The following is a 57,598-nucleotide window of genomic DNA, read 5'->3' as shown; positions in this document are numbered from 1 at the left end:
TCGAACTTTATTCTAAAAATGTGGTCTGAAACATGAGAGGATTAAAGGATTTGATCAATCTTTTTTCAAAAAATAAACTATATCGTATTGATAAATCAACGTTCATAGCGTTTTTTTAATCAAAATTTTTATAAGGCAACACTTGATTTTCAACCCCTCTAAGGGACCCCTAAACGGGCTAAGCAAGACGACCAACGGCCATTTCATATTGAGTATTACAAAGAATAACAGGAGGTTTAATTATGCTATTTCTTAAAAGGTTAAAAAAGTTATTTCTATCACTCATGCTGGTGAATGTAGCCCTGGCGGGTGTAGTAGGCAGTACTTCGGCAGAAAGCTCTGCAGCAGGGGCAGAAAACACTACGGAAGATCCTATCTTCAGCTTCATGTCAATGTCGGACACGCATAGCGATACGGGTAAAACGGCTAAAGCTGTAACGGAGGCTAAAAATAATAATGCCAGTGCAATCGTTTTAGCCGGGGATATAACCAATGTCGGGGATAGCGGTGAATATGACGCCATAAAAAAGGCTATCGATTCTGTAAAAGATCATCCGCCGGTGTATTATGCAATGGGAAATCATGAATATGATTGGCAGTCGGATTATAATGTAGCGAAGAACAGATTTATAGAAAAGGCAGAAATACCAGAAAAGAAGGTGTATTACCACCGGGAAATACAAGACTATGACTTTATATTTTTAGGGTATGATACGAAACCGTCCTATTATGCGTATATGTCCGACGAACAGTTAGCCTGGTTTGAACGCACGCTTGCTGCAAATGCTGAACCGGACAAGCCGATTTTTGTGTTCATGCATGAGCCTATTCACCAGACCGTATCCAAGTCATATTCTTCGAATGGTTATTATCAAAGAACTGCACAGGATCAGGAGTTCCGAAAAATCCTTGAAAAATATCCACAGGTTATTTTAACAACAGGACATCTTCACGACGATACTAAGATACAAGGCAACATGTTCGCGGATAAATTCACTGCATTAAGAGACGGTGCCGTTTTAAATAGTCAAGCTATGATGTTTGATGTATATAAAGACAAGGTGCATATAAAGGGAAGGGATATAACTACAAAAAAAACCATATGGGAAGGTACTATGAGTCTGCACCCGAATACAACCGGCATGTTTGAAGCCGAGGATAGTGTGTTCGCAAATGCAACCTCTGGCAACGACATAAATCCGTCCGGCGGCAAGTATGTGAATATGAACCATGGAAGCGCATATATCGAGTCGCTCAAGGTTGACGGAGGAGCTTCTGGCGGCAATAAAATATTGAAAATAAGGTATGCTACCGATGCTGCCAATGCTACCAAGGGAATATATGTAAATGGAGCCAAAGTACAGACGCTCAGCTTTCCGACTACCGGAAGCATGAGCTCGTATAACGAATTGGCGGTACCTGTTGAGCTGAATCCGGGTCCAAATAACAAGATCGTCATACAAAGCGATGGCAACGCAGCGGGCGTGAACATAGATAAAATCCAAATTATGGATGGTAACAAACCCAGAAATATGTGGGGATTTAACGGCAATGGCAACGACAGTATCAAGAATGGGATTAATGCAACCTTGCATGGAAGTGCTGCCTATGATAAGACGGATAAAATGGAAGGTTCCGCTTCACTCAGCCTGAACGGTGCTGACGGTAATTATGCAAGTGCAGATCTTGTATCCAACAAACAGAACAATTTAACGCTAACAGCCTGGGTGAAGTGGAATGGCGCAACTTCGGGATCGCAGCAGATCTTGTCCAATGGCGATGGCCTTAGCAACGGTTATTCCATCGTGCTGGATCATGACAAGGGAGATAAGGTATCAATCGCGATCAACGGTCAGACGATCCTGGGATCGCAGACTGCTTTGACTCCAGGACAATGGACCAATATTACTGCGGCAAGAAGAAGCGGCACCTGGGAGCTTTATATCAATGGCAAGAGCACACCGGTAACCAATAATACAACAGATCCTTCTAAGCCAACAACGGGAACGTATATCGGTGCAGACAGCAGAGGCCAACAAAGCTTCAATGGACGTATTGATGCAGTAAGGGTTTACAATCAAGCATTGTCTACAGATCAGATCATGGCAATTGCCAACGAGACTTCTGACGTTAAGTTGCAAAGCATCGAAATAACTAAACTGCCAACAAAGTTGAATTACCTGCTGGGAGATGGGGTGAATATAGACGGGCTGGTTGTGACAGGCACTTACAGCGATGGAACAACAAAAGTGGAGAACGTAACGGATGATAATATTACCGGCTTTAATAGTTCCACTCTTAAAGAAGGAGCACCAATTACTGTGACTGTAGGTGGAAAGACAGCCAGCTTTAATGTAAATATTTTAGATGTAATGCCTGGTTCAGCATCGGTGCCAGGAAGGATAGAAGGTGTAAACTACAATTCGAAAAAACCGGATTCTGTATTTAGAAATTTTCCGAATAATGATGGCGGACGCGCATGGATAGTGACGAGTATAGAAAAAGACGACTGGATGGAATATAACGTAGATGTGGCAAAATCGGGATTCTATCAAGTAAATTACAGGGTGGCAACATGGCGTCCGGCAGAGGTTGAATTCCAGGTAGATGGAGTACCTCAAACGAGAACCCCATTTTCAACCGGGAGTTGGAGATATGACACTTTTTCTGATACGGTCAAACTGAGTGAAGGCTCACATAAAATAAGGCTGAATTCAAATACAGGTTTTTGGAGATTGAACTGGTTTGAATTGACAGAGGTTCAAGAAAAAAAATTGAACAGCATCACAGTACCTGCACCGGTAACAGTGCCCATCGGAACGGCCAAAACAGCGGCAGCTCTTGGATTGCCCGAAAAAGTAGCCCTTGTAACCGATGGGGGAAATGTGGATGCCAGTGTGAATTGGGATGTAAATAGTGCAAACTACGATCCAAGTGCCACGACGGCGCAGACCTTCACGGTAACAGGAGAAGTAACTCTGCCTATTGGAGTCACAAACCCGAACAACGTCCCATTGACAATAAGCATGAGCGTAACTGCAAAGCCTGCCGAACTAGCAGCCCACTGGAAGTTCGATGAAGGCACCGGTACAACCGTCGGCGATGCTTCAGGCAAAGGTAACACCGGAACTTTGGTTAACAACCCGACTTGGAACAGTTCGGGCAAGATCGGCGGAGCGCTTGCTTTCAGCGGCGGCTCAAGGGCCGAGTTCAGCTCTTCGGCAACTTTGAATCAAACGGGTAACGAGTCCGTATCGTTTTGGTTCAAGACTTCTCAGCCTGCAGCAGGCACCGTGAGCATTTTCCGTCATTCTAACCGTTTCACGGCCCTTCAGTTGGCCGGGGGTCAAGCTCGCGCGGCCTATTGGACCAATGGTTCATCCAGTTATAAAGCGCTGAGTTTTCCATGGACCTACAACGATAACAATTGGCATCATTATGCGGCTACCTACGATCAGGCACAGGGGCTGAAGATCTATGTCGACGGTAACTTAGTGGCAAGCAAAGCAACGGATGTCGGACCGCTTCCGACTGTAACGAGTAAAATCGTGCTGGGAGCCACTGAAACCGGCGGAGAAGCTTACAATGGACTGCTGGACGACGTTCGCGTATATAGCGGCGCATTGACTCAGGACCAAGTAACGCAATTGAGTGATCAACAACTGCCTACGACAACGGACAATGCGCCAAGCGGCTCAGTCAATTAAGATGTCACTGTAACCTTAAGCGCGAGCGATACATTGACACAATTACGATTCGCTCAAGGGATTAGATTTAAACTTTGATGAAAAGAGGTCCCGCGGCAAAATATTTGCTGCGGAACGCTCAATATTTAGATACTCAATATTTAGACACTCAATATTCATTGACACAATTACGATTCGCTCAAGGGATTAGATTTAAACTTTGATGAAAAGAGGTCCCGCGGCAAAATATTTGCTGCGGGACGCTCTATATTTAGACCTCAATATTTATTGACACAATTACGATTCGCTCCAAGGGATTAGATATAAATTTTGATGAAAAGAGGTCTCGCTTTGAAAATACGTGCATTCCTGTCCTTGTTCATAGTCACCTTAATATTTTGTGCGAATGCCAGCACTTCATTTGCCCATACCGTCAAAAGTCAAGGTTACTCGATTTTAAACATTAAAGGGAAAACGATTGACTATGAACTTTTTCTTGATCAAATAGACATGCTGGAACAATTTGATACCAACAAGGATAAATATCTGGAGAACGAGGAACTGTCCTCGCAGAAAGAAAGAATCGAAGCGGTATTACAGAAAGATCTTCGTATAGAGGTGGATTCGAAGCCCTTAACGATGGAAATGCTTTCGATGGAGGTGACAGAAAAGGCTTCCCATATCGGCGTATTGTTTAAACTAAGGTTAACCGCCGATGAAGCGATCGAACAATTTAATCTTCATTACAATCTGATGTTTGAAGATTCGCCTCTTCATACGAATGTACTTTTGGTCCATTCAGGGGAATTTTTCTATCAGAATATTCTTGATACCAAAAATAAAGATGTTCAGATCACCATTGCTCAGCCTGAAAGTGAATCCGTCCTATGGAAATACTTTGTTCTTGGAATCGAACACATTTTGACCGGGTACGATCATTTGCTGTTTTTGTTATCCTTAGTATTAATTGCATCTCGCTACAAGGATGCGTTGAAAATTGTTACTGCTTTTACAATCGCCCACAGCATTACACTGTTCTTGGTGGCCACCGACCGTATTCAGGTCAGTTCGCATTGGGTCGAAGCCTTGATTCCCCTGACGATCTGTTATGTGGCAGTGGAAAATATGTTTGTTCAACAGGCGAAATGGCGGTGGCAATTGACGACCTTATTTGGCCTGATTCACGGTATGGGTTTCGCCGGGGCTTTGGCCGAAACGGGACTTCCAAAGAGCAATCTGATTGGCTCACTCCTGACGTTTAATTTAGGTGTGGAAACAGGCCAACTATTGATCTTATGCCTATTACTGCCCCTCTTGATATGGCTGCGAAGGTTCCCATGGTATCGTAAAATGATGATTTCAACGTCTTGCCTTATTTTTGTTTTAGCATTTTATTGGTTGATTCAACGTCTGCAGTAAACCATAGCCCAAAACATGAAAAGATGGCCAACCATATGGCCTGGAAGGCTCGAGAAGTGAAATCTTTTTATTTTGTCTTTGTGGTTACCCTACAAATTGAGCCATTCCTATGAGGGGATGCGTAATGCAAGTTTACAATACGTTTGTTATTTTGAATATTCGTTAAATCCTGTCTATACAGGATTTAAATTTTGAATTATATTGTTATAACATAATATCAATATATTGGTATTACAAAATGTTTACATTGGATTTACACTCTATTAATATCTATCACTTACCATTAAACAGAAAGCAAATTTGATTCTGAAGGGGGGGTTAAAATAAAGTTCGGCCGTTTGTAAAAAAGTTGCACCGTTTATAAAAAAGATTGATTAAAATACAGTACATATTTTATAAGAACATTGATAAATCAAGATTTATGAATATTTTTTGATCGAACTTTATTCTAAAAATGTGGTCTGAAACATGAGAGGATTAAAGGATTTGATCAATCTTTTTTCAAAAAATAAACTATATCTTATTGATAAATCAACGTTCATAGCGTATTTTTAATCAAAATTTTTTATAAGGCAACACTTGATTTTCTACCCCTCTAAGGGACCCCTTAACGATAAGGACCTTACAGTCGGCTTCCGAATTATTGAGAAAAACGGTCGCTAAGGGTCAAATTGGAGTGTCTATGTTCCAGTAGAGTAGAAGCAGAGAAGAACAACAATCAATATACTTTGAAGGATGTCAAAGCTGGTAAAGCCTATGATTTTGTAGTCAAAGCGGTGGATGAGCGCGACAATTCAACTCCTAGCTTCATAAACACAATGTGGAGATAGGAAGAAAGGGTTCAAGCCCTTTGTTTGTGAGAGATTCCAGATGTTCGGAAAGTAAAGTCCGATTTTGTAAGATCTGTTCAGTGGGAGAAAGCGAAGAATGGAGTCCGATTTTAGCTGAGGATGTGCTACAAGTGAATCAAAAAATGGCATCTTCATAACCAAAATGTAATTGTTTTTTTACATTAGTTAAATAAAACCTATATATTAACCCTGTACAATTATGCTTGAGATCTAAGAGAGGTGAGGATGAAATGAGAAAGGTATCGTTCATGTTGGCTGTTTTGGTTTTAGTTGTGTCACTATCATCTTTAGTCGGGAATGCTTTTGCCGAAGAGCAGGAATTCCCGCGCGGAGTATCGGTTAATGTCAATGTTATGTCTTATAATATTCATCACGGCGAAGGGGTAGACGGCGTTTTGGATTTGGAACGAATTGCACGTATCATTGAAGAGGGGGAAGCCGATATTGTTGGTCTGCAGGAAGTGGACAACCATTTTTCCGACCGCAGTGACTTTCAAGATCAGGCAAAATGGCTGGCAAACCGGCTTGGAATGTTTTATACCTATGCTGCAAACCTTGATTACAAACCGATAAATGAAGGTGAGCCACGTCGCCAGTATGGGACAGCCATTTTAAGCAAGTACCCAATTTTAAAATCTGAAAATCACCTGCTGCCGAAAATTGGAAATACAGAACAGCGAGGACTGTCGGAAGTGACCATCAACGTGAAAGGGAATCACCTTCATGCTTATAACACACATCTATCACATCTGACTTCAGCTGAACGCCAAATCCAAATGGAGGAAATTATCAAGATTACTGGTGAATCAAAAGGGCAAAAAGTTATTATGGGTGATTTAAATGCGACACCTGAAAGTAACGAAATGAAGCTAATGTATTCCAATTATATTGATGCATTTGTAAATCAAAATGAGGCATACACTTTTCCTGCGGAAAACCCAACAAAAAGAATCGATTATATTTTTACCTCAAATAATATTGAAACAAATGGTGCCCGAGTGATTGACACTCCTGCATCAGATCATCTTCCATTGATGACTACGATTGTGCTGGATCGGGCTGAACCTTTTAATAATGGAGAAAAGTAATTTGGGGTCCCTTCGCTTTTTGCGAGGGGCTTTTTTAAAACGTGCTATCTGTCAGGTATCACCGAATTAATACATTTTGAAGGGAGTAGAAAGAAGAAAATAGTCAATGGTGGCAACATATCCGATATCATATAGGCTTACTCCTTACTTATCCGCCTTGCGTTTATTATGGTTCAAAACGGAAAAAGTATTTATTCTAAGAGTGAGTTAGGAAGCATTTGGGAGCATAAATTTAAAAAGATAGCCAATTTACTCCCAAAAAATTAATAGTACCTGTCGTCTTTACTTATTAATAACATACAATCAATAGCCAATTATACATAGAGTGGAATCTTTATGGAAAATCCAATATACTTGGATAGGATATTTATAGGAGAGGGGAGGATAAGGGATATGTCGAATTTACCAAATTGCCCAAAGTGTCATTCTGAATATACATATGAAGATGGAAGTCTATTGATTTGCCCGGAGTGCGGTCATGAGTGGAGTTTAGAAGCTGCCTCGGTGGAAGAAGAAAGAGTCATTAAAGATGCAAATGGAAATGTTTTAAGTGATGGTGATTCGGTAACGGTCATTAAAGACCTTAAAGTAAAAGGCAGTTCCTCGACGCTAAAGCAAGGAACAAAAGTAAAAAATATTCGTTTAGTTGATGGAGACCATAATATCGACTGCAAAATTGATGGTTTTGGTGCAATGAGCTTAAAGTCTGAATATGTAAAAAAAATATAAAAAATTGGCGCTCCTTAGTTAGGGGCGCCATATATTTTTCCTAAAAATCAATGTTGTCAGGATCTGGACCGACTCGGTAATTTTCATTCAGACCACTGATTTTGTCCATATCTTCTGTCGTCAGCTCAAAATCAAATATCGTTGAGTTCTCGATAATTCGATGCTCTTTCGTTGATTTTGGTATAGTTACAACGCCATTTTGCAAATCCCAGCGTAAAATAACTTGAGCGACCGTTTTGTTATATTTATTGGCTAGTTCCTTTAGTAAAGGATTATCAAATAATTGACCCTGCATTAAAGGGGACCAAGCTTCAAATTGAATGCCATGTTGGCCACAAAAGGCTTTAACCTCTTGCTGCGTTAACCGTGGATGGTATTCTACTTGATTGACCATTGGTTTTATTTCTGCATCCTGCATTATTTTTTCAAGGTGGTGGACTTGGAAGTTACTAACACCAATCGCTTTTACTTTTCCTTCTTTATAAAGAGTCTCTAAAACACGCCATGCTTCACTATATTTATCCTCTTTAGGCCAATGGATGAGGTAAAGGTCAAGATAATCAAGACCTAGTTTTCTTAAGCTAGTTTCGTATGCCGCAATCGTAGATTCGTAACCTAAATCAGAATTCCAAACCTTTGAGGTAATAAATAATTCTTCTCTCGTAATACCGTATTCATTGATAGCTTCGCGAATCGCTTGCCCAACACCTTCTTCATTCCCATAAATAGCTGCGGTATCAATACTGCGGTATCCTTGTTTAATCGCAAATTTAACAGCATTCACTAATTCGGGACCTTCTTCGACTTTAAATACCCCAAGACCAAACCAAGGCATTTTTACACCATTATATAAAGTAATTGTTGCTTGTAAGTTGTTTGTCATTTTATTGAACCTCCAATTTTTGATTTGAAAAAGAACACTTGTTGACTGTAAGGGTTTCGTCTTTTTGTTCAAGTTTTCGACTCCAGCCTGTAAGAATTACGGCACCGATAACCATTAGCGCTCCTATCCAAGAGGTATGAATGAGTCCGATTGAATCTGTTATGACACCACCTAAATAGGAACCTATTGCAATTCCTGCATTAAAGGCAGCGATATTTAGGGCAGAAGCCACGTCTACGGCGCTTGGCACATACCGCTCTGCCAGCATGACCACATACACTTGTAAACCGGGTACATTCATAAAAGCAAGCATCCCCATTAAGAAAATTGTGACTAATCCTGCCATTTTAAAAGGTGCTGTAAATAGTAAGATAAAAAGGACCACGGCTTGAGCGATAAACATATAAAATAGGGCCTTAATTGGATTTTTATTCGCTACTTTTCCACCAATCATGTTCCCGATTGCGATCGCTATTCCGTATCCAAGAAGAATGGCTGCGACAGTTCCTTCATTAAAACCTGTGATTTCCTGGAGGATAGGAGATAGATAAGTAAAGACAACAAACGTTCCTCCATACCCTAAGGCAGTAATGATAAATACTAGTAATAAGCGGCCATTTGTCACTAATTTGATTTGATCCCGAAAAGATGATATTGTCCCTTTTCGTAAAGTTGATGGAATCAGGATACTATTCGCAAGTAATGCGATTACTCCGACAACAATAATGATGATAAATGCGATTCTCCAGCCAAATTGTTGGCCAATAAAGGTACCAAATGGTACACCCGTTACCGTAGCAACCGTGAGTCCGGTAAACATAATCGATATGGCGCTGGCTCTGCGATTTTCTGGTACTAAATCAGCTGCGATGGTTGAGCCGATTGACATAAAAATACCATGTGAAAGGGCAGATATAACGCGTGCCACAAGAAGTACACCGATGCTCGTAGCACTTGCAGCCAGCCCATTCCCGATTATAAAAATGACCATGATCCAAAGTAATAAAGATTTACGTGACATACTAGAAGTAAGAGATGTCAGAATGGGTGCCCCGAAGGTTACACCAAGTGCATATAAGGAAACCGTTAAACCGGCGGTTGTAACGGGTATTTCTAAGTCATTTGCAATTAATGGTAAAAGACCGACACTGATAAATTCAGTCGTACCGATTGCAAAGGCACTAATGGCTAATGCCAGCAGCGCAAACGTACTTTGCTTATTATTCAAAGACATGTTGTCTCCTCCTTAAAAATTAATAAGTATTTGATTTCGATTTGCTTGTTGCAGCTCAATCGATAAATGTTATTATGAGATATAGTGAATCATTAGTGAAGTACGCACTTTGAAGTGATATAGATACTTATAAGTAATATAGGTACTTTTTAGTTCCTATTAATGAGGAGGGAAATTGCGTATGAAACCAAAGAAATACAATATATCTGTAGAAGCGACGTTGGAAGTGATTGGCGGCAAGTGGAAGTGTGTGATTCTCTGCCATTTAACCCATGGCAAGAAACGAACGAGTGAATTAAAACGCTTGATGCCGGATATTACACAGAAGATGTTAACGCAGCAATTGCGAGAATTAGAGGAAGATGGTGTCATTAACCGAATCGTTTATAATCAAGTTCCGCCAAAAGTGGAGTATGAGTTAAGTGAGTATGGCGAGAGTTTAGAAGGCATCTTAAATTCACTTTGCACATGGGGAGAAAAACATATTACCAAAGTGTATGGCAGTTTGGATGTCTTAGAAAAGAACGTACTAAATGAACATCTAAAATAAAAAATGGGCGCTCCCTATTTCAGGGAAGCGCCTTATTTCTTAAATAATAAATACATAAAGTAGGGAGCTCCAATTAATGCGACCATAATACCGGCGGGGATTCCTGAAGATCCCATGATGTTACGACCAATGGTGTCAGCAAACACTAATAGCCAGCCGCCAATTAAGATGGCAATCGGAATAAATAATTGATTTCGCGGTCCTACTAATGCTTTTGCTATATGTGGAGCCATTAATCCGATAAAGGTAATTCCACCTGTAACCGAAACAGCAGAGGCTGCCAGGGCAACGGCGGTAATGAGTAAGACAATCCGTTCTTTTTCAATTGATACGCCGACGCCGATTGCTACCGGTTCACTAAGGCTGAGAAGGTTCAACCGGTTGGCTTTGTATAAGGTAAAAGGAAGAAGGACAATGAGCCAAGGGAGTAGTGCCCAAATAAATGGCCAGTCTGTTCCCCAAATATTTCCTGCTAACCATTTCGCAATAAAATCAACTTTTGCCCTTTCTGCAGATGATATAAGGACAATCATCGCTCCGGAGAGTGCCATCGAAAAGCCGACCCCAATCAACACTAACCGTACAGGCTGAAGTCCTTCGGTTTTGCTATAAGCGAAAAGATAGATGAGGATGGCTGTTAGCAATGCGCCGATAAATGCAACTAGTGGAAGCATGTAGACAAAGGAACCTGAATCTATCGGAAAAAACAAAAAGAATACGGTAACGGCGACACCTGCACCAGAATTAATCCCAATAATCCCAGGGTCAGCTAAATCATTACGGGTAATTCCTTGTAAAATAGCACCGGATAAGGCCAAGGCCATCCCAGCTAATAGGGTAATGATGATTCGCGGTAAACGAAGAGAAAATAACACGAATTCCTCTTTGAACGTACCTTGTCCTAGAAGGGTTGGAATCAGCCTATCATAGGAAAGAGAGGAATAACCCAGACAAAGCCCAATGACGATTGTAACGATAATAAGTGCCAGTAAAAAACAGAGAATGAATCGTTGTTTTATAAGTAACGAGGGTTGGATCATGAGAATGCTTTCCCTCCTTTACGGACAATCACAAGGAAGAAAGGTAACCCCAGTGTTGCCACAATTGCGGCGACTGGTGTTTCAAAGGGAGCATTAATTGTCCGACCAAGTGTATCGGCAAAAAGCATAAAGGTGGCACCAGAAATAGCGGACATTGGGAGTATATACCGATAATCAGTTCCAACCATTGCACGAACCACATGGGGAACCATTAAGCCGATAAATGCCATATTTCCAATAAGGGCAACAGAAGCCCCCGCTAATAAAATAATTGCAATAAAGAGGATCACCTTTATTTGCGTTGTTTTTTGACCTAAACCAACGGCAACTTCTTCATTTAGGCTAAGAATTGTGAGCTGTCTTGAGAGAAATAGAGAAACCAATAAACCTAGAATGATGAAGGGAACAATGACTTGGAGCTGTCCCCAGGTGGTACCAATCATTCCTCCAGCAGTCCACATCGAGACATTTTTTGATATCTTAAAATAAATTCCTATTCCTTCTGCAATCGCGTAAAGAAAAGCAGAAACAGCTGCTCCCGCTAATACAATCCTCAGTGGAGAAAAGCCGCCTTTTTTCATCGCTCCAATCCCGAAAACCATCGTAGTTCCGACTGCTGCTCCAATAAAGCAGGCAATGGTAATACTGAAATAGTTTGCTGTTGGGATAAACGCGATGATGATTGCGAGTGCTGCATTTGCACCCGCTGTTAAGCCAAATAACCCTGGGTCAGCAAGAGGATTTCTAGTAATTCCTTGCATAATCGCTCCTGAAACAGAAAGAGCCGCACCAACAACGATTGCGGCAACCTCACGTGGCAAGCGTATTTCACGGATGATTGAAATTTTTTCCCCTTTGGCATCTGAAAAAAGCGCATGCCATACATCTTGAAGTTTGATATCCGCTGCACCCATGATCATGGAAAGAACTAACATCACTAAAAACACAAGAATTCCGATAATCAGTTTATATCCAAAAGGAATAGAACGTTGTTTTTCATTCGTCATAAGTCTCTCATCTTTTCTGTCATAGAATAGGGGAAGAGGAATTCTGTGTTAGAATCCCTCAACAAAACTAGTTTCCTAAAAATGATTTTTTGAAGAATTCCAGCTGCTTTTCGAGTGTAACAGGGTCACTGAAGCTTGCACCATTGCCATTCATTTCGAATACGTGATTGTTTTTCACTGCTGGAATGTTTTTGTACGTTTCGGTTTCTTGGAAGGAGGTATCCGCGTCTGAGTATTTACTCAAGATTACGTAATCTCCGGCATACTCAGGAAGTACTTCTGCAGATAGGGTTGAATAACCAGCTTCCTCTGCCACTGCTTTTACTTTTTCAGGCATTTTTAGTTTCATTGCTTGATAAAGGATTTCTGTTCCGCGTGCCCAGTTGCTGCCGAATACATAAAGATCCTTTCCGTAGCTTTCCATGACTGAAACGGTCGCGTCCTCGCCAATTTTTGCACGAATTTCTTCGCCAGCAATTTCAGCTTCTTTCTTGAATTCATCAATCCATGCTTGTGCTTCTTTCTCTTTATTTAATAGTTTTCCAATTTCTAAGTGTTGTTTTAAATAGTCTACTTTCCCCCATGTATATGTAACGGTAGGAGCAATTTTACTTAACTTATCTAAGTTTTTAATATTGGATAGACCAATGATTAAGTCTGGTTCTAATTCGATGATTTTTTCTAAGTCTTCATCGGAAACTTCTGCGACATCTTTCATTTCTTTTTCAAATGTCGGGTTATTCTTTGACCAGACATCGACTCCGACGACATTTACGCCTAAATCTATTACATTACCAGTGAAGCCAGAAAGCAATATGACGCGCTTCGGGTCTGCAGGAACTTCAACCGGCCCATTTTCTGATTGGTAGGTAATTGTTTCAGATTTCTTTTCATCTGGTGCTGCACTTTCCTCTTTTGTTGAAGTTTGTGTTCCGCATGCACTAATAATTAACGCTAAGAGCAGAATAAATGGCAGAAGTAGTTTTTTCATCTTTTGTTTCTCCTTTTAGTAGATTGTAAGTTATACACATCGGTTTTTTCGTTCTTGGATCATGTCCGATTACAGCATCAATATTAAATACCTTTTTAAGCACTTTATGGCTGATTACTTCATCACACGTTCCTGCCTTGACAATTTCACCGGTTTTTAACGCGATGATATTGTCAGCAAAACGGGCGGCTTGGTTTAGATCATGAAGGACCATTACGATTGTCCGTTCCTGCTCCAAATTTAATTTTTGTAAAAGTTCTAAGACCTCAAGTTGATGGGCCATATCTAAATAGGTGGTCGGTTCATCTAAAAAGATAATTTCCGTTTCTTGTGCAAGTGCCATCGCAATCCAAACACGCTGACGCTGCCCGCCTGACAGGGCGTCTACGGGACGAAACTTAAAGTCTATTGTTCCTGTGACTTCAAGAGCCCAGTCAATCACTTCATAATCCTTTTTTGTTAAGCGACCGAAGCCCTTTTGATAGGGAAAGCGCCCATAGGATACGAGCTCTCCAACCGTTAATCCACTTGCACTTTCTGGTGTTTGTGGAAGGATGGCCATTTGTTTAGCAAGAAGCTTTGTGTTTACTTTTGATATATCCTTTCCGTCCAACAGGATGGATCCCGATTGGTGGGAGATGATCCGAGTAATTGCTTTCATTAGTGTCGATTTTCCACAGCCATTCGGTCCGATGATGGTTGTTATCTTCTTATCTGGAATATCAATACTGAGATTTTTAACAATTAAGTTTTCACCATAACCAATGCTTACGTCATTTGTATGTAGGCGAACCATTGTTAGCCTCCTTTTTAGTTGATAATGATTATCAGTATCACTGCTTTCAAATATAATTGCCGCGATTTTGAAAGTCAATCACAATTTTTTGAAAAGCTATAGATGTTTTTTTTATACCTAGTCCTGAATCATAAGTGGAGTAAGGGTTTACATGCTTTTTTTTGTGTTAAAAAAGTAGGGAAATTCGTCCTGACACAGATTTTTCAGAAAAGATCTTGTTGTCAAACAAAGATAATTGAATTATTCTTATTGATAATGATAATCAATTACAATTGGTTAGGGAGTGAACGATTATGGCACAACAGGAATTGTTTGATGTGACAGTAATTGGCGGGGGACCAGCGGGGATTTATTCCACTTTTTATAGCGGATTGAGAGAAATGAAAACAAAGGTTATTGAATACCAGCCACAATTAGGCGGGAAAATTCATGTTTATCCGGAAAAAATGATCTGGGATGTTGGCGGACTAACCCCGATTACGGGAGCAAAATTAATTGAACAGCTTGTTGAACAAGCGTTAACGTTTAGCCCAACCGTGGTATTGAACGAAAAAGTAGAATCGATTACGCGTAATGAAGAAGGGATCTTTGTCTTAAAAGGATCATCCGGAGAGCTTCATTTTTCGAAAACCGTGATTGTTGCCATCGGCAGCGGCATTTTGAATCCGCAAAAGTTGGAAATAGAAGGCGCCGAGAGATTTGAAGTGTCAAATTTACATTACACCGTTAAATCTTTTAAACAGTTCAAAGATAAAACGGTCATCATTTCTGGTGGTGGAAATTCTGCAGTGGACTGGGCAAATGAGCTAGAAACTATTGCCAAAAAGGTTTATTTAACGTATAGAAAAGAGCAATTAGGAGGACATGGACAAGAAGCGCAGGCAACTAAGCTTCTGAACAGTTCTGTTGAATGCTTCTTTCAAACATCGATTACCAAATTAATAGCTAATGATGAGCGAGATGAAATTGACACGGTTGAATTGACGAACCATGAAACAGGTGATGTTAGGTATGTGCCTGTGGATGAAGTGGTGATTAGTCATGGCTATGAACAGGACGCAACCTTATTGGAAAATAGTGTATTAACTATTGAGCGAGTAGAAAATTATTATATTGCGGGGAACGCTACGAGCGAATCTTCCATTGAAGGTCTTTATGCTGCTGGAGATATTCTTATGTATGATGGAAAAATAAATCTGATTGCCGGTGCGTTCCAAGATGCGGCGAACGCCGTGAACAAAGCGAAACAGTTTATTCAGCCTGACGCGGCCAAAGTCGCGATGGTTTCTTCCCATAATGAAGTTTTTAAAGAGCGAAATAAAGAGTTAGTGAAGCAATTAGTAGAAAAATAGAGTGAAGGCAGCCTTCACTCTATTCATTATTTTTATAATGTAATGGAATATATCGGCGTTAATCCATATATATCAGCGAAACGTCAAAAATCGAGAAAAAAGCTGATCGGAATTCCAATCAGCTTTACGCTACATTCTCTTTTTAACATCTTCCCTAATGGAGTCGATAAGAGTATCCGATAGATTAGCTGGCAGGGAAGTACCATCCTTGAAAACCCAGGAATTAATGATTTCCAGGTCTGCTTTTTTAAAAGTAATGCTGTAATTCATTTGATCATGGGTAAACTCTGCAGTAACATATTCCTCACTGTCAAAATCATCATCAATAATCATATTGGTTATTTCATATAGCTTCACAATACAGTCTCCTTTTAACATACGATGAAAATAGTGTTTGCTAAAAAGAATGGATTATACAAAAATGATTCTAATTAGCTACACACCATAATGGAATATCTTGAACAACTGGGGTGGACAGTGTCCACGGGAGGTGCTTGTCACCAACGAAAGGTCGTTTAGGTGTTTTTCCATATTCGAAGCACCATTGATCAAAATGCCTATGTGACCATCCATAACGTGCATGAAATGATGGGGAAGGGCTATAAGGCCTCTTAAGGTCGAATCAAACATAGAGAAATCTTAATTGGAAATTAAGGAAAAATTAGCTATTCTTTGTAAGAAAATTCTATATAATAGATTTAAGCAGGAGCACTACAATGTAACTGGTGCTCCATTTTTATTAGATAAAAAGATGGGGGCGAAACATTCAATGTCTAATGATCATGAGGTTTTATTAGATAAAGAAAAACAAAAGGATTCGAAAATAAAAGTGGCAAGGAAAGAGGGAGAACCGACTCCGGCTTTCATAGGGGCTTCTTGGGCAGCGCTATTAGTAGGTGGTACGGCTTATCTCATAGGCTTGTATAACGCAGCGATGCAATTGAACGAAAAAGGATATTACTTTGCAGTTTTAGTATTTGGACTCTATTCAGCGGTATCTTTACAAAAAGCAGTAAGGGATAAAGATGAGGGAATACCAGTTACTAATATATATTATGGTATTAGTTGGTTTGCATTTATTATTTCAATCTCATTAATGGGTATCGGTTTATACAATGCAGGAAGTATAGATTTAAGCGAAAAAGGGTTTTATGGTATGGCATTTGTTCTAAGTTTATTTGCAGCGATAACGGTTCAAAAGAATATTCGAGATGCACAGAGAGCAAGAGAAAGAGATTGAGTTATTTTCCTTTTTGACAGGATTCTCTCCGACTACTGTAATAAAAGGCCATAAGAAAGAGGCCACCCAGAAAAATCCAGCTAACCTTCTATTATGAACGAGTGCATATGTGGAATAAGAAAATTGAAACGACAGTAACTTGTCGTTTTTTTAGTTATTGAATCAGAAATTTTCAGTTATGAGATTATTACAGACTTTTTATTTTCAATCAAGGCACTTACTTGTATAACCGTTAATGGTTTGCTATACAGGTCCCCCTGAACGACATCACAATATCGTTCTTTTAGAAACAGGAGTTGTTCTCTATTCTCAATTCCTTCAGCAATAACTGATAACCCGAGGCTATGTCCTAAGTAAATAATCGTTTCAACTAATGCTTTGTCTTTTTGGCTGTTTATGATATCTTGATTAAATGGTTTAGGAATTTTTAAGGTGTTAATGGGAAATCTTTTTAGATACATTAAGGAGGAGTATCCTGTACCGAAGTCATCAATCGATATTCGTACTCCCAAATCTCGTATTGTTTGCATTTTTTTAATGGCCGCTTCTGCGTCGGTAAAAGCAACGCCTTCGGTAATTTCTAACTCTAAATAGTTTGAATTAAAACCAGTTGTCTTTAAAGCCTTGATGACCATTCCTACCAAATCTTCGTGAAGAAATTGTATGGGTGAAAGGTTTACGGCAATTTTTAAATGGCTATGCCCATTATCATGCCAAGCTTTCCCCTGCATACAGGCGTTATAAAGGACCCATTCCCCAATCGGGATGATCAGCCCGGACTCTTCTGCAATAGGAATAAATTGATTCGGAGATACCATACCTGCTTCCATCGTATTCCACCGAAGTAATGCTTCCAATCCAACAATTTCTCCCGTGTGTAAACTTACCTGTGGTTGATAATTTAAAACAAATTCATCATTTTTTAGAGCCTTTCGAAGCCCACTTTCTAGTGCCATTTTTCTTGAAATAGCTTTATTCATATCCATAGTAAAGAATTTGTAGTTGTCTCTTCCATCTTCTTTGGCACAATACATGGCCATGTCAGCATTCTTCATCAGCTCTTCGGTATTTTCTCCATCATTGGGATAAAAGGCTATCCCGATACTCATGGAGACATGTAATTCTTGACCTGAAATGGTTATGGGGTTTGCCACAATTGATCGAAGCCGTTCAACTAATGGAATGACATCCTCTTCTGCCCGGATTCGATTCAGTAAAATGGTAAACTCATCACCTCCCTGTCGAGAAATCGTATCTATCTTACGGACGCTCTTTGACATTTGTTGGGTAACATGCTTTAACAGTAAATCACCAAATTCATGGCCGAGAGTATCATTAATATTTTTAAAACGGTCTAAATCGATAAAGAGTACCGCAAGTTTAAAATGATTTCGTTTCGCCTCATCCATTGCTGTCTTCAGCCGTTCCAAAAACATCCTCCTATTTGGCAGCCCGCTTAACACATCATGATAGGCCATATGTTTCATTTTCCGTGCAGCAGAAAGAAGCTGCTTGTTTTTTGATATTAGTTCCTCGGTTCTTTTCCCAATTTTCAGCTCTAATTCCTCTGTAAGTTCATGATATTTAGATAACAAGGTTTGATTTTCTAAGGAGGTAAAGATGTGCCGTAATATAAGCAAAAGGATGGCTGTTGCTGAACCAATAATTAAACTTTTTGATTCATTATGTTGAAATATCATGACCATAAATAAAAGAATTACACCTATATAAGGCAATAGTAATCGTAGGGTGATAGAATCTTTTAAAGAATGGATCTTAATGTTCTTTTCAGGTGATTTATCGTCATTCTTTATCGCATATGTCCCTGCAATGCCCATTAATAAAGGTGCAAGTGACCATAATGGATGAAATATACTTTCTGAAAAAGATATATTCATTACATTTAGTAAAAAGTAAGAAGTATCTGCGATAACTTGAGTCAATAAGCTTAAAACAATCATTACTCTGTATGGGAAAAGGTTTTCAGAGCCTAAGTAGAAAATCATTGCACCGAAAAATAGGATCAAATCCCCGATTGGATATCCTAAAAAAATATTTTGAGTTAGGATCTCACGTAAGATGAAATGCCAGCTAAACGTAATAGCCACCGTCATAATTATACAGGTATCAAAGGTAAATTTTATCAGATGAAGATTTTGACCTTTAATGCGAATTTTATAAATAATGGCTAAGAGATAACATGCAATCTGAAGCATATAGAAGAAATTATTCCACCCAAGGGACCAAATTTCTTTATGTAAAAAATTGCTGCTTGCTAACACGGCCATTAAGTTAAAAAAACATCCTAGCGAGAGGAAAAGCCAAACGTAATTATCATTTGTTTTAAGTTTTCTATATACTAAAAACAGAATAATAGATGAAGTGAGGGGGGCAGCTATTAAAAGTATGTTTACACCCGTTGTTTTGATCGCATCGTCGTTGTGCCAGTAGTAAAGCCACATATAATAACCAAGAGTATGAAAAAGTGTATAGTAAATATATAGCTTTTTTATTACTAACCAATCCATCCATGACACTCCCATGAGAAATCAGATTTATTTCCATGCTACTTGAGTAAAAGTAAGACTATTTTACCATTTAGTGGAACGGAAAGTTGTCGAAAAATGTCAGTAGATGTGGTGTTTTATCCTAAAATGGGTATATTTTTTCCAGTAAAGTAAAAAAAAAATATGCCTGCAAAAGTAAAGGAGTGAAAACTAACTTGAAACCGAAAATCTACATAACTCGGAAGTTACCGGATATTGTTGTTACAAGATTAACAGAAGTATGTGAAGTGAAAATGTGGGATAAGGAAGAGGAACCAGTACCCAGAGAAATCCTTGAAAAAGAGATTCAGGATGTTGATGGTCTTTACTGTTTATTAACCGAAAGTATCGACAAGCCACTTCTAAATCGGGGAACGAGATTGAAAGTCGTTAGCAATATGGCCGTTGGCTATAACAATATCGATGTAGCTGCAGCGACAGAAAAAGGAATTTTGGTTACCAATACACCCGGAGTATTAACAGAGACTACTGCGGATTTAACCTTTGCCCTGTTAATGGCCACGGCTAGGAGATTGGTAGAAGCCTCAGATTACTTACGCGCGGGAGACTGGAAAACATGGTCGCCAATGCAATTGACCGGGCAGGATATATATGGGGCAACCTTGGGAATCTTCGGGTTAGGCAGAATTGGAGAGGCGCTGGCAAAAAGAGCGAGAGGGTTTGATATGAAAATTTTATATCATAACCGCTCACGAAAGCTTGAAGCAGAGGAACAGCTTGATATTCAGTACGCAGACAAAGAAAGATTACTACGTGAATCAGACTTCATTTGTGTGTTAATGCCTTTTACACATGAGACTAAGAATTACATTGGTGCTGCAGAGTTATCACTCATGAAACAAACAGCTGTCTTGGTTAATACCGCTCGTGGCGGAATCGTCGATGAAGAAGCCCTTTACCATGCACTAAAGAATCGGGAGATTTGGGGTGCAGGCATAGATGTATTTGAAGAAGAGCCAGTGAGCACTGAACACCCTCTGCTCAGCCTGCCTAATGTTGTCGCCCTGCCGCATATCGGAAGTGCAAGCAAAAATACTAGACTAAAAATGTCGTTACTCGCCGCAGAAAATTTGCTGCAAGGTCTTCAGGGAGAAACACCGAAAAATATAGTTAATTAACTTTTTATAATGACTCTGAGTTTACAGCTCAGGGTTCGGTTTTTATCGACAATATTCTTCTTCAACATTAGGGTAGGTCGTTTTTACAAAAGGGTTTGTAAGACTTTTTATTAATCATTTAATTGAAAAAAAGATTCCCGGAAGAAAATCATGAGCTTTCTAGAAGCGGCAAACCGAGTTTACGTAAAAGCAGGTTAGACTATTGGTTTGAGGAAATGCTGAAGTAGAATTGTGTTGAGATATGGAAAATTCCACCTCCCTTTTACGACAAAAAATTTCCTGGAAAATAAAGAAATTTCTATTTATCAATTGGGTTTGTTTGGGTGGATGACGAGAAATACTGGCGGATAGACGAAAATAACATGGTTAAGGAGTTGGTAAAATGACGGAATGGGCAACGTTTGCGGGTGGTTGTTTCTGGTGCATGGTGTCGCCGTTTGATGAACAGCCTGGGATTAAGGAAGTGATTTCTGGTTATATAGGCGGACATAAGGAAAATCCGACTTATGAGGAAGTGTGCTCGGAAACTACCGGGCATTATGAAGCGGTTCAAATTGCTTTTGACCCTGCTGTTTTTCCCTATAAGAAATTGCTTGAGATATTCTGGCAGCAAATTGACCCGACGGATGAGGGCGGACAATTTAATGATCGCGGACTATCGTATCGGGCAGCGATATTCTATCATACAGAAGAACAAAGGGCGATGGCGGAGGACTCAAAGATCAAGCTTGCTGCTAGCGGTCGTTTCCAAAAGCCGATTGTAACGCAAATCCTGCCCGCTGGTCCCTTTTATCGAGCAGAGGAAAAACATCAGGATTATTATAAAAAGATGCCTTTCCACTATAACCACTATCGAGAGGGTTCAGGACGGGCAAGATTCATACGTGAAAACTGGAAAAAGCGTAAAAGTGATGAAGAGCTGCAGAAAGAATTGACACCAATTCAATATGAAGTAACCAGGAAGAATGCAACCGAGCCTCCGTTCAAAAATGAATATTGGAATCAGACTGCAGAAGGTATTTATGTAGATATCATTTCAAGTGAGCCGCTGTTTAGTTCTCTCGATAAGTATGATGCCGGCTGTGGATGGCCAAGCTTTACGAAGCCGTTACGGCGTCAAGAATTGGAAGAAAGGTTTGATACTTCCCATGGAATGAGGCGGATTGAGGTTCGAAGCAAAACATCCGATTCCCATCTCGGTCATGTGTTCGATGATGGGCCGGGTCCTGACCGTGCAAGGTATTGCATTAACTCGGCGGCACTCCGGTTTATCCCAAAGAATAAACTTGAAGAAGAAGGATATGGTCAGTTCTTAAAGCTGTTTACCTATTAAATTCCCAGGGTTACCCCCTGGGAGTTTTGTCATCTCTGAATTTTCTCTTTTAAATCAAGGAGATACTTTCGCCATTGACCAGCCAACTCTTCAATACCCACTATTTTTTCAATCACTTCCATGGAGGGTGATGGATCATGGAAGTAGAGATGATGGATGGAAGAAACGGTGATTTGCTCAGGATGTGAAACCAGCTTTTTTATTTGAGAATCCGCTGTTATTTTTCCTTCTTCCAGCACTCTGAAAAAATAGCCGGTATATCCGGTACCAACAATTCTTTTTAATAAAAGGTTATTGTTATTCCGTTTATTGATGGTGGAGCAGGGATACCGACCTTGAGATACCTGTAACACAGCCTCGCCAATCTGATAAACATCTCCAATACAAACCTGGTCTTCCTTCATGCCCAACACAGTAAGATTTTCTCCGAAAGCAGACGGGGTTAGTGTTTTATCAAATACATTTTTCCAATGTGCATAATGTTCGAAGGGATATACGCAGACTACTCGCTCTGAACCACCATGATACTCAGGGTTCGCCACCTGATCGCCACTTATTTGGTCAAAGCCCACAAAAAGCTCTTCACATTGTTCTTTCCAGATTCCGGATAAATAGGTTGCGTCCTTATAGACACTATTTTTAGGCAAACCCTTGCTTAAATAAATAATTTCTCTATTGTGCAATGCTCACTTCGACTCCTTGGTATTTATTTTACTACAATGAAGGGCTACTTCTATTTTAATATAGGCTAAAGACTGGCTGCGTGATTGTTGGCAAAATTATTTCAATTGTTGTTCCTTCATTTACTTCACTATCAATCGTTAATTGACCATTATGACTTTCAATAATTTTATAGCAGGTCATTAGACCAAGGCCTGTTCCTTTTTCCTTTGTTGTATAAAAGGGTTCACCGAGGGTCGGAATTCGTTCCTTTGGAATTCCAACTCCTTGATCAATTATCTGGATGGAAATTTTCCCTTCTTCCCTTACATTCACCCTTACATCAATGGTACCGCCGTTAGGCATGGCTTCTATTGCGTTCTTTAGCAAATTTAAAAAAACCTGCTTTAATTGGTTTTCCTCACAGCTTATCTTGGGTAAATCGAATTCGAATTCAACGAAGATTTGAACGTTATTTAATATCGATTGAGTATTAATTAAGGTTACCACATCTTTAATTAATTCCTTCACATCTTTTTCAGCAAAAACAGCAGCGGTTGGTTTTGCGAGTACGAGAAATTCTCCCACGATGTCATTGATTCGGTCAAGCTCTGATAACACAATATCGTAGTATTCAACTTGATGTTTCTCTGTTTTGAATAATTGAATGAAGCCTTTGATGGAGGTAAGTGGATTTCGGATTTCATGGGCTATGCCTGCAGCCATTTGACCGAGAAGAGCCAATTTTTCTGATTTTTGCAGGAGTTGTTCCGTTTGTTCTTTTCTCTCTGTAATATCTTTTCCAATTGACAATATAGCTTCTTTTCCACCAAATGTAATGAACATAGATGAGCCTTCAAAGACAAAAACAGAACCATCCAACTTAATAAATTTGTATTCAATATTGGTTAATGGTAATTTTTCCTTTTTTACTTGTTTCAAACGTTCTAGCAGTCGTTCTTTGTATTCTGGAAAAATATGGTTAAAAATAGAGGTACCAATTACTTCTTCCTTACGCTTTGCACCTACCATAGAAACTGCTTCCTTATTTACATAGATAACCTGATTATCTTGGTGAATAATAACGGCATTAGGCAATGAATCTATTAATTTTCTATAGCTTTCTTCACTATCACGTGCTTTTTTTCCTAAGAAACGCGCTCGGTCATATTGCCACCCAACCAGCCAGGCAATCGTTGTAAAAATAAGAAAGTCTACTGTAAAGAAATGGTCATGATCCATGATGGCTTGGAAGCTGGAAAATAGCACTGATATTAACACTAGTGTAACTTGTCCCAAATTTTTCATACAGTTTCCTCTAATTATCTGAATTTACTATTATCATATCATGAAACGTAAAAATATTAATAGAGTAATAGTGCAATATACTTATTTTCAAGGTTAAAGTAGTAAAAACAAAAGCCTAGCTATATGCTGGCTTTTGTTTTTTTAATTTATCTATATATGATAATTACGCTTCGGCCATTCTTCTGTATAAGTTCAAGATTGATTGTCCGTAGGTGGTGCCTGGTACAGCCCATTTTCCGTTTAAGGCGGTCCATGTTGTGGCAGATCCGCTATTTACAAGATGGAAGCGGGGGTCAACCAGCGGGTATTGGTTTGGTAATGGAGCCGTTGTAGCATAAGCAAACAAATGCTGAAGTTGTGCAAGAACACCTTCCTCTGGTGTACGAAAGCTTGCTCCCCGTACAGCACCACCTGATGGAGGTTTTCTTCAAGTCCCGCTCTTGACGGTTCCCTTAATATGAAACTTTTTTTGCTGCTGCATTAAAAAGAAAAAGACACCGAGAAGAACGAGCATTCCACCGGCAATTTGCCAGCTGGCAAGGTGCTCATCCAGCAACAAGACTGCTAATATAGTGGCACCAACAGGTTCACCTAAAATGCTCATTGAAATCGTTGTGGCATTGACATAGTTTAAGAGCCAGTTATTGATGATGTGACTGACCGTCGGAACGGTAGCAAGTAAAAGAAAAATTCCCCATTCCATGGCCGGATATCCACTAAATGAAACACTGGTACTAAGGTTATAGATTGATAGAATGATCGTTGCAATGAAAAACACACAAAAGCTATAAATCCAATGGGATACTTTTTTCACAATGCTTTGACCAATCAATAAGTAGCCAACGACGGCAATGACACTTAAAAAGGAAAGGATATCTCCAAGGATGGCGTCCTGACTTAAAGCAAAGTCACCCCAGCCAATCATCATCGCTCCAATAATGGCGATTCCCATTGTCATCAATGCCGAAGCTGTTGTTCGTTCCTTAAAAAGGAAGTAGCCGCCAACCAATGAGACAATCGGCTGCAGGGCAAGAATGATGGTCGAGCTGGCAACGGTGGTTAATTTTAACGAACCAAACCAAAGGACAAAATGTAAGGCTAAAAAGAGACCTGAAAAAAATAAAAAGTACCAATCTGTTCTGGTTATTTTTTTAAATTCTTCGCGGTTTTTCCAGACGATAGGAAGCATTAATAGACTTGCAAACATCATGCGATACATGCTCAGAATCGAAGCAGGTGCATCTGACCATTTTACAAAGATTGCTGAAAACGATATCGCAACAATTGAAATGATAAGTGGTAAGACTATAGATCTGGAGTTATCTTGATGATTCATTTCTTTCCTCTTTTCTTGATAGATGGCGGGTGGTCCCTATTAAATTGAAATAATATAAATGAATCTTATCATAAAAGTGATGTAGGTATTACTAACAAAACTCACCAGATACAAAAAACGCCAAGTCCTTGTTGTAGAAAAGGAGGTTGACGTTTTGTTGACGTTTAGTTATTTGAATATACCTCTTGTGCACGGTTTGCTTTCGATTCCAGTGAGTCCATGAACCGTTTGATTCGTTTTACCGCTTCTTGAAGCTGTTCCATCGAAGTGGCATAGGAGCATCTAACGTAGCCTTCGCCACTCTCGCCAAAGGCACTGCCAGGGACAACGGCTACTTTTTCTGCTAGTAAAAGCTCTTCCGCAAATTGTTCTGAGGTCATACCAGTTTTTTTAATAGAGGGAAAGACATAGAATGCTCCACCTGGAGTATAGCAGTCCAATCCCATGTTGTTTAATGATTGAACAATGTAATTCCGTCTTCTTCGGTAGCTTCTTCTCATGCTTTCCACTTCGTGATACGTGTTGCGTAATGCCTCGATGGCACCATGCTGCAGCATATGAGGAGCACACATGGTAGTATATTGTAAAATTTTCACCATTTGTTCAGTGAACGGTTTTGGGGCTGCTAGGAAACCTAATCGCCATCCAGTCATCGCAAATCCTTTGGAGAAGCCATTGATTAAAATGGTTCGGTCGTACATGCCCTCAAGAGAGGAAAAGCTTGTATACTCTTCATCATAGGTTAATTCTGCATAGATTTCATCTGAAACCACGAGTAAATCGTGTTTTTCTATTACCGCTGCAATTTTTATAAGTTCTTCTTTGTTTAAATAGGTTCCCGTCGGATTATTTGGTGAACATAGTAAAATTGCCTTCGTTTTGGTGGTAATGGCGTTTTCGATTTGTTCCGGTGTAAGCTTGAACCCATTACTCGGATGGGTTGAAACCGGTACTGGCTTACCGCCTGCCAAGGTAACTAATGGTGCGTAAGAAACGAAAGCCGGTTCAATAATCAGTACTTCGTCCCCCGGATTTAGAATGGCACGAAAGCTTAGGTCAATGGCTTGGCTGGCACCGACCGTCACAATCACTTGGTCGACAGGATTATACTTGACCCCAAATCGCTTTTGTAAGTAGGATGAAATTTCCTGTCTTAATTCTAGCAATCCTGGATTTGCTGTATACGAAGTGTAGCCCTCTTCCAAAGAAAGAATCGCTGCTTCCCGTATGCTCCATGGGGTGACAAAGTCTGGCTCACCGACACCTAAGGAAATGACGCCCTTAATGGAGGCAGCCAGGTCAAAAAACTTTCTGATTCCAGATGGTTTTAGTTCTTTCACCATTTCAGCTAAATAGTGTTTGTGTTCCTTCATCATGGTGAAACCACCATTCGACGATCTCGCTCATTGTTTTCACCAAAGATGACGCCATCGTGTTTATATTTTTTTAACATGAAATGAGTGGTTGTGGAAATAACATTATCAATCGTCGACAACTTTTCCGATACAAAACGAGCGATCTCGCTCATTGTTTTTCCTTCAATGGTAATCGATAAATCATAGGCACCGGACATAAGATATAGAGAAGTAACCTCAGGAAAACGATATATTCTTTCCGCTACTTCATCGAAACCAACGCCGCGTTTCGGTGTCACCTTGACATCTATCATCGCAACAATGTTCTCCTTACCAGCCACCTTACTCCAATCAATCAAAGCCGGGTAGCTAACAATAACCTTCTCATCCTCTAACTTCTTAATAACCGCATTAACATCATCAACACTCGAATTCACCATCAAAGCAATATCTTCCACAGGAATCCTATGATTCTCCTCAAGAATCGATAGAACCTCCAACTCATCACCAGACAACCTCATCATATTTCCCCCTCAAACGTTAAAATTTAATATTACTATAATACATCATTGTTTGAATAAATAAAATACGGTGCCTGTCACCACTTGTGGACACTGTCCACCTGAGGCGGACAGAAGGAAGGGAAGAAGTTAAAAACTTCGAGAACACCTATACAGTAAAATGGTTCGATGCCGTGTGGCTAATTCATGATTTGGTGGTCAACGTTATAGAGTAGATGTCATGGTGGCTGTCACCACTAGTGAATAGTTTGTGTTTGAGTTTTTTTCTTAAACCCAAAAAAGGTTTTTGGCACGTGTTGTGCTAAAAACCTTTTTTTCATTAATGTTCTTTTTTTATCAGGTATCGTAGGATGGCGGCAAGTCCGGCTCCGTGTTTGAATTCTCCATTATTAATTAATTGATTTAATTCGTTCATTTCTATTATATGTAAGTCTATTTGTTCGGTAGCTTCAAGCTGCTGCTCCTTTTTTATTAGATCGGTCGCAGCAAAAAGGAAAATTTGTTCACTCGTGGACCCAGGTGAGGGGTAAACACTGCCTAGATCTATCCAGTTTTTTGCTTGGAAGCCTGTTTCTTCCTCAAGTTCTCTTTTAGCCGCGGAAAGAGGTTCTTTGTCTTCAGGGTCAATGGCTCCTGCAGGTAATTCCCATTGCCATTCCTTTACTGCATGACGATATTGGCGAATACAAATGACCTTTCCTTCTTCGGTGATTGGCAAAATACATACTCCCTTTGAAAAATTCACATAAGAGAAATGCATATCTGTTTGATTTGGCAGGGTTACGTCTTCCTGAACAATTTCAAATCTATCTACTTGGTCTTTCTGAACTTTGTTAATTTTCCACTCCACTAAACTACACCTCTTTTTATATGTCCTAATCTATTTATTTTTGCCTAAGAATTGAGGAAATACAAGGGAAAAGGAAAGGTAGTAGTTTTAATAGCTCTTATTTTTTCAATTCGATTTGTCTGGATGGTGTTATCTTGAAAAAACTTGCCATCCCTAATGCAACCAAAATCCCTATTAAATCAAATCCGATATCAAAAACTCTACCACCTCGGGAGAAATATAATTGGAGAAATTCGGTTAGCGAGGCAAAGGAGGCTGCTAAAAACAGGATGATTAATTGAGATCTGAATTTTAGTAGCAAAAGGAAAGTTAGAATCTGAAATGCTATAATATGTCCAATTTTCTGTAATAGTAAGCTTCTACTAAAATCCGTGGGAAATGGTGACAGGAATTCAGAAAATGTTGGATGACCGTCCCAACGAAACCTCAACACACCAAAATGGATCAAATCATGAAAGCTGGCTGTACACGTAAATATCAAAATGGCCGCGTACCATACGAAAATAAACATACTTCTCATAATCTTCAATCCCCTTTTCAATCACAGTTTGAACGGGTACTAGACGTTTCATACATGAATGAATGCATAAATGATGACAATTTGCATAAATGGTGACAGGCACCGTATTGTATTAGTAGGGAGGGAAGCAATAATGAGGATTGTATATTTAGAAGAAGAGAGAGTTAGCGACTTTGTTTCTTATTGTAAGAAGCATAGATTAGAGGTTGATGATTCTTATTTGTATGATTTTGATTTACGGGAGTTTGAGGTAAGTGATGAAAATCCTACTTATCTTGTTTTAAATCAGCAGGATGAAATCATCGGAACGGCTTCGTTGGTAATGGATGACTATCATAAACGTGGAAAAAGGGCTCGGTTTCGAATCTTTCATTCTGAAATCGTAGATATTCAATGCTATCAGCAGCTGCTACAGGCTGTTTTAAAACATACGACAGGCCTAGATAAGGTTTTTCTGTTTATTCCAGTAGTAAATAAAAAATTGATAGAGATGATCGAAGGCTTGAATTTTTCTGTGGAAAGATACGCCTTCCTACTTGTAAGAGAGGATTTAGCGGTACCTGAAGTCGATCTGCCAGAGTGTTATGAACTTAGAACTTTTCGTCAAGGACAGGATGAAGAAAATTGGCGTAAGGTACGAAATGCTTCTTTTTCAACGCTGAAAGGCAGTGAAACACCACTTACAACTGAGGGTGTGATAAAGCTGCTAACCGATGAAGATTACCTTGAAGGCGGCATGATGGTCCTTTTCCATCAGGAAAAACCTGTAGGAGTTATTAGAGGAGCCGATGATGAATATGATGGTGCACCAATCATGAATATCGGACCTGTCGCCATTTTGCCTGAGTACCAAGGCCGCGGTTTAGGAAGAAGCTTGCTGAGAGCTTCTTTAAGGTTTGCCAAGGAAAAGGGCTATAAAAGAACCATTCTTAGTGTGAACGGAGAGAATGAACGGGCACAGGCGCTATATATTCAGGAGGGCTTTAAACAGGTAGAGGCCGTTGTCTGCTATCAATATATTTTATAAAGAATAATGTTTGAAAAAAGGCATATTCTCTTTTGTAATAGAGAAAATGCCTTTTTTTCGTAAAATAGAATTTTTCTATTAAAACCAGATTATTCTTTTTAATATATATTTATTTTATTTCGTTCCATATACCCTGAAATTCCATATGCTTTAGTAATAAGGGGTGAAATGTAATGAAAAAAGACCAATTTGACACAGAAACGCTAAAGCACATTAGGAGCCGGCTGGATACTGTTTATGTGATTGCCAAGAAAAATTACAATGACAACCCTGAATTGATGGAAACAATCGAGAGTTTAGCTCAAATCGCCATTATGTTTACCAATATTAATCTTCAAGAGGTTAGCAATCAAAAAGAAACCTCGAGCCCTCAGGGGTACATCCTGTCAAAACTGTCACACTCGTACTCAAGAATGACAGAGTATGAAAAACAAAAGATAAAAGACTTTCCAGAATGGAAACTGTAAGAAGCTAGCCCAAGTGGTAAGCCCAGAGCATAACAAGAGAGAAGTGCCAAAAAGCACTTCTCTTTTTACATGATTCAGAACTAATTGGTGCCTGTCACCGTTAAACAATCCTTCGTCTTTTTTTATAACCATTAACTGAGTAAATCACCTGTTCATGAGTGGATAGACACCTCTCATTGTTAGAATAATACTGTCTTTACTTGGTTTCGTTTTAGAGGTACGTTAATGTGATTATTTTCTAAGCTAAGTGGTGCAATTGGTATTTCGTTTAGGGTTCCTTCTTGCGCATGTTCGACTGAAAGGTTTATGGTATATGAGCCATGACATTCGGTTTCTGTCGGATTGAAGAATCTTAGGACGAAGCGATCTTCTTTTTCAGCCTTTTTCAGTGTGCTCAGTACCGCAGTGTTGTTTGTTCCTTGTAAGAAACTAAAGCTCAAAGATCGAGTTTTTATACATTATATTAATGAGCTGTTTTTAGTATAATGAGTGGAGGGTTTTGATAGTAAATGTTGATCCAAATTGCTTGGAGGTGAAGAGATGTTAGGTGGAATTGAAGCGGGCGGTACGAAGTTTGTTTGTGCTGTCGGAGTTGAATCAGGCAAAATCATAGAACGAATTCAGATACCAACAACTATCCCAGAGGAAACGATGCCAAAGGTAATTGAATTTTTTAAGGGCTACGAGCTCGAGGCGATTGGAGTGGGATCCTTTGGCCCGATAGATGTGAACAAGGAAAGCCCTGAATACGGCTCGATTACCTCGACACCTAAACCGGGGTGGCGAGATTACCCGATCGTAAAAACGCTAGAAAAAGAATTCGGGATCCCAATTGGTTTCAATACCGATGTGAATGCAGCTGCTTTAGGCGAGGTTACTCACGGTGCAGCGAAGGGATTGGACAGCTGTTTATACATAACAATTGGGACTGGAATAGGAGCAGGTGCCATTGTCCAGGGCAAACTCCTTCAAGGATTATCCCATCCGGAAATGGGGCATATTCTCGTTAGACGTCATCCACAGGATGAGTATCAAGGAAAATGTCCATACCATCGAGATTGCCTAGAGGGTCTTGCAGCAGGACCAGCTATAGAGGAACGTTGGGGTGCTAAGGGAATCGACCTAGTAGACAGGCCAGAGGTATGGGACCTGCAGGGCTACTACATTGCTCAAGCTCTCATGCAGTATGTGTTGATTCTTTCTCCGAAAAAAATCATCCTTGGCGGCGGAGTCATGCATCAAAAGCAATTATTTCCTACTATTTTTAAGTTTTTGAAAGAATTTGTTTCTGATTATGTTCATTTACCGGAGCTATCTGATTATATTGTCAGTCCTGGTCTAGGTGATTACGCTGGAATTACAGGATCACTGATGCTAGCCAAGCAAGCACTTCAAGAGAATAACTAATTCAGTGGGAGGGTTCATTTTGCAACAGCCATTATTTTTAAAACCAGTTTTTAAAGAACGAATTTGGGGTGGGACTGCCTTAGCAACTCAATTTGGTTATGACATTCCAACAGACATAACAGGGGAATGCTGGGCTATTTCTGCTCATCCAAATGGTCCATCGGTCTTAGAAAATGGTCCATATGCTGGTATGTCTTTGGACGAGCTTTGGAAAAATCAACCTGAGTTATTTGGAAATCCAAAAGATGAGGTTTTCCCTTTATTAACTAAAATTCTTGACGCCAATGCAGATTTATCTGTTCAAGTACATCCTGAGGATGAATATGCAAAAACTCATGAAAATGGTGATTTAGGCAAAACAGAATGTTGGTATATCCTTGATTGTAAAGAAGGAGCGGATATGATCTTTGGTCACAACGCTAAAACAAAAGAGGAATTAATCCATCAAATCAATGATGGAAAATGGAATGAACTGCTGCGCAGGGTAAAAATTAAGCCAGGCGACTTTTTCTATGTTCCAAGTGGGACCATTCATGCTTTATGTGAAGGAACGCTTGTATTAGAAACGCAGCAGAGCTCGGATACTACATACAGGGTATATGACTATGACCGCAGGGATGCGGAAGGGAATTTGCGAGAGCTTCATTTAGATAAAGCCATTGATGTCACCACCGTTCCTCATCTAGAAACTGGAGTTACCCCTAAGGTCGAGGAACGTGAAAATGCAACCATAACGACTTTTGTTGAATCTGATTTTTTCTCGGTCTACAAATGGTCAGTCAATGGGAAAGCAACTTTCTCGTCTGTTGAACGCTATCTTCTCGTAAGTGTCATTAACGGTGACGGAGCACTGGTTCATGCTGGAGAGCGTTATCCATTGAAAAAAGGAACACATTTCATCCTTCCAATCGGATTTGGAGAGTTTGAACTTGATGGAAATGCAGAATTTATAGTTTCCCATACGTAATCTTTTAAAAAGAAATGCTCAGAGTTTTAGACTCTGAGCATTTCTTTTTAAAAAACCGTATGAGCATTTTGGGTTAAAGCACCTAATTCATAAAGAATAGCAGCGTCACTATTTTCACACCAGAGCTCTTTCACTTTACCCTCTTGAAAAATAAAAATCATGATACCCGTTTCCTTTACACGCTGGTTCTCGGAAGGGATATTGAACCATCCGCCCTTATACGTCATCCAGCCAGTGTAACGAACCACTAATTTATCCCCTTGCTCAATTAAATCATCAATCACCCATTCATCGTCTTGAAAAACAGAACGATACCATGTCATGAACTCCTTCATTTTTTCTCTTGAATTGTCACCATTTCTTGAATGATATAAAAAATCAGGTGTTGTTAGTTCATCTAAAACTTCTAGATCACCCTTTGTAAAGTATTCGTTAAACCACCTTTCAGCGGTTATCTTTTTTTCAATACTGACCATTTTTTCTCCTCCACATTCACCCTCTATCTTTCCTTATTTTAACATATTATGACAGTGACTAACGTAATTTGGGATGAAGATGAGACTTTCTTTTAGTGACTGCCATTTTTCGACTCCATAACGCCATTTTCAAGGGCAATGCTGCTTCATAATAGGAGTATTTATTGATATTAAGGAGATTATAGGGGAAATTGTCTAACGATTATCTTTCTATTAGGAAGGAAATCATACCATCAAAAAGGAAATTTATATGATGTTCGTTATTAGGAACATTTAGAAGGTGAGGATACTGTGGTCTTACTCTTTCATTATTTATCACTCTTAAATATATTTGATGCCATCATTACTTACTTTGGATTGGAAAACTCATTCATACAAGAAATGAACCCGCTCATGAGTAAAATATATGAAGCAGATCCGGCTTTGTTTCTGATTACTAAGATGGGTTTTTCACTGTGCCTCTACTTGTTTATTCTTTTTAAAAAGGTACCAACCACCTCCCTTACAAAGGGACTCACCGTCTTTGCCTCAAGTTTCTATACCCTGATATTTTTTCTCCATTGTTACTGGCTCGTTGTTCTGATTTAGGTGTCTATCCATTATTTTGGAAGGCACCTTTCTAGTATGGCTTTTGGAGATTTCTATGGGTGTCTCGCCATGACAAACTTCACTTTATCGCGCGCTCCTTTGCGCTAGCTTTTTACGGCAGATATAGATACCTTTTCCTTTTCGGCGATTTCACTGACACTTAAGCCTCCAAGTACTGTTTGTAATAGCCATTTACTTTGATTGGGTGTCAGTCTATGGCAGTAGGATACTAGAATATCCTCTTCCAACAGCTACTCCGAATAGGGAGCCACTGCATTCTCCCAGAATTCATCCTTCGGATAAATAACTCTCTCCGCTTCCATGGTTAGTTTAGTCAATTCCATTAGAAGATAGCCTTTAATATAGTAATACGCATAAGTGGAATAGTTCCTTGCGGGGTCAAATCGCTTGCTTGCCTTCCACAGGGCGATAAGCCCATGCTGGAGAAATTCATCTTTATTTTTATAAATGTGAAGTGAGTAAATGATCCGTTGAATCATTGGATCATATTGGATGGCTAACTGTTCAAAGCTTTCCAAGGATTGTCCCTTTCAGAAAGCTCGCTCTTCGATTTATTCCCGGGTACCTCTACCATATAGGGAAAATCATGGCGCAGCGAACAGATATAAATCTCATTACTACAAGAAAATTGTCAGAACAATCACGTTTTGCGTGATTAATTGAATTTAGTAAGGTGATTTGCCTTATTATCTAATTATCTATTAATTTACGATTTTTATTTTTCGCAAAAATCTCAAACCTTGGCAAAACAATAATGTACAAGTATTTGGCATAATTTTGTATAATTAATAAAAATTGGGCTTTTGCCAAAAACGAGATAGATACATAAATAGAATTAAGGGGAGAAAGCACCATGAAAAAATTTGGAGTGACGGGTACTATCATTGGGATTCTAGCTTGTATTGTGGCAGTCTATTTTTATTTAAGTGATGATGGCGGGCTCAAATTGAACTTTAAGAAAAATGATCCCGTTGCGACGAAAGAGGCACAAACAAAAATCGATAAAAGCTTTGCTGCCCCGGTATCAAGTAAAGTAACGGATGAATATGAAACCATGAGTGAAGGGGAACTAATTCAAGAAGTTCACAATATGACCCATCAAAAGGTGGAGGCGGACAAAAAATGGGGTGCCTCAGAGATCACCGCTGATAAAGTCCAGAAATTATATGAAGTAATAAAAAACAAAGCCTTCAAAAATAGCAGTAATAAGCAAATGCTCCTAGACATCCTAGAACCTTGGACAAGAAAAGACTTCACCAACGCCGTAAGCGCTCACAACCAAATTTGGTCCTACCAAAAAGGAAACATCGGCAAAGCTACCCGGCTCCTCACTCCCCAGGAAGAACTAGAATATATCGAGGATGAATTTCGCTGATGGTGCCCCTGATGGTGCCTGTCACCGCCCGTGGACACTTTCCACCTGAGGTGGACAGTTGGAATCGTTTTACCACGGGCATGTGTTTAGCAATCAACTTAATTAATATTTCGACGTGTGTGGACATAGTCTTTAGTATATGTAGTCTGTATTAAAGGAGAAGTCCATGTCTAGAAAATCTGCTTCGTTTAAAGGTCTAGTAATGGGATTCGTGCTGCTTGTCTGCATCGTTACTGTTTTTATGTTGGTAAGGGGTTTTTGGTTTTCACACGATAATGAGGCAGTAGCTGTAGTGGAGGAGTTTTATCAGTATGAACAGGAGGGGGAATTTGCTTCGTCCTGGAAACTTTTCCATTCCACCATGAAAGAAAAATTCAGCAAAGGGCATTATATCCAAGACCGGGCTCACGTGTTCATGAACCACTTTGGCGTTGAAACGTTTGACTTTACAATGAGTGAACCAGAAAAAATTGAACAATGGAAAATGGCCAAAACTGGACCAGCCATGAAAAACGTCTACAAAATCCTCGTCACCCAAACCTACAAAGGAAAATACGGTAACCTTGACCTCGAACAAGAGGTTTTTGCAGTTAAGGAAAAAGACGAGTGGAAAATCGTTTGGGATTATAACCAGTAATGGTGCCTGTCACCGCCAGTGGACAAATCGGTCATTTTGTCCAAGGACGTTTTAAGCAGTTTGGAATCCAACATGGGCTGATTGAGAAACGAAACAACCGCGATTCCCTGGATTTTGAGGGCACTCGTTTAGTTTTAGTGGCGGATAACGGTGAAGAGGGTGTTCGTGCTGGTGTTCCTTGGGTCGGAAGTGATGTCCCGGTTGAAAATGCCATAATAGGTTTGGGGCCTGTTACCTTGACCGTAGCCGTTCCCGACAAAACGGTCCATATGTTAACGGAATCTTGGAACCTCGTCGGGCAGATATTGAAGCAAAGCTAAGACCATTAGAGTTAGAAAGTAAGTAATCCATCAAGACAAGAACCATAACAATATGGAACTTGTCTTTTTTTCTTGGCACAATCTTTCTTCTATATTAATCTATAGAAAAATCCACTTTTTATATTTTAAAAAAATTTTTATAAATTTCTCCAACACTTTTCTTTCCTCAATCGTTATCTAAATGAAAGCAGCAAAAACAATCGAATTCTTCAAAGCAATACAAAGATTTTCACTGAAAAATAAAAATGAATAAAAGTGAGTGGTCATTGTGAAAGTCGAAGTGAGTGATTTATATGAAGCGTTAAAAGATGATCTATTTCGTTTTGCCCGATCTATTGCTAGACATGGGCAGGAGGCAAATGATCTGGTTCAAGATGCAATGGTAAAGTCACTTAACGAACCAGAGCTGCTCCGCCTTCCAGAATATAAGCAGCGAGCATGGTTTTTCCGTGTTATGAAAAACAGGTTGATTGATGATCGGCGAAAAGAACAACGATTGACACAGTGGGAGGATGACTTTGATTTTTCGATACAGGAGGCTGGTGTAGGCCACTTGGAAATAACCGAGTTACTTTCACATTTGCCACAGGATTTAAGTGATTTAATTTTTAAAAGATATTGGTTAGGCCTTTCAAGTCAGGAGATTGGCGGGCAGTTAGGTCTTCCCGCTTCAACGGTACGGTATAAGCTTGCTCTCGCTATCAAGCGATTAAGAAAGATTTTGGAGGAGGAAAAATAATGAGTCAACGAATTGGAAATGTAGGATTATTAAATTTGGTGAATGCAACGGAAGAAAGTGTAAAAGGAATTGAACGGATTGAAAATGTAGGACTTGTTATTTATGGGAAAGAAAATGCACATCTATTAACACGATTAAATATAGGCAATATCGGGTCGAGTTTAGAGGTTCCGGTTGGTTACCGCCTTTTTAATGGCTTATTTAATCTCGATCAAAACTATCTTTCTTCGATCGACGAGCCAGTTTTTCTCTTAGTAAATGGCATTGTTATTATTGATAAAAATGTTCAGGCAGACCAAGTACAAGCAGAGCAATTAAAAATGATGGTAAACGGGAAAGTTTATTGCCCTTCACATCTCTCTGGCATTGCAGGAAAAATGCTTTCAAAAGGCTCAGGAGCTGTTGAAACCTATCATGGTGCACCACCTAGGTTGGAAAACGGTAAATTCACACTGACGAATTCCTTCTTACAATCGATAGAGGAGTCCTTATATTTAGTAGTGAATGGAATGCTTACATTTGCCCAGGACCTTAATGTCGATCTGTTTAATGAAAAAATTAGTAAGTTGGAAGTGAACGGGAAAATCTCTCTATTTGAGAATCAAGAATCGTATTTATATAAAAAAGTAGCATCTTTAACAACCTGTTTAGTAGAAGTGATTCCAGCGGGGTATGAAGTTTTGGGGAAACCGCTCCGTCTAAATGCCCGTTCGATTCGCAGGTTCCAACAGAAAAAATGGTTTACAAATAAACCGGTTATTATTGAGAGTAATGTATCAAGAGATATGCTAACGAAAGCAATCGAAAAAATACATTCTACTTCTGTCATCATTTGCAACGAGGAAGTTGAGGACCTAGTCTATGAACGTTTGAGTCTGATGGAAACAGAAGTATTGTCCTACGAAAATTCCTTTGTGGTCATTGATGGGGAAGAAGTATGGTCAAACGATCAATTCCTCGCTTTAGATCAACCAGTTAATTTTATAGTCAATGGCCAGCTCACCCTCGATGGTGATGTAAGCGAAGAGGTGCTTCGATCCAAAGTTTCAACATTAGATGTTCTGGGGGAAGTGATCGTACGTGAGAAGAAATTAAAAGGAGCCCTTCAAAATGTCATTCGCCTAAATACAGGTACAATAGAAGAAGAAAAAGGAAAACAAGAAACAGGAGCCGCACTACAAAACGTGGGAGATCTCTCACTCTAAGCACACCTTTACAACCGAAAAAACCCAAGCGAGAAGTATCGCTTGGGTTTTTCGAGCGGTGCCTGTCACCATTTATGCATCACTGTATATTTTTTCTACGCTGACTCTGCCAGAGAAGAAGGTAGCGCCGCCGCCCATGTCCGCGATTCGGTCGGGTGTTAGTTTATTGACTAGTTGTTTTGTGCCTTCTAAATCTGCCCAGAGACCTTGGGTGACGACTACTCCTGGGAGGACGTTTTCTCCAACGTTTACTTTTAGCAGACATTCCCCTCGCTGGTTCCAGACTCGAACCTGATCCCCGTCCTCAATCCCCGAAGCCTCGGCATCCTTTCTATTCATATGCAAGCGAGGTTCCTTTTCAAGGATGATGTGCTTTTGATTATTTGAAAAGGTGGAGTTTAAGAAATTATGATTTGGTGCTGGGATAAATTGATAGGGATGATCCCCGTCAATAACGATAGGTATATAAGTTGGCAGTGGAGGATATCCATTTGCTTTCATCCGCTTGGAGTACAACTCAATTTTCCTGCTTGGTGTCCGTAATTTGCCAGGGAACAATGGTTTTACCTTTGCTTTTACAAACTGCTTTTCTACTAAAGTTTCATAATCAATTCCATCCAAATAGGGATTGGAGGGTTGATTAAGTGCATGTGCAATCATTTCTACTTCTGTTTCCTCAAATGCAGTTTCTTCAAATCCCATTCCTTTCGCCAGCAGGCGGAAAACGTCGACATTGGATTTTGATTCCCCAAAGCCTTCTATGACAGGCTGTTGAATTTGAATGTAATGATGCCAATAGGATGTGTAAACATCTGTGTTTTCAAAGGACGATGTTGCAGGCAGTACAATATCAGCGTATTTGGCAGTCTCGGTTAAAAATAAATCGTGGACGACGATGAATAAATCCTCCCGCTCAAGACCTTTTCTGACTTTATTACCTTCTGGAGCAACAACTGCAGGATTACTGCTATATACGTACAGTGATTTTACAGGAGTGTCTACTGTTAACAAAGCTTCTCCAAGCAAGTTCATGTTAATTACCCTAGTCTGTTTATTTTTCAATAATCTCGGTAGTTGTAAATTTACTGTGTTCAGAGAGAGGTACCCCGAATTGCCTTTAATCGCACCGCCGCCTTTGATGAGCCATTGACCCGTCAGGGCAGGAAGACATGAAACCGTGCGGACAAACATACCGCCATTGTCATGGTGCTGCGGTCCGTTACCAATTCGAATAAAGGCAGGTGCGGTATTCCCGTACATTCTAGCAAGCTTATAAATATCCTCAACAGGAACCCCTGTTATTTCTGAAACAGTAGTGGGGTCATATTGGATAACATGCTCCCGTAGTTCTTCATAGCCAACTGTATATTGGTGTAAGAAGGAGGAGTCAACCATGTTTTCAGCAAATAAAATATGCATAATTCCAATTGCAAGTGCACTATCAGTCCCTGGTAAAATCGGAATAAACCAATCTGCTAATCTCCCAGTTTGGTTTTTATGCACGTCAATGACCACAATTTTAGCGCCGTTATGTTTGCGTGCTTTTTGGGCCAGTGCTACTTGATGCATATTGGTACTGGCAGCGTTAATACCCCAAAAAATGAAGAGCTTGGAATGAATTGTATCTTCTGGATCGATCCCAAAGCTACCACCCATCGTATATCTATAGCCAGCAGTACCAGCAGAGTTACATATACTTCGTTCTAGCTGTGACGCACCTAAGCGGTTGAAGAATCGACGGTCCATACCCTCGGCATTCAGCCGCCCCATGTTTCCATAAAAACTGTATGGTAGGATACTTTCTGGCCCTTCTGTGTGGATAAGTGTTTTCCACCGAGAAGTAATCGTTTGGATGGCTTCATCCCAGCTGATTCGTTCAAATCTACCTTCGCCCTTAGCCCCAACTCGCTTCATGGGATATTTTAAGCGGTTTTCATCATTTATCCTTTCGGTCATATTCCGGACCTTATTGCAAATATTCCCCTTCGTCACCGGATGCTCCGGATCACCTTCCACTTTTACCACTCTTCCGTCAACCTTATGTAAAAGCAAACCACATTGGTCTGGACAATCCAGTGGACAAACAGATTTAAAAACCCCATGTTGTTCCATAATAAGTCGGTCTCCCTTCTCGGTGACAGGCACCATTTATACATCATTGTATATTTTTTATCATCATATGACAGCTTTGAAGGTGGAGCAAATGCATAAAAATATCAATTAAGGAAAAAGGACAACCATTATTCTAGTGAGCAAAAGAAAGTGTCCGCCTGAGGTGGACAGTGTCCACGAGCGGTGACAGGCACCAAACTATTTTCTTTACAAGTCAGATAATTTATCTTACTATAATGGCAACAATGAAAATTGCATACGGTTTTTGCACTAGGGGAGCTTTTTGGCTGAGAGGACGTTTGTCTGACCCTTATGACCCGATCTAGATAATACTAGCGTGGGGAAGTGCAGGAGAAGATTATCGTTAAGTCTACGTTGATATGATTCGACTGCATTCCTGCGGGGATGCAGTTTTTTTGTTGCCAAAAATAGTAATGGGGGAATATTGAATGTCTAATTTTTGCGGTACGAGTGAAATTACAGGGGCACGTTTTTCGATTTATCCGATGTCCGATAGGTTTGTAGATATTATTCTATCTGCACTAAAGGAAGTGGATACTTCAAAGGTGTGGATGGAGACAGATGATGTGAGCACATGTTTAAGAGGCAGGTCTGAGCATGTTTTTGATGTCGTGAAAGCTATTTTCCTAGAGTCGTCAAAAAACGGTGAACATGTTGTGCTGCAGGCAACGTTTTCAAATGGCTGCCCAGGAGATTCAGCAGGTGACGTCTACCTATCAGAAAACTCCGATCGACTAAATGAGGAGAAGTCAGAACAAATCAAGCAAGAGGTAGCTGTTCATTTTGCCTTATATCCAATGGGGATTCCAACTTATATGAATGTCATTGTGGATCAAGTAAAACACGCCCAAGAACAAGGTACCTTCACCAAAGGCGTACACTATGCCTCTAGGCTTGATGGTGATGCGAACAAGGTTTTCAAAACGCTGGAGGATGCGTTCCAAGGTGCGCACGATAGCGATTCTACTCATATTGTCATGACAGTTACGATGTCGGCTAATAGCCCATCGAAAAAGGGGGATAAATAAATGCTGGCAAAATGGAAGCTCCGTGAAGTCATTGTTTTATCAGTACTTGCAGTTGTTTTCGCTGTCGTTTATCTGCTTTTTGTCCAACTAGGTAATGTCCTTTTCGGTCTGTTCGGTTTGATTGGATATGATATCATCTTCGGAATTTGGTTTATCGTCTCGATTATTGCTGCTTATATTATCCGTAAGCCAGGCGCTGCTTTTCTATCAGAAACAGTGGCTGCTACAGTGGAAGTTATGCTTGGAAACGCAGTTGGACCGCAATTAATTCTATCAGGTATGATTCAAGGTTTAGGTGCAGAAGCAGTCTTTGCCGCAACGAAATGGAAGAATTATTCGACTTGGGTATTGATGGCTGCGGGGATGGGATCGTCCGTATTTAGCTTTGCTTGGGGCTTTTATGTCTCAGGATTTGCTGCGCTGTCACCAGGTTATGTGACTGCCATGTTCTTTGTCCGCCTTGTGAGCGGGGCACTGCTGGCTGGATTACTTGGCAAGTATTTAAGTGAAGGACTAGCAAGAACTGGAGCACTAAACAGTTTTCCATTAGGAAAGGAACACAAGCGCAATGTCACTGTATGACCAGATTAAGGCAGAACAACTGGCATTCAGCTATGAAGATAGTAATATTTTCACTGAACTTACCTTTTCGATTGAAAAAAATCAATCCGTACTGTTATTAGGTCCAAGCGGTTCTGGAAAAAGTACGCTTGCCTATTGTTTGAACAAGTTATATCCAGAAGCAGTGGATGGAGAACTGAAAGGGAGCATCACGTTTGAGGGTCGAAATCTGGATGATTTTAAACCCGGTGAGCTTAATCAAAAAATAGGAATAGTTTTTCAAGATCCGGAGAGCCAATTCTGCATGCTGACCGTTGAGGAGGAAGTAGCGTTTGGATTAGAGAACTTCCATGTACCACGGGCTGAGATGGAAGCAAAGATTGATAGAGCACTAGAATGGGTAGGCTTGCAGGCTGAAAAAAAGACAACCATCCATACCCTATCTGGAGGGCAAAAGCAGAAGCTCGCACTTGCGTGTGTCTTGGTTCTACAGCCTGAGGTTATCATCCTTGATGAGCCGACCGCTAACCTAGACCCGCTGTCAAGCTCAGACCTGGTAAAAACCATCGCCCGTTTAAAGAAAGAACGCCCGTTTACGCTGATTGTCATTGAACACAAGCTTGATGATTGGGTCGAGCTGATTGACCGCTGTCTAGTCTTAGATTCTAGCGGAACGATTCTTTTCGATGGCACTCTTGTACAATGTTTTGGAGAATTTGCTCCTTACTTACAAAAGGAAGGCATTTGGCTGCCAAAAGTAGTGGAAGCGGGAATTACGGCAAAGAATGCTGGCATGTATAAAGGGGAGAGACTTCCGCTTCGCAATCATGAATTACTGTCAGGGCTCGAGGATTCAGTTGCTTTTTTAAAAAAAGAAAACAAAACCATATCCAAAAAGGAACCAATCCTCGAAGTGAGTGATCTTCATGCTCGGGGGCACTTGAAAAATATAAATCTACTTATTCATAAAGGAGAACTGACCGCACTGGTTGGCGCAAATGGTTCTGGAAAGACGACTCTATCAAAATGTTTAGCTGGATTACTTCCTCTTATGCAAGGGGAGATTCATTTTCTCGACGTTCCACTTTCTAAGTGGAAGGAAAAGGATTTATTTCAGCGTCTGGGCTACGTTTTTCAAAATCCTGAGCATCAGTTTATTACTGACAGTGTTTATGAGGAAATTGCCTTTGGGTTGGAGCACCGAGCAACCGCTCTTGACAACCTTGAAAAAATAGGGTTGGAAAAACATGCAAATGCCCATCCTTATTCCCTTAGTCAAGGGCAAAAGCGGCGATTGAGTGTCGCAACCATGCTCGTTCATGAACAGGAGCTGCTCATCCTTGATGAACCAACATTCGGCCAGGATGCGAATACAGCACGAGAAATCATGGAAATCCTTGATGAAAAAAGTGGTGCTGTTTTTATGATTACCCATGATATGGAGCTGGTTGATCAATATGCTGACACCGTTCATGTTTTAGATGAGGGAGAGATTATCTTTTCGGGGGCACCTGAGAGCTTGTGGGATAATCATGAAGTCGTTAACCGGGCAAGGTTAAAGCTGCCGTTTAGGAAACAGCTTCAAAAAGATCTGGTAAGGAGAGAGAGTCATGTCACTACATGAAGTGAATCCGAGTGTAAAAGCATTTGCGGTCGTCATTTCCATTCTGATATTGTCGGTGTTTTTCGATCCGATTACGCCACTCGTGACCATCCTCTGGGTAGTGACGGTCACCTTCATATTCGGCCGCGTTTCGTTTAAAAAATGGCTGCTGTTATTTGCTCCGTTTTTATTTATCGCAATCATTTATGTCTGGTCAACCATGCTTTTTCCACGGCTGCAGGCAGGGGATTCGGTCATCTGGGAATGGGGTTTTTTGACACTGACAGCAGAAGGCTTTCAAAGAGGAGTTTCGCTTGGTTTAAGAGTGTTAAGCTTTGCCACGTTATCGATTATGTTTACGTTAACGACAAAGCCAACCGACTTTCTCCTTAGCTTAATGCAGCAGTGTAAACTGCCTCCGAAGCTCGCATATGGAATCATGGCCGGATACCGTTTCCTGCCATTAATCAAGGAGGAGTTTCAAACCCTGCAAAATGCGCATCGAGTAAGGGGAGTAGCACGGGCGCGAACCATTCCGGAAAAAGTACAACAGCTGAAACGATATGTGATACCTCTTCTTGCTGGAGCGATTCGCAAAGCAGAGAGAACCGCACTGGCAATGGAATCAAAGGGCTTTACCGGAGAAAAAAATCGGATATTTTATCGAGAAATTACTGTGTCTCGTATCGACTGGCTGTTTTTCATTCTCATGATTAGCGCAGTCATACTCAGCGCATTTATTTCTTGGAAACTAGGATACTTACAGTATTATAATCGGGAGCTATAAATACAAAAATGGGGTGTCTCAACAGACACCCCATTTTTAATAGAGAACAACGGCTTGTTTCCCCATTTGTTCCCACGCTTCTATAAAGCTTTCGCGGTCCACTTTTTGATTTTTCGTTCCATACGGATTGTTAATGTAAATATTCGTAGAATCATAACCGGTTATCACAACACTGTGCATTTTATACGTTATGTCCACGTTTCCTTCTGGTGTCTGCCATGTTTCAAATTCAGAAACAGGTGCAAAGGTGGAGGTTGTGATAACCCAAACAGGGTTTCCGCTTGCAACTTCTTTTAATAGTTGATCGAACGATGAATTCGTAAGGTCAGCAGCATTCAAGTATTTCTGAGCTAATTCAAAAATGGGCTCATGGTACACCCCTAAACCAGGTCCAACTTCCATATTGCCCACAAAACCAGTGTTTGGATTTCCATATTGACCATTACTATATTGCAACGGAACTCTATCAATCTCTTGTGCTAGTTCATTTTTTGTAACCGAAATTCCTTTATAATTTAGGATCATCGCTAGACTGGTAACTTCACAGCCATTATACAAATGTGGAGCGTCCATTTGATTAAGCAGGGGTACGTCCAGCAGCTTTTCCTCTACGATTTTATTATCCTCTGAAACATTGATTTGTTCCGATAGAATCTTTTCTTCTACTACTCCTGTATTAACCCCTTTTTCCGAAGTTATTGTTTCCCTATTATTTGAAAAAAAGACAACACCTGTTATCACCATAATCCCAACCAAGCTAAGGTTTATTATTTTTATCATCAAAATACCTCCTTTATTTCGTTTAGAAGGGAGCAGAGGCACAATGTTAAATCAAGGGTAAGGGATAAATATGAACAAATTATGAACGGGATGAGAAGATTCTATTAACCTAATAGAACAATTGTTAAAAAAATAAGACTGACATATTCCTGACATATTGGGAACCTATGATAGGAATTGTGAAAGAGACGCAGCAGAATAAACAGAACGGCTTTACATCCCTTAGAAAGTCCATTTACCTGAGCAGAACAAACTATCAAGAATCGCAGAAATAAAAAATTGGGGAACAAATTCAAGAGTTTCACCTTGCGAGTGCAAAAGTACTTGCTAGAGAATATGACTTTTTTAAGGAAAGTTTAAGGAACGAAAATCCAAAATAAGCTTATCAACAGGAAACAAGGAGGAATAAAAATGGAGCAAACCAAACAAAGTCTAATAAAAATTTTACTTATTGTAAATTTGGCGATAAGTACCTGCGCAGCTATTGGGGTAGGATATGTAGCTTATAAACAAAGTACAAGCCCTAATTTATCAGAAATGGGACCAAGAGGGAACGGTCAGATGTTCCCAGGTAATGGACAATTCCAGCCTGGTCAAAATCAATCAGGTCAAAATCAATGATGGCAAGGAGATAGAAATTTGAAAAAGTGGATTATTATTTCAGTAATTATTGTTCTAATAGGAGGAGCGAGTGCCTGGTTCCTATTAGGTAAAAAAAATCAAACTCAAAATGTTGCGTTTGCAGCACAAACAATAACAGCACAAAAAGGAAAATTAGAGGTAGAAGTTAGTGGTTCCGGTTCGGTTATAGCAATTACAGATCAAGATGTAACAGCTGTAAATACAATTCTTGTTGTAGATACCGTAAGTGTAATATCGGGAGACACAGTAGATAAAGGCGACACTCTTGTAACGTTTAAAAATGGTGATGTTGTTACGGCTCCATATGATGGAGAAATCACATCAGTTAGTGTGAAAAGCGATAGCGGAGCTTCACTAGGAACAATCCTTCTTCGTATGGAAGATGAAAATGAAGTTATTTCACCTGTAACAAGAGGAGATAGTAGTGTTTCAGATAGCTTAAGTGGCGGAAGTACTGGTGGAAGCAGCTTAACTGCGGATACTGTCAGTGTGAAGGAAGGAGATGCTGTAGAAGCAGGTGCGACTCTTGTAACCTTTACAGATGGAAGTATCTTACAAGCACCAGTTGCGGGGACAATCACAAGCCTTTCTGTTGCAAGTGGGGATTCTGTGCAAAATTCAGCGACAGTTGCACACATAACAAATTACAGCTCATTGCAAACAACCATTAGTGTTGATGAATTAGATATTACAAAAGTACAAGTAGGACAGGCGGTAAAAATAACAGCAGGTGCCTTTGAAGATGAAACATTCGAAGGGATAGTAACGAAAGTAGCAACAAGTGGAACATCATCAAATGGAGTTTCTACATTTGACGTAACAGTACAAATCACAGACCCAAAGAACTTAAAAATTGGTATGTCAACAGAAGCAAGTATCTCAATAGAGAGTAAAGAAGATGCACTATACATTCCAGTTGAAGCAGTGTATAAAAGCGGAGATGAAAAATATGTACTAGTTCCTGCAACTTCAGATGATTCCACACAATCAACAAAAAAAGTAACAGTAGAAACTGGTATTTCAAATGATGCGTATGTAGAAATTATAAGTGGGTTAGCTGAAGGAGAGTCTGTTCAAATACCGAGCGTACAATCTAGCGGTAATTCTTCTCGGGGAGGAATGATGATTCCAGGCGGAGGATTCCCAAGTGGTGGTGGCGGATTCCCAAGTGGTAACTTCGGAGGAAGAAATGGAGGCGTAGCTCCATCTGGCGGCGGACAAGGAGGGAACTAATGATTATTCATGAGCCAATTATTCAAATTAAAAGCATGAAGAAAATGTATGAACTTGGCGGCGAAACGGTAATGGCTCTTCAAAGTGTTTCCCTCGATATTCAAAAGGGTGATTTTATCTCTATCATAGGCCCATCGGGTTCCGGAAAATCAACATTTATGAACATGATTGGATGCTTAGATCGACCAGATTCAGGTGAATACTTCCTAGATAGTGAAGAAGTAGGGAAAATGAAGAGCTCACAACTTGCGGCCATTCGAAATAAAAAAATAGGGTTTATTTTTCAAAACTTCAATCTTATACCAAAGCTAACAGCGTTTGAAAATGTAGAGCTTCCTCTTATTTATCGCGAAATGAAAGCGGCGGAACGAAGAGAAATTGCTTTAGGGGCGTTAAAAAAAGTAGGATTGGCAGATAGAGCGAATCATTTACCAACCCAATTATCAGGGGGCCAGCAGCAACGTGTCGCAATTGCGCGTGCGTTGGCTGGAAATCCTCCTATTTTACTTGCAGATGAACCAACTGGTGCACTAGACAGTAAAACAAGTAAGGAAATTTTGGAGATTATGAATTCTTTAAATGAGCAGGGGCATACCATTATTCTCATTACCCATGATTTGGAAGTAGCAAAACGAGCAAATCGTGTTGTTCGTATACACGACGGTCAATTATATGAGAATGGGGGTGAGTGGTTTGCAGACAATAAAAATGGCACTGAAGAGCATTAAAGGAAACAAAATAAGAGCATTCCTGACGATGCTGGGTATTATTATCGGTGTATCCTCTGTTATTGTAATGGTTGCGATAGGACAAGGGTCAACGAAAGAAGTACAAGATCAAATTGGCAGCCTGGGCACTAACGTATTAACAGTAAGTGTTACTGGTTCAGATGTTACATTTAAAGAAGATGATGCAAATCAGATTCAGGATGTCAATGGTGTAGAAGCAATTGCTCCAACTGTTTCAGGAAGAGTAACCGTAAAAAATGGACAAACAAACACACAAGTGTCAATGATTGGAACCACTTCTTCTTATTTAGATGTCCGTGATTTACAACTGCAATCAGGGCGTTTCATCGCAGACTTGGATCATGATAATCACTCGAAAATAGCTGTACTTGGTTCAGACACTGCACAAACTTTATTCGGGTTGGGAGATCCAGTTGGAGAATCTGTAAAGGTAAACGGAACGTCCTATAAAGTAGTTGGGGTACTTGAATCTGTAGGAAGTTCATTAGGAACTAGCGGAGACAGTACCATTATTGTACCCCTTAGCACAGGGCAACGCTTGGCATCTACTACTGAAATTGGGTCAGTATATGTAAAGGTAGAAAATGAAGATGCGATTAATTTTGCATCACGCCTTATCGAACAAACAATGTATACGATTGTTGGAGATACTGATAGTTATAGTGTATCCAGTCAAGAAGATTTAATGGAAACAGCATCATCTGTCAATGAGACAATGACATTAATGCTTGGCGGAAGTGCTGCTATTTCTCTTATCGTTGGCGGTATCGGTATTATGAATATTATGCTTGTATCAGTTTCAGAACGTACCAAGGAAATTGGCATTCGAAAAGCAATTGGAGCAAAGCGTGGAAACATTCTTCTTCAATTCCTCATAGAATCAATGGTATTAAGTTCATTTGGAGGGATAATAGGAGTTGGAATTGGGGTAATAAGTGCCCAAATATATACTTTAGCAACAGGAACGGCAATTGCATATTCAGTACCTGTTATGCTGTTATCATTTGTATTCTCTTTATTAGTTGGAGTTGTATTCGGTGTGTTTCCGGCGAACAAGGCTTCAAAGCTTCACCCGATTCAAGCTCTTCGATATGAATAATCAAAACAAAGCGATCGTGTGCTGCGAGCGCTTTGTTTTGTTACTTTTCCAATAAAGCAGCTAATCTGAGTCCGCTTGAGCATTGCGATATAAATAGAAAAACATGCTGAATTTTGCCAGCCTGTTTTTCTATTTAATAACCTCAATATTTAAAGCCGTTCCTTGTAATGGATAGGATTCTCTAATTTTTCCATCTGTCCAAACAGCTACCGTTTGACCTTTTTCAAAGGTTTTGATATCGCTTCCTTTAGGTAGTGAGAGCCAAATTGATCCTAATTTCTCATCCTCTACTAAAATACTGCTCCCTTCTACATCGATAACCGTTCCTTTAATATCATATTCACCTTTTAGGTTGCAGCTTGTTAGTACGATGAAAAATAAAATGAGGGCAAAGATTAGTTGTTTTTTCATGGCGTTCTACATCCCCTGGTTTGGAGTCGAACTATTCACCACCAAGCTGTTGAATCTGGTCAATTATGCTGGTGATATCTTGAACTGACTGAACCAGTTCTGTATTTTCAAGAATAGCAGGGTCAAGCAGACCATCTTTGAAATTGTTCAAGTATGTTTCAATTTCAGCTACAATGACGCTGTTTTGTTCGATGATTTGCTGGTGAAGCTCAGCCGCGATATCTGGTGCTTGCAGTTCATTAAAGGCTTCAACCGTTTGCTGCATATTTTCAAGCATGGCTTGAAGGTCTTCAGCTGCTTGGATGTCACCAATCGCTTGTTGCGCAAGTGCAGGGGCATCACTGGCAAAATCAGTAGCAGCGGCTAAATAGTCTGTTGCTTCATTAACATAAGTTATCGTGTCCTGTGCATCACTGAGGAAAGAACAACCGCCCAGTAGCAATAACATGCTGGCAGATAATACAATCAATAATTTTTTCAAATTAAAACCTCCGTTAGAATCTCTATTTTTTTTAAGATATAAAGATTTGTTTTTGGAAATTCTTCAATAAGGTCTTGGTTGTAGGTTAAGTTATAGGAGCCATAAAAAGAAAGGAAAATACCTTATAAGGAGTACTTACAGCACTTTTAGAATATCATAAATGCAGCGAGCATGCCAGGATGCTTGACCTTGGCAATGTTGATATTGGTGCCGATGTTGGTGCCTGTCACCGCTCGTGGACACTGTCCACTTGAGGTGGACAGTTAGGAGTAATTTTATTGTTGGTTTTGAGGAGGAATTTGGGGGATAGTGTCGAATGGTATATTTGTATCGCTTCTTTTATTTTCCCTTCCCCTAATCTTCAACAACTTCAAATCTATCTAACCCTAAAATTTAATTGAATAGGAGTGACTGCTATGGGTCGAAAACGCCGTGCTTGGTTTCAAGGTGCAAAATATCATATTACGAGCAGAGGAAATCGTAAATCTACGCTTTTTTATGATGACGAGGACCGAATGAAGTATCTAAGCTTTTTAAAAGAAACAATGGTTCGCTTTCCCTTTACCCTACACACTTTCTGCTTAATGACTAATCACACTCATCTCCAAATTGAAACCTCAGACACTTCTCCAACCATTATCATGAGTCATCTCAACACTAAATTCGCCAAGTATTTTAATAAGAAATATGATTTTACTGGGCATGTATTTGAAAAAAGATATGGTGCCGAATTACTAGATTCCCTTGATTATGAATTCGATGTCAACAAGTACATCCACCTTAATCCATTGAAGGCTGGGCTTGTAGATGAATTAGAGGACTATCCATGGAGCAGTTACCATGCTTACGTTAATGGTGAAGTAACTCAACTCGTTGATACAAAACATCTGCTATCCTATTTTCCCTACCCGGCTTCCAGGCATTATGAGGAATACATAAAAATCCCATTAGTGGATTTATTTTTACTCGGCAATGGTAAGGTTGTGATGATTCCAAGAAAAGAGGAAAATCCATGTGTGCAAAAGTAACGAGTATTGGATTAAAAGGTATGGAGGGTTATCGCTTAAATGTTGAAGTGAAAACGTTTGTGGGTAATGATTCTATTAGAATTGTGGGTCTCCCTGACGCCGCGGTTAAAGAGTCGAAAGAACGAATCCTTGCTGCACTTCGGTCATAAGGATATTCAGTAAATGGTCAAAAAATAATCATAAATCTTTCACCCTCTGAACAAAAGAAAAGTGGTCCAATGTTCGATCTTCCTATGGCAATTGGTGTCCTATTAAGTCTAAATGAGCTGCTCATATCAATACCGGAAAACACTGGATTCATAGGAGCACTATCTTTGGACGGTGCGATTGTGCCAGTTGAAGGAATGCTCCCTGCAGTTTTAGCTGCAAGAAGGTTAGGTATAAAAAGGCTTTATATGCCCTATGACCAAAAACTCCCGGTCCTTGATTTCGATGAGCTGGAAATTATTTATATATCTACATTGAAAGAAGTGATTGAGAACTTAGAAGGAAAAGGAGGATCTTTTTTTCCTCCAAGAATAGATGAGATTGATTTACATAATAATAACTTTATAGATTTCTAGCAGATAATCGGGCATAAAGGTACTAAAAGAGCATTAGAAGTGGCTGCAGCAGGGGGACACCATGTCTTGATGACAGGACCTCCTGGTTGTGGGAAGAGTATGCTAGCAGAGAGTTTTCCCTCCATTTTGCCTCCATTGTCAAAGGAAGCAAAATTAGAAATAATTGCTCTACATCAATTAAGTGGAATCAGCTACCCTAATGCAAATTATCCTCCATTCAGAAATCCCCATCATTCAGCTTCAGGCATTTCAATGATAGGAGGTGGGACTTACCCAAAGCCTGGAGAGATTTCCTTAGCCCATCGAGGTGTCTTATTCCTCGATGAAATTGCAGAATTTCCGAAAAAACACTTGATATGCTACGACAGCCTTTTGAAAATGGCAAAATTACTATCAGTCGCACACATGCAACCCTTACCTATCCTGCTTCCTTTATCTTGATTGCTGCAATGAATCCTTGTCCATGTGGATATGCTGGTTCCAATACACATTATTGCACATGTACACCAAGGCAGACCCATTCCTATCAAAACAAAATATCTGGTCCGCTTCGTGACAGATTTGATATTCATCTCACAATAAAGCCTGTCGATCTAGAATTTGAAACAGAAAAAGGAAAGATATCATCTAAATACTTTCAAAGTAGAGTGGAAGCCGCTAGGAACCGGCAATACGAGCGGTATGGAATAGAACTATGTAATAGTAGAGTCAGCTATGACAGGCTGCAAAAAACTAGCCCATTAACTCAAGAACAACAAAAAAACATTCATCAGCTTGCAGCTAAGAAAAACTGGAGCAACCGTACCCAAATAAAAATCATCCGACTCGCTCGAACCATTTCCGACCTAGATGGAAAAACCGCTATAACCGACCAAAGCATATGGGAAGCTGTAAATCTCCGTTGATACAATGGTGACAGGCACCGCCCGTGGACACTTTCCACCTCAGGCGGACACTTGAAATACAAAAAAGTCACTACCAGGCTCTTTTGGTAGTGACAAAATTTTTATCCTAGTTACCGTTTACTAGTGCTTGTGTTGCATTTTGTTCATAGGATATTACTCTATTTAAGAGGTTGGCCATTTTTTCTAAGTCAGCTTTATCATAGTGGTCGATGCAGGCAATTTGAATCCAGTTTCTTCGCTGTAGATAGTCGCTTTCATAGTGCAGCTGGTAGCCATGATTGTAGAGAATATCTCCAATCAAAGCGGATGAAATGGAGCTTGGTATCTCAATTGTGAGAATAATCGGTGAGCTGTTCTGTTCACAGATGATGGTAAAGCCAAATTGTTTAAGCTGATTTTTTAAGAAAGAGTGTGTTTCTACCACTTTTTCAAAAGTATCTCTATTAATATTCTCTAATGCTGCTAGAAGTGCTTCTAAAAGATTAGATGACTGTGAAAAAGGAATGCTGTCCTTTGCCATGTACGTTCCTAAATCAAGGTATTTCGGAAGTGTTAAAGAAGGCTGCACCTCATGGTGGTGGAAAACGAACGATAGCCCTGTTAGAGCACGAATTGCTTTTCCACTTACACCAGTTGCTAAAAATACTCCCTCTAAATCTACCTCTATGGCACCTAAAGAGCTAATACAATCAAGGCACAGCTTGAGTTGATGTTGTTTTGATATTTCCTTCAACAAATCAAGATCATTGAGCATACCAGAGGAGGTTTCACTGTGAACAGCCCAAATCCAACTGGTGTCTTTTGTTAATTTAGAAATTATTTCATCACGCGTGAATGCCTGTCCCCAGTCTTTTTGAAGCACATCAAATGGGAGACCAAATCTATTAGCTTGTTCTACTAAACGACTGCCAAATTCACCATTGGCTAAAATAAGCCCCCGGCCGGTTTCTAAGGAAAGCTGACCTGCCACTACGTCATTAGCAAGTGTTCCCGACCCTAGGAAAATATGAACATATTTACTGTTCACTAATTTGGCGAGCATACCCTTCGTTTTATCCAGTTTTTCTATATATAGGTCTGACCGATGAGAAATCGGGGTATTGCTTAAGGCAGCCATCACTTTATCAGAAATTTGAACAGGTCCCGGCAAAAAAGGAATCGTCGGTGGAAGTATTCTGCCTGCAATCGATTCGTCAAACGTTTCCTTCGTTAAATACATAGGCTGAAAGAGCGCCTCATCTGTACCAGTTAGTTGAGCAAATGGCTGAAATCCTAATTGACCATAAAGCTTTAATTGGCGGAGAGTACCGGAAATAAAAGCTATATCGTACCCTTTTTTTATGCAATATTTTATTAAAAATTGTGCGAGACCTAAAAAGACTCGGCCATTTCGGTATTCTTTTTTGACAGATAATAGCCTAACTTCACATGGTGAGTGAATCGGAAATGAAAGTGATTGTTCAACCAGACCAATTTTCCGATCAAGTGAAAATGGTCGGTTATCGCGAATCGCCGTCATTCCAATTACTTCATTCTCTTTAATACAGATTATATATGTATTTTCAGCATGGAAGGGATCCACTAATTTTTGTTCCTCATTCTTTTGGTGCTGTGGAATCTCCTCTGAAAAGGTTTGATAGTTTAAGCGATGAATTTGTTCGAACTCATCAGGAGTGGTTGCCATTTTGAAAAAGAACTCGTGCTTACTCATTAGGTTTCAGCCTTTCCTTGAGATTTTCTGCATGTGCTGCGTAAAGCATAACAATAATACCCAATGCTATCATGCAACTTAGCCAATCATTATTTATTAAAAAAAGTACCACTGGGATAAAAAGAAATGCCCCTAATCCTGCTAATGTAAAGCTTTTTATAAATGGGTAAAGGAGGCTAAATCCCAGGATAATTATTGGAATCAGGGTGGGCTCAAAGGTGATAATTCCACCAATGAAGGTTGAAATCCCTTTTCCACCCTTAAATTTCAGGGTGACGGGCTTTAAGTGACCGAAAATTGCTAAGGCTAACCCTACTAGTTGAATAGATTCTGAGAATTGCAGGTAGCGGGCAGCTAAAATTACAAGGACACCTTTTAATGCATCCCCGAGAAAAATGAGTACAAAGGCCGTTTTGCCATGAAGGCGGCCGGCATTCCTTGCACCGACATTACCGCTTCCTTGAATCCGAATATCCTTACGATAGAAGATCTTCGTGATTAGAAAGCCAAACATAATACTTCCAATTAAATAGGAAATAATAAAATACAACCATAGCATTTGAAACACAACCTTTGTGAGTTCTTGGCTACTTAACAGAAAAAATGAATTTATTACCATTATAATATGATTCCTTCATTATTCACATATACTTTGTAAAAACTAATTACGTTAATGAATAAAACATCCTCATGTAGGAGGATGTTTTTCGCTTAGTCACCACCCCCACCGCCGGAGTCACCGCTACCTGAGTCGCTGTCAGAGCTGTAGACATGATCATTGCTATAGGTATTATCGTAATTAAAATGGTGGCGTCCGCTATTACTCCGGTTAGGGAAAATTAAAAAGGCTAATATGATCGATAATACCCCGAAAAATATTTGTTCAGCGAAAATCAGAAATACCCCAAAAATGAAAATGAGGAAACCAACCAATCGTAAAACTCCTCTCATTTAAGACATTCCTCCTTCAAAGTTCATATTTAATAATAGATATTAACTCCTATTACGTTTTATACGTTAAAAAAGGAGATGTGGATATTACACATCTCCGGTGCCTGTCACCATTTATTCATTTTCCTTCATTTATACATACATTTATGCAGTCACTTTTTATTCTTCGTCTTTTTTCTGTTGTTTCTTTTGCTGCTCATGGAGCGCGAGTAGGATATCTTGAACGTCGATTTTTCCATCATTGTTTAAGTCTGGGATGGTGTTTTCTGGTATAGGTGGCGGTGCCTGCTGTGTAGCTGCAGGTGCAGGTATAGGTCGATTTTTCGGTTTAATGACAAAAGTGAATACCAATAGAAGTATGATCAGTAATGCTGCAACACCATCAACGATGTAGAAAATCGTTTTATAATCAGACCATAATGTTTTACTGTCACCAGCTCGTTGCTCGGAATTTGTGATAAACTTTTTGATTTCGGAGTGGTTAGGATACAGTCTCTGAACGGCTTCAAATTTTTCAAGCGCATTTTTATAATATCCGCCCCAATAAAGCTCAAGCCCTTCCTTATAAAGTTTATCTGAGCTGCTAGATGTATTCTTTGCTCCTGCTTGGTTTGTAAATTCCTTTACGGTATTTACCGGAACGGAAAAGTTAAAACCTTGAACTTCTTGACCATTTACTGTATCGCCTCTAAAGGTTAGTAAGCCAATGATTTCTCCATTTTCATTAATGACTGGTCCACCACTATTACCATGTGTGGCAGCTGCATTAATTTGAATGACTGGGCTGCCTTGCTCTGTTTTCTTATCTATAGCAGAAATTTGCCCTGCATTCATTGAAGATACAAGAGAGGAATCTGGAGATAATAAATCAGAATCGGCTGCTGCTGGGTAGCCGCTTACCCAAATATTATCCTGGTTTTGGATATTATCAGAATTTCCAAGCTTTAATGTAGGAAGGTTTTTCCCTTCAATCTTAAGTACCGCTACATCTTTTCCTTCGTTGACAGGAGCACCATAGCTTTTAACTTCCCCGTCAAGTATATCTCCGCCTGGTAAAATGACCTTAATAACTTTTTGAATCCCAGTGTATTGGGTATAAGTCAACATATATTCATACGCTGTTTCATAGTCTACTTGAAAATAATCTGCCATAATCGTAACAAGCTGATCAAATGCAGCATTGGCAATATCTTCGTCTTCCATCTGGGCCGCTTCCACAACATGGGCATTGGTAACAACATAGCCGTCTGAGCTAATTATTGCCCCAGAACCAGAGCCACCCACAACAGATTGGTAGTTTAGTTGACTTAGAATGGCATCCACTTCAGGGTCATTTGGATTGTTGAACTGCCATCCGACAACAGAGTAGCCAAGGATCCGAACAACCGCCGGCTTCGAGTATTCAGCTAGCTTCTGAGCTTGAGAAATATTCGAAGAGCTAGGTTTAATACCCATTAGAACAAAAGAAGTGACAATCACCCCAATAAGTATCAAACTAAGCGGAATTGTAAATAGGGCCCTTTTCATCAAATAAATACACCTCTTCTATAAAATTTGGAAATTTCCATCTAATATATGCCCTTATTCAAATATTGAAACTTTGTACATAAAAATAAATTATAATGGTTCCATTATGGTGCCTGTCACCACTCGTGGACACTTTCCACCTCAGGCGGACAGTTGCTGACCTGTAAAATAATAAAAAAGCCAGCAATTTTGCTGGCTTTTAGTCTTTGATTTGATTGTTGCTTAGATGAAAAGTAATAGGCTTAGTGCCATGACGGCCATACCGGCAATAAGACCGTAGATTGATAGGTGGGTTTCGTCATATTTTTTTGCGGCAGGTAATAATTCATCAAGGGAGATAAACACCATGATCCCTGCAACGGCTGCGAAGATAATTCCGAACATAATATCATTCAAGAAAGGCATTAAGAATAAATAAGCGACAAGTGCACCAACTGGTTCAGATAATCCGGACAAAAATGATAGTTTAAAAGCTTTTTTCTTATCACCAGTCGCAAAGTAAACAGGTACGGAAACAGCAATACCCTCAGGAATGTTATGGATAGCTATCGCAACAGCGATGGCAATCCCGAGTGCAGGGTCCTGTAAAGCAGAAGTGAATGTAGCGATCCCTTCCGGAAAGTTGTGAATTCCAATGGCAAGTGCTGTAAATGTTCCCATTTTTAAAAGGTCAGGCTTTGTTCCGTCATTAATACTTGGCTGATTCATATCCTCAACTGTTTTTAATTCATGTGGGTTTGATTGTTTTGGGATAAATTTATCAATCGCCGCAATTAGGAGCATGCCGCCGAAAAAACCTCCAACCGTTAACCAGTTTCCAGGAACAACGCCCATGGCATCCACAAGTGCTACCTTTGCTTTCACAAAAATCTCAACCATCGATACATAAATCATCACCCCAGCAGAAAATCCAAGGGTAACAGATAAAAATTTTGTATTGGTATGTGATGTGAAAAATGCGAGCAGACTTCCTATGCCTGTTGCAAGGCCTGCGAATAATGTCAGCCCAAACGCGAATAGCAGATTCTCCGTCATAGTTTATTCTCCCTTTATTTGATTATATAATTTGAAAGTTTAGAATAATAATACGTATGTGCGAACACAGAAATGTTTCCTTTGAGAAACATTTTACACCGACCGAAACAAAAAAACAGTAAAAACAACTTAAAAATGTAAAAAAAGCTCGAAGTCCTTGTATTTTCCTCAAGGAACTCACGCTTTATATTTTATAGAAGATTAGTACCCTGGACCGAACCCGCTGCCATAACCAGCCATTCCAGGTCCATAACCAGATCCGTACATGCCATATCCTGGTCCATATCCGGATGGGTATTCCTCTTGGACTAAAGCCTAACCATTAAACAGCAGGAAAGAGTAGGATTACTGTCCGCCTGGGGTGGAAAGTGTCCACGAGCGGTGCCTGTCACCATCAAAAATACGTCTTAGGTCTTAGTTTTGTTTACGCTTGTGGTCTATGGAAAGCAGGAGTTTTATCATGTATTGTTGAAGTAATGGGAGATGTCTTGCTTTTTAGGTATTTTGTATTTGGTGAAACATTTTTGTTGTTGATTCGTATGAATATAAAGGATTTTTTAGTCAGGAGTCGATTATGATGAACCGATTTTTATCATTTCTAGTTCAAAGTGTTGTAACTGTCCCATCTGCAATCACGGTTTGGTTTTTAAGCTATTTTGCCTTCGATCTAACATTTTTGATTTCGTTCGCCATTTCTTTAGCAGGCGG

Annotated in this window: 57 protein-coding genes, 2 pseudogenes and 1 riboswitch (1 of these 60 only partly in view); of the genes and pseudogenes, 31 read left to right on the top strand and 28 right to left on the bottom strand. The window is 39.8% G+C overall.

The window, feature by feature from the left end; translation table 11 throughout:
- Positions 1–242 precede the first annotated feature (242 nt).
- The 5 genes and pseudogenes from TR08_RS30280 to TR08_RS11560 all read left to right on the top strand — a co-directional run bounded on the left by TR08_RS30280 (position 243) and on the right by TR08_RS11560 (position 7,773).
- Entirely contained in the window at positions 243–3,707 is a 3,465-nt protein-coding gene (locus tag TR08_RS30280; RefSeq protein ID WP_052427426.1) for a LamG-like jellyroll fold domain-containing protein, read from the top strand.
- A gap of 330 nt (positions 3,708–4,037) precedes the next feature.
- Positions 4,038–5,105 (top strand): HupE/UreJ family protein, encoded by a 1,068-nt coding sequence (locus tag TR08_RS11570; protein ID WP_045518339.1) that lies wholly within the window; start codon positions 4,038–4,040, stop codon positions 5,103–5,105.
- A gap of 819 nt (positions 5,106–5,924) precedes the next feature.
- Positions 5,925–6,078, top strand: a pseudogene (locus tag TR08_RS34170) (IS91 family transposase); the annotation flags it as partial.
- A gap of 108 nt (positions 6,079–6,186) precedes the next feature.
- Positions 6,187–7,044 (top strand): endonuclease/exonuclease/phosphatase family protein, encoded by an 858-nt coding sequence (locus TR08_RS11565; RefSeq protein ID WP_045518338.1) that lies wholly within the window; start codon positions 6,187–6,189, stop codon positions 7,042–7,044.
- Between the two features lie 393 nt (positions 7,045–7,437).
- Positions 7,438–7,773, top strand: coding sequence for a zinc ribbon domain-containing protein YjdM (locus TR08_RS11560; RefSeq protein WP_045518337.1), 336 nt, complete (start codon positions 7,438–7,440; stop codon positions 7,771–7,773).
- 40 nt (positions 7,774–7,813) lie between these two features.
- Here the strand turns inward: TR08_RS11560 and TR08_RS11555 are convergent, their stop codons facing one another.
- Both TR08_RS11555 and TR08_RS11550 read right to left on the bottom strand, forming a co-directional pair.
- Entirely contained in the window at positions 7,814–8,656 is an 843-nt protein-coding gene (locus tag TR08_RS11555) for an aldo/keto reductase (protein ID WP_045518336.1), read from the bottom strand.
- Between the two features lies 1 nt (position 8,657).
- Positions 8,658–9,890, bottom strand: a complete 1,233-nt coding sequence (locus TR08_RS11550) for an MFS transporter (protein ID WP_045518335.1) — start codon at positions 9,888–9,890, stop codon at positions 8,658–8,660.
- A gap of 181 nt (positions 9,891–10,071) precedes the next feature.
- Between TR08_RS11550 and TR08_RS11545 the strand changes: the two genes are divergently transcribed.
- On the top strand, positions 10,072–10,440 hold the full coding sequence (locus tag TR08_RS11545; protein ID WP_045518334.1) for a winged helix-turn-helix transcriptional regulator: 369 nt from the start codon (positions 10,072–10,074) through the stop codon (positions 10,438–10,440).
- Between the two features lie 32 nt (positions 10,441–10,472).
- Here the strand turns inward: TR08_RS11545 and TR08_RS11540 are convergent, their stop codons facing one another.
- From TR08_RS11540 to TR08_RS11525, 4 genes are all read right to left on the bottom strand, one after another.
- Positions 10,473–11,480, bottom strand: a complete 1,008-nt coding sequence (locus tag TR08_RS11540) for a FecCD family ABC transporter permease (RefSeq protein WP_045518333.1) — start codon at positions 11,478–11,480, stop codon at positions 10,473–10,475.
- The gene (locus TR08_RS11535) at positions 11,477–12,487 is read right to left on the bottom strand and encodes a FecCD family ABC transporter permease (RefSeq protein ID WP_045518332.1); all 1,011 of its coding nucleotides are present in this window, start codon (positions 12,485–12,487) and stop codon (positions 11,477–11,479) included. Before TR08_RS11535 ends, TR08_RS11540 begins: the two co-directional genes overlap by 4 nt.
- Before the next feature lie 67 nt (positions 12,488–12,554).
- Positions 12,555–13,478 carry an iron-hydroxamate ABC transporter substrate-binding protein gene (locus TR08_RS11530; RefSeq protein WP_045518331.1) on the bottom strand — a complete coding sequence of 308 codons (924 nt, stop codon included), beginning with the start codon at positions 13,476–13,478 and terminating at the stop codon, positions 12,555–12,557.
- Positions 13,429–14,274, bottom strand: a complete 846-nt coding sequence (locus TR08_RS11525; RefSeq protein WP_045518330.1) for an ABC transporter ATP-binding protein — start codon at positions 14,272–14,274, stop codon at positions 13,429–13,431. The genes TR08_RS11530 and TR08_RS11525 overlap by 50 nt, the downstream gene beginning before the upstream one ends.
- 293 nt (positions 14,275–14,567) lie before the next feature.
- Here TR08_RS11525 and TR08_RS11520 point away from each other — a divergent pair, with 293 nt between their 5' ends.
- Positions 14,568–15,626 (top strand): NAD(P)/FAD-dependent oxidoreductase, encoded by a 1,059-nt coding sequence (locus TR08_RS11520; RefSeq protein ID WP_045518329.1) that lies wholly within the window; start codon positions 14,568–14,570, stop codon positions 15,624–15,626.
- A gap of 129 nt (positions 15,627–15,755) precedes the next feature.
- On the opposite strand, the gene TR08_RS11515 is transcribed toward TR08_RS11520, so the two are convergent.
- Positions 15,756–15,983, bottom strand: coding sequence for a hypothetical protein (locus TR08_RS11515; protein WP_152597395.1), 228 nt, complete (start codon positions 15,981–15,983; stop codon positions 15,756–15,758).
- Between the two features lie 412 nt (positions 15,984–16,395).
- Between TR08_RS11515 and yiaA the strand changes: the two genes are divergently transcribed.
- On the top strand, positions 16,396–16,866 hold the full coding sequence (gene yiaA, locus TR08_RS11510; RefSeq protein ID WP_045518614.1) for an inner membrane protein YiaA: 471 nt from the start codon (positions 16,396–16,398) through the stop codon (positions 16,864–16,866).
- 176 nt (positions 16,867–17,042) lie between these two features.
- On the opposite strand, the gene TR08_RS11505 is transcribed toward yiaA, so the two are convergent.
- The gene (locus TR08_RS11505) at positions 17,043–19,394 is read right to left on the bottom strand and encodes a DUF4084 domain-containing protein (RefSeq protein WP_081954442.1); all 2,352 of its coding nucleotides are present in this window, start codon (positions 19,392–19,394) and stop codon (positions 17,043–17,045) included.
- 194 nt (positions 19,395–19,588) lie between these two features.
- Here TR08_RS11505 and TR08_RS11500 point away from each other — a divergent pair, with 194 nt between their 5' ends.
- Together TR08_RS11500 and msrA are read left to right on the top strand one after the other, a co-directional pair.
- On the top strand, positions 19,589–20,551 hold the full coding sequence (locus TR08_RS11500; protein ID WP_045518327.1) for a 2-hydroxyacid dehydrogenase: 963 nt from the start codon (positions 19,589–19,591) through the stop codon (positions 20,549–20,551).
- Positions 20,552–20,933: 382 nt separating this feature from the next.
- Positions 20,934–21,884, top strand: coding sequence for a peptide-methionine (S)-S-oxide reductase MsrA (msrA, locus tag TR08_RS11495; RefSeq protein WP_045518326.1), 951 nt, complete (start codon positions 20,934–20,936; stop codon positions 21,882–21,884).
- Between the two features lie 29 nt (positions 21,885–21,913).
- On the opposite strand, the gene TR08_RS11490 is transcribed toward msrA, so the two are convergent.
- The 7 genes from TR08_RS11490 to TR08_RS33895 all read right to left on the bottom strand — a co-directional run bounded on the left by TR08_RS11490 (position 21,914) and on the right by TR08_RS33895 (position 28,425).
- Positions 21,914–22,567, bottom strand: a complete 654-nt coding sequence (locus tag TR08_RS11490) for an MOSC domain-containing protein (protein WP_045518325.1) — start codon at positions 22,565–22,567, stop codon at positions 21,914–21,916.
- Positions 22,568–22,622: 55 nt separating this feature from the next.
- Entirely contained in the window at positions 22,623–23,852 is a 1,230-nt protein-coding gene (locus TR08_RS11485; protein WP_045518324.1) for an ATP-binding protein, read from the bottom strand.
- 427 nt (positions 23,853–24,279) lie between these two features.
- Positions 24,280–25,188, bottom strand: a complete 909-nt coding sequence (locus TR08_RS11480; RefSeq protein WP_045518323.1) for a DMT family transporter — start codon at positions 25,186–25,188, stop codon at positions 24,280–24,282.
- A 164-nt stretch (positions 25,189–25,352) separates the two neighbouring features.
- Positions 25,353–26,561, bottom strand: a complete 1,209-nt coding sequence (locus TR08_RS11475; RefSeq protein ID WP_045518611.1) for an aminotransferase — start codon at positions 26,559–26,561, stop codon at positions 25,353–25,355.
- Positions 26,561–27,064 carry an Lrp/AsnC family transcriptional regulator gene (locus tag TR08_RS11470; protein ID WP_045518322.1) on the bottom strand — a complete coding sequence of 168 codons (504 nt, stop codon included), beginning with the start codon at positions 27,062–27,064 and terminating at the stop codon, positions 26,561–26,563. The genes TR08_RS11475 and TR08_RS11470 overlap by 1 nt, the downstream gene beginning before the upstream one ends.
- A 319-nt stretch (positions 27,065–27,383) precedes the next feature.
- On the bottom strand, positions 27,384–27,914 hold the full coding sequence (locus TR08_RS11465) for an NUDIX hydrolase (RefSeq protein ID WP_045518321.1): 531 nt from the start codon (positions 27,912–27,914) through the stop codon (positions 27,384–27,386).
- Between the two features lie 97 nt (positions 27,915–28,011).
- Positions 28,012–28,425 carry a VanZ family protein gene (locus tag TR08_RS33895; protein WP_370576298.1) on the bottom strand — a complete coding sequence of 138 codons (414 nt, stop codon included), beginning with the start codon at positions 28,423–28,425 and terminating at the stop codon, positions 28,012–28,014.
- 142 nt (positions 28,426–28,567) lie between these two features.
- Between TR08_RS33895 and TR08_RS11455 the strand changes: the two genes are divergently transcribed.
- A complete protein-coding gene (locus TR08_RS11455; RefSeq protein ID WP_045518320.1) occupies positions 28,568–29,461 on the top strand; it encodes a GNAT family N-acetyltransferase in 894 nt (297 codons plus the stop codon).
- A gap of 173 nt (positions 29,462–29,634) precedes the next feature.
- The gene (locus TR08_RS11450; RefSeq protein WP_045518319.1) at positions 29,635–29,928 is read left to right on the top strand and encodes a hypothetical protein; all 294 of its coding nucleotides are present in this window, start codon (positions 29,635–29,637) and stop codon (positions 29,926–29,928) included.
- A gap of 179 nt (positions 29,929–30,107) precedes the next feature.
- Here TR08_RS11450 and TR08_RS33890 read toward each other — a convergent pair whose 3' ends face one another.
- Complete coding sequence (locus TR08_RS33890; protein WP_193747722.1) at positions 30,108–30,368, bottom strand: glycosyl hydrolase-related protein; 261 nt, start codon at positions 30,366–30,368, stop codon at positions 30,108–30,110.
- A gap of 100 nt (positions 30,369–30,468) precedes the next feature.
- Between TR08_RS33890 and TR08_RS11445 the strand changes: the two genes are divergently transcribed.
- Positions 30,469–31,335, top strand: coding sequence for an ROK family protein (locus tag TR08_RS11445; protein WP_045518318.1), 867 nt, complete (start codon positions 30,469–30,471; stop codon positions 31,333–31,335).
- Positions 31,336–31,351: 16 nt separating this feature from the next.
- The gene (gene manA / locus TR08_RS11440) at positions 31,352–32,302 is read left to right on the top strand and encodes a mannose-6-phosphate isomerase, class I (RefSeq protein ID WP_045518609.1); all 951 of its coding nucleotides are present in this window, start codon (positions 31,352–31,354) and stop codon (positions 32,300–32,302) included.
- A gap of 47 nt (positions 32,303–32,349) precedes the next feature.
- On the opposite strand, the gene TR08_RS11435 is transcribed toward manA, so the two are convergent.
- Positions 32,350–32,778, bottom strand: coding sequence for an ester cyclase (locus TR08_RS11435; protein ID WP_045518317.1), 429 nt, complete (start codon positions 32,776–32,778; stop codon positions 32,350–32,352).
- A gap of 291 nt (positions 32,779–33,069) precedes the next feature.
- On the opposite strand from TR08_RS11435, the gene TR08_RS33885 reads away from it, so the two are divergent.
- Complete coding sequence (locus TR08_RS33885) at positions 33,070–33,366, top strand: DUF5658 family protein (protein WP_045518316.1); 297 nt, start codon at positions 33,070–33,072, stop codon at positions 33,364–33,366.
- A gap of 104 nt (positions 33,367–33,470) precedes the next feature.
- Here TR08_RS33885 and TR08_RS33135 read toward each other — a convergent pair whose 3' ends face one another.
- Together TR08_RS33135 and TR08_RS11425 are read right to left on the bottom strand one after the other, a co-directional pair.
- Entirely contained in the window at positions 33,471–33,614 is a 144-nt protein-coding gene (locus tag TR08_RS33135) for a sigma factor-like helix-turn-helix DNA-binding protein (protein WP_238579121.1), read from the bottom strand.
- A 3-nt stretch (positions 33,615–33,617) separates the two neighbouring features.
- On the bottom strand, positions 33,618–33,905 hold the full coding sequence (locus tag TR08_RS11425; protein ID WP_238579120.1) for a sigma factor: 288 nt from the start codon (positions 33,903–33,905) through the stop codon (positions 33,618–33,620).
- Positions 33,906–34,240: 335 nt separating this feature from the next.
- On the opposite strand from TR08_RS11425, the gene TR08_RS30275 reads away from it, so the two are divergent.
- From TR08_RS30275 to TR08_RS11400, 5 genes are all read left to right on the top strand, one after another.
- Entirely contained in the window at positions 34,241–34,762 is a 522-nt protein-coding gene (locus tag TR08_RS30275) for a DUF6241 domain-containing protein (RefSeq protein ID WP_052427424.1), read from the top strand.
- A gap of 166 nt (positions 34,763–34,928) precedes the next feature.
- Complete coding sequence (locus TR08_RS11415) at positions 34,929–35,399, top strand: hypothetical protein (RefSeq protein ID WP_045518315.1); 471 nt, start codon at positions 34,929–34,931, stop codon at positions 35,397–35,399.
- A complete protein-coding gene (locus TR08_RS11410) occupies positions 35,399–35,719 on the top strand; it encodes a hypothetical protein (RefSeq protein ID WP_045518314.1) in 321 nt (106 codons plus the stop codon). The genes TR08_RS11415 and TR08_RS11410 overlap by 1 nt, the downstream gene beginning before the upstream one ends.
- Before the next feature lie 268 nt (positions 35,720–35,987).
- Entirely contained in the window at positions 35,988–36,458 is a 471-nt protein-coding gene (locus tag TR08_RS11405) for an RNA polymerase sigma factor (RefSeq protein ID WP_045518313.1), read from the top strand.
- On the top strand, positions 36,458–37,663 hold the full coding sequence (locus TR08_RS11400) for a hypothetical protein (protein WP_045518312.1): 1,206 nt from the start codon (positions 36,458–36,460) through the stop codon (positions 37,661–37,663). The genes TR08_RS11405 and TR08_RS11400 overlap by 1 nt, the downstream gene beginning before the upstream one ends.
- Positions 37,664–37,735: 72 nt before the next feature.
- On the opposite strand, the gene TR08_RS11395 is transcribed toward TR08_RS11400, so the two are convergent.
- Positions 37,736–39,775, bottom strand: a complete 2,040-nt coding sequence (locus tag TR08_RS11395) for a molybdopterin-containing oxidoreductase family protein (RefSeq protein WP_045518311.1) — start codon at positions 39,773–39,775, stop codon at positions 37,736–37,738.
- Between the two features lie 262 nt (positions 39,776–40,037).
- A riboswitch (TPP riboswitch) is annotated at positions 40,038–40,136 on the top strand.
- An 88-nt stretch (positions 40,137–40,224) separates the two neighbouring features.
- Between TR08_RS11395 and TR08_RS11390 the strand changes: the two genes are divergently transcribed.
- The 4 genes from TR08_RS11390 to TR08_RS11375 are packed head-to-tail and all read left to right on the top strand — an operon-like array spanning position 40,225 to position 43,775.
- On the top strand, positions 40,225–40,824 hold the full coding sequence (locus tag TR08_RS11390) for a YkoF family thiamine/hydroxymethylpyrimidine-binding protein (protein WP_045518310.1): 600 nt from the start codon (positions 40,225–40,227) through the stop codon (positions 40,822–40,824).
- Complete coding sequence (locus TR08_RS11385) at positions 40,825–41,406, top strand: ECF transporter S component (RefSeq protein ID WP_045518309.1); 582 nt, start codon at positions 40,825–40,827, stop codon at positions 41,404–41,406.
- Positions 41,393–43,009 (top strand): ABC transporter ATP-binding protein, encoded by a 1,617-nt coding sequence (locus TR08_RS11380; RefSeq protein WP_045518308.1) that lies wholly within the window; start codon positions 41,393–41,395, stop codon positions 43,007–43,009. The genes TR08_RS11385 and TR08_RS11380 overlap by 14 nt, the downstream gene beginning before the upstream one ends.
- Positions 42,996–43,775 carry an energy-coupling factor transporter transmembrane component T family protein gene (locus tag TR08_RS11375; RefSeq protein WP_045518307.1) on the top strand — a complete coding sequence of 260 codons (780 nt, stop codon included), beginning with the start codon at positions 42,996–42,998 and terminating at the stop codon, positions 43,773–43,775. Before TR08_RS11380 ends, TR08_RS11375 begins: the two co-directional genes overlap by 14 nt.
- A gap of 36 nt (positions 43,776–43,811) precedes the next feature.
- Here the strand turns inward: TR08_RS11375 and TR08_RS11370 are convergent, their stop codons facing one another.
- Positions 43,812–44,555 (bottom strand): C39 family peptidase, encoded by a 744-nt coding sequence (locus tag TR08_RS11370; RefSeq protein WP_045518306.1) that lies wholly within the window; start codon positions 44,553–44,555, stop codon positions 43,812–43,814.
- Positions 44,556–44,966: 411 nt separating this feature from the next.
- Between TR08_RS11370 and TR08_RS11365 the strand changes: the two genes are divergently transcribed.
- Genes TR08_RS11365 through TR08_RS11350 form a run of 4 tightly spaced genes read left to right on the top strand, consistent with a single transcriptional unit; the run spans position 44,967 to position 48,278 of the window.
- Positions 44,967–45,176, top strand: coding sequence for a hypothetical protein (locus TR08_RS11365; RefSeq protein ID WP_045518305.1), 210 nt, complete (start codon positions 44,967–44,969; stop codon positions 45,174–45,176).
- Between the two features lie 18 nt (positions 45,177–45,194).
- On the top strand, positions 45,195–46,430 hold the full coding sequence (locus tag TR08_RS11360; protein ID WP_045518304.1) for an efflux RND transporter periplasmic adaptor subunit: 1,236 nt from the start codon (positions 45,195–45,197) through the stop codon (positions 46,428–46,430).
- Complete coding sequence (locus tag TR08_RS11355; protein WP_045518303.1) at positions 46,430–47,158, top strand: ABC transporter ATP-binding protein; 729 nt, start codon at positions 46,430–46,432, stop codon at positions 47,156–47,158. Before TR08_RS11360 ends, TR08_RS11355 begins: the two co-directional genes overlap by 1 nt.
- Positions 47,139–48,278, top strand: a complete 1,140-nt coding sequence (locus tag TR08_RS11350) for an ABC transporter permease (protein ID WP_081954465.1) — start codon at positions 47,139–47,141, stop codon at positions 48,276–48,278. The genes TR08_RS11355 and TR08_RS11350 overlap by 20 nt, the downstream gene beginning before the upstream one ends.
- Before the next feature lie 129 nt (positions 48,279–48,407).
- Here TR08_RS11350 and TR08_RS11345 read toward each other — a convergent pair whose 3' ends face one another.
- Both TR08_RS11345 and TR08_RS11340 read right to left on the bottom strand, forming a co-directional pair.
- Positions 48,408–48,689 carry a DUF3221 domain-containing protein gene (locus tag TR08_RS11345; RefSeq protein WP_045518301.1) on the bottom strand — a complete coding sequence of 94 codons (282 nt, stop codon included), beginning with the start codon at positions 48,687–48,689 and terminating at the stop codon, positions 48,408–48,410.
- Positions 48,690–48,720: 31 nt separating this feature from the next.
- Positions 48,721–49,170 (bottom strand): DUF6376 family protein, encoded by a 450-nt coding sequence (locus TR08_RS11340; RefSeq protein ID WP_045518300.1) that lies wholly within the window; start codon positions 49,168–49,170, stop codon positions 48,721–48,723.
- A gap of 416 nt (positions 49,171–49,586) precedes the next feature.
- On the opposite strand from TR08_RS11340, the gene TR08_RS11335 reads away from it, so the two are divergent.
- Both TR08_RS11335 and TR08_RS11330 read left to right on the top strand, forming a co-directional pair.
- Complete coding sequence (locus TR08_RS11335; RefSeq protein ID WP_045518299.1) at positions 49,587–50,198, top strand: transposase; 612 nt, start codon at positions 49,587–49,589, stop codon at positions 50,196–50,198.
- Positions 50,183–51,666: pseudogene (locus tag TR08_RS11330) on the top strand (YifB family Mg chelatase-like AAA ATPase). The gene TR08_RS11335 and the pseudogene TR08_RS11330 overlap by 16 nt, the downstream one beginning before the upstream one ends.
- Positions 51,667–51,772: 106 nt before the next feature.
- Here TR08_RS11330 and TR08_RS11325 read toward each other — a convergent pair.
- The 5 genes from TR08_RS11325 to zupT form a co-directional block, all read right to left on the bottom strand.
- Complete coding sequence (locus TR08_RS11325; RefSeq protein ID WP_045518298.1) at positions 51,773–53,377, bottom strand: aminotransferase class V-fold PLP-dependent enzyme; 1,605 nt, start codon at positions 53,375–53,377, stop codon at positions 51,773–51,775.
- Positions 53,370–53,936, bottom strand: a complete 567-nt coding sequence (locus TR08_RS11320) for a glycerol-3-phosphate acyltransferase (protein ID WP_045518607.1) — start codon at positions 53,934–53,936, stop codon at positions 53,370–53,372. The genes TR08_RS11325 and TR08_RS11320 overlap by 8 nt, the downstream gene beginning before the upstream one ends.
- A gap of 152 nt (positions 53,937–54,088) precedes the next feature.
- Complete coding sequence (locus TR08_RS11315) at positions 54,089–54,328, bottom strand: hypothetical protein (RefSeq protein ID WP_045518297.1); 240 nt, start codon at positions 54,326–54,328, stop codon at positions 54,089–54,091.
- Between the two features lie 159 nt (positions 54,329–54,487).
- Entirely contained in the window at positions 54,488–55,855 is a 1,368-nt protein-coding gene (locus tag TR08_RS11310; protein WP_152597393.1) for a S1C family serine protease, read from the bottom strand.
- A 222-nt stretch (positions 55,856–56,077) separates the two neighbouring features.
- Positions 56,078–56,890: a zinc transporter ZupT gene (zupT, locus tag TR08_RS11305; RefSeq protein WP_045518295.1), complete on the bottom strand. Its 813-nt coding sequence runs from the start codon at positions 56,888–56,890 to the stop codon at positions 56,078–56,080.
- A gap of 577 nt (positions 56,891–57,467) precedes the next feature.
- On the opposite strand from zupT, the gene TR08_RS11300 reads away from it, so the two are divergent.
- Positions 57,468–57,598, top strand: partial view of a 5-bromo-4-chloroindolyl phosphate hydrolysis family protein gene (locus TR08_RS11300; RefSeq protein ID WP_370576293.1) — the start only. Its footprint extends 376 nt past the window's final position; the window shows 131 of its 507 coding nt (coding positions 1–131); it begins with the start codon at positions 57,468–57,470; its stop codon lies off the right edge, out of view.

Origin of the sequence: Neobacillus niacini (genome assembly GCF_000759675.1) — a bacterium.
In the GTDB taxonomy this organism is placed as follows: domain Bacteria; phylum Bacillota; class Bacilli; order Bacillales; family Cytobacillaceae; genus Neobacillus; species Neobacillus niacini_A.
The sequence above is the reverse complement of the archived record's forward strand: the minus strand, read 5'-3'. Positions and strand labels throughout refer to the sequence as shown.

Coding starts and splice junctions, on each gene's coding strand:
- TR08_RS30275 (WP_052427424.1), top strand. CDS start 34,241: ATGAAAAAATTTGGAGTGACGGGTACTATCATTGGGATTCTAGCTTGT.
- TR08_RS11435 (WP_045518317.1), bottom strand. CDS start 32,778: ATGGTCAGTATTGAAAAAAAGATAACCGCTGAAAGGTGGTTTAACGAA.
- TR08_RS11485 (WP_045518324.1), bottom strand. CDS start 23,852: ATGAAAAATTTGGGACAAGTTACACTAGTGTTAATATCAGTGCTATTT.
- TR08_RS33895 (WP_370576298.1), bottom strand. CDS start 28,425: ATGTTTATTTTCGTATGGTACGCGGCCATTTTGATATTTACGTGTACA.
- TR08_RS11455 (WP_045518320.1), top strand. CDS start 28,568: ATGAGGATTGTATATTTAGAAGAAGAGAGAGTTAGCGACTTTGTTTCT.
- TR08_RS11470 (WP_045518322.1), bottom strand. CDS start 27,064: ATGAGGTTGTCTGGTGATGAGTTGGAGGTTCTATCGATTCTTGAGGAG.
- TR08_RS11535 (WP_045518332.1), bottom strand. CDS start 12,487: ATGACGAATGAAAAACAACGTTCTATTCCTTTTGGATATAAACTGATT.
- TR08_RS11475 (WP_045518611.1), bottom strand. CDS start 26,561: ATGAAGGAACACAAACACTATTTAGCTGAAATGGTGAAAGAACTAAAA.
- TR08_RS11325 (WP_045518298.1), bottom strand. CDS start 53,377: ATGAGTAAGCACGAGTTCTTTTTCAAAATGGCAACCACTCCTGATGAG.
- TR08_RS11370 (WP_045518306.1), bottom strand. CDS start 44,555: ATGATAAAAATAATAAACCTTAGCTTGGTTGGGATTATGGTGATAACA.
- TR08_RS11410 (WP_045518314.1), top strand. CDS start 35,399: ATGGTGCCTGTCACCGCCAGTGGACAAATCGGTCATTTTGTCCAAGGA.
- TR08_RS11315 (WP_045518297.1), bottom strand. CDS start 54,328: ATGAGAGGAGTTTTACGATTGGTTGGTTTCCTCATTTTCATTTTTGGG.
- TR08_RS11345 (WP_045518301.1), bottom strand. CDS start 48,689: ATGAAAAAACAACTAATCTTTGCCCTCATTTTATTTTTCATCGTACTA.
- TR08_RS11395 (WP_045518311.1), bottom strand. CDS start 39,775: ATGGAACAACATGGGGTTTTTAAATCTGTTTGTCCACTGGATTGTCCA.
- TR08_RS11310 (WP_152597393.1), bottom strand. CDS start 55,855: ATGAAAAGGGCCCTATTTACAATTCCGCTTAGTTTGATACTTATTGGG.
- TR08_RS11320 (WP_045518607.1), bottom strand. CDS start 53,936: ATGCTATGGTTGTATTTTATTATTTCCTATTTAATTGGAAGTATTATG.
- TR08_RS11380 (WP_045518308.1), top strand. CDS start 41,393: ATGTCACTGTATGACCAGATTAAGGCAGAACAACTGGCATTCAGCTAT.
- TR08_RS11480 (WP_045518323.1), bottom strand. CDS start 25,188: ATGAATCATCAAGATAACTCCAGATCTATAGTCTTACCACTTATCATT.
- TR08_RS11390 (WP_045518310.1), top strand. CDS start 40,225: ATGTCTAATTTTTGCGGTACGAGTGAAATTACAGGGGCACGTTTTTCG.
- TR08_RS11450 (WP_045518319.1), top strand. CDS start 29,635: ATGAAAAAAGACCAATTTGACACAGAAACGCTAAAGCACATTAGGAGC.
- TR08_RS11350 (WP_081954465.1), top strand. CDS start 47,139: ATGGCACTGAAGAGCATTAAAGGAAACAAAATAAGAGCATTCCTGACG.
- yiaA (WP_045518614.1), top strand. CDS start 16,396: ATGTCTAATGATCATGAGGTTTTATTAGATAAAGAAAAACAAAAGGAT.
- TR08_RS11400 (WP_045518312.1), top strand. CDS start 36,458: ATGAGTCAACGAATTGGAAATGTAGGATTATTAAATTTGGTGAATGCA.
- TR08_RS11540 (WP_045518333.1), bottom strand. CDS start 11,480: ATGATCCAACCCTCGTTACTTATAAAACAACGATTCATTCTCTGTTTT.
- TR08_RS11375 (WP_045518307.1), top strand. CDS start 42,996: ATGTCACTACATGAAGTGAATCCGAGTGTAAAAGCATTTGCGGTCGTC.
- TR08_RS11530 (WP_045518331.1), bottom strand. CDS start 13,478: ATGAAAAAACTACTTCTGCCATTTATTCTGCTCTTAGCGTTAATTATT.
- TR08_RS11545 (WP_045518334.1), top strand. CDS start 10,072: ATGAAACCAAAGAAATACAATATATCTGTAGAAGCGACGTTGGAAGTG.
- TR08_RS11365 (WP_045518305.1), top strand. CDS start 44,967: ATGGAGCAAACCAAACAAAGTCTAATAAAAATTTTACTTATTGTAAAT.
- TR08_RS11565 (WP_045518338.1), top strand. CDS start 6,187: ATGAGAAAGGTATCGTTCATGTTGGCTGTTTTGGTTTTAGTTGTGTCA.
- zupT (WP_045518295.1), bottom strand. CDS start 56,890: ATGACGGAGAATCTGCTATTCGCGTTTGGGCTGACATTATTCGCAGGC.
- TR08_RS11415 (WP_045518315.1), top strand. CDS start 34,929: ATGTCTAGAAAATCTGCTTCGTTTAAAGGTCTAGTAATGGGATTCGTG.
- TR08_RS11520 (WP_045518329.1), top strand. CDS start 14,568: ATGGCACAACAGGAATTGTTTGATGTGACAGTAATTGGCGGGGGACCA.
- TR08_RS11355 (WP_045518303.1), top strand. CDS start 46,430: ATGATTATTCATGAGCCAATTATTCAAATTAAAAGCATGAAGAAAATG.
- TR08_RS11335 (WP_045518299.1), top strand. CDS start 49,587: ATGGGTCGAAAACGCCGTGCTTGGTTTCAAGGTGCAAAATATCATATT.
- TR08_RS11385 (WP_045518309.1), top strand. CDS start 40,825: ATGCTGGCAAAATGGAAGCTCCGTGAAGTCATTGTTTTATCAGTACTT.
- TR08_RS11555 (WP_045518336.1), bottom strand. CDS start 8,656: ATGACAAACAACTTACAAGCAACAATTACTTTATATAATGGTGTAAAA.
- msrA (WP_045518326.1), top strand. CDS start 20,934: ATGACGGAATGGGCAACGTTTGCGGGTGGTTGTTTCTGGTGCATGGTG.
- TR08_RS30280 (WP_052427426.1), top strand. CDS start 243: ATGCTATTTCTTAAAAGGTTAAAAAAGTTATTTCTATCACTCATGCTG.
- TR08_RS11445 (WP_045518318.1), top strand. CDS start 30,469: ATGTTAGGTGGAATTGAAGCGGGCGGTACGAAGTTTGTTTGTGCTGTC.
- TR08_RS11560 (WP_045518337.1), top strand. CDS start 7,438: ATGTCGAATTTACCAAATTGCCCAAAGTGTCATTCTGAATATACATAT.
- TR08_RS11505 (WP_081954442.1), bottom strand. CDS start 19,394: ATGGATTGGTTAGTAATAAAAAAGCTATATATTTACTATACACTTTTT.
- TR08_RS11525 (WP_045518330.1), bottom strand. CDS start 14,274: ATGGTTCGCCTACATACAAATGACGTAAGCATTGGTTATGGTGAAAAC.
- TR08_RS11550 (WP_045518335.1), bottom strand. CDS start 9,890: ATGTCTTTGAATAATAAGCAAAGTACGTTTGCGCTGCTGGCATTAGCC.